56 protein-coding genes and 1 tRNA gene (1 of these 57 running past the window's edge) are annotated in these 55705 nt (G+C 61.7%); 16 read left to right on the top strand and 41 right to left on the bottom strand.

Going from position 1 to position 55705, the window contains the following annotated elements; translation table 11 throughout:
- Nucleotides 1–86: 86 nt before the first annotated feature.
- The 6 genes from HOP51_RS10675 to pgi form a co-directional block, all read right to left on the bottom strand.
- On the bottom strand, nucleotides 87–344 hold the full coding sequence (locus HOP51_RS10675) for a TIGR02647 family protein (RefSeq protein ID WP_234273894.1): 258 nt from the start codon (nucleotides 342–344) through the stop codon (nucleotides 87–89).
- A 93-nt stretch (nucleotides 345–437) separates the two neighbouring features.
- Nucleotides 438–1658 (bottom strand): phosphoserine phosphatase SerB, encoded by a 1221-nt coding sequence (serB, locus tag HOP51_RS10670; protein WP_234273893.1) that lies wholly within the window; start codon nucleotides 1656–1658, stop codon nucleotides 438–440.
- Nucleotides 1655–3907 carry a DNA topoisomerase IV subunit A gene (gene parC, locus HOP51_RS10665; RefSeq protein WP_234273892.1) on the bottom strand — a complete coding sequence of 751 codons (2253 nt, stop codon included), beginning with the start codon at nucleotides 3905–3907 and terminating at the stop codon, nucleotides 1655–1657. Before parC ends, serB begins: the two co-directional genes overlap by 4 nt.
- 7 nt (nucleotides 3908–3914) lie before the next feature.
- The gene (gene parE, locus HOP51_RS10660) at nucleotides 3915–5795 is read right to left on the bottom strand and encodes a DNA topoisomerase IV subunit B (RefSeq protein WP_234273891.1); all 1881 of its coding nucleotides are present in this window, start codon (nucleotides 5793–5795) and stop codon (nucleotides 3915–3917) included.
- A gap of 76 nt (nucleotides 5796–5871) precedes the next feature.
- Nucleotides 5872–6492 carry a YqiA/YcfP family alpha/beta fold hydrolase gene (locus HOP51_RS10655; protein WP_234273890.1) on the bottom strand — a complete coding sequence of 207 codons (621 nt, stop codon included), beginning with the start codon at nucleotides 6490–6492 and terminating at the stop codon, nucleotides 5872–5874.
- 71 nt (nucleotides 6493–6563) lie between these two features.
- Entirely contained in the window at nucleotides 6564–8243 is a 1680-nt protein-coding gene (pgi, locus tag HOP51_RS10650) for a glucose-6-phosphate isomerase (RefSeq protein ID WP_234273889.1), read from the bottom strand.
- A gap of 221 nt (nucleotides 8244–8464) precedes the next feature.
- Between pgi and cmoA the strand changes: the two genes are divergently transcribed.
- Nucleotides 8465–9208 (top strand): carboxy-S-adenosyl-L-methionine synthase CmoA, encoded by a 744-nt coding sequence (gene cmoA / locus HOP51_RS10645; RefSeq protein ID WP_234273888.1) that lies wholly within the window; start codon nucleotides 8465–8467, stop codon nucleotides 9206–9208.
- A 1-nt stretch (nucleotide 9209) separates the two neighbouring features.
- The gene (gene cmoB / locus HOP51_RS10640; protein ID WP_234273887.1) at nucleotides 9210–10202 is read left to right on the top strand and encodes a tRNA 5-methoxyuridine(34)/uridine 5-oxyacetic acid(34) synthase CmoB; all 993 of its coding nucleotides are present in this window, start codon (nucleotides 9210–9212) and stop codon (nucleotides 10200–10202) included.
- On the opposite strand, the gene HOP51_RS10635 is transcribed toward cmoB, so the two are convergent.
- Nucleotides 10199–10354: a hypothetical protein gene (locus HOP51_RS10635; RefSeq protein WP_234273886.1), complete on the bottom strand. Its 156-nt coding sequence runs from the start codon at nucleotides 10352–10354 to the stop codon at nucleotides 10199–10201. The two genes, cmoB and HOP51_RS10635, sit on opposite strands and share 4 nt — an antisense overlap.
- Nucleotides 10355–10441: 87 nt before the next feature.
- Nucleotides 10442–11116, bottom strand: coding sequence for a zinc metallopeptidase (locus tag HOP51_RS10630; RefSeq protein WP_234273885.1), 675 nt, complete (start codon nucleotides 11114–11116; stop codon nucleotides 10442–10444).
- 173 nt (nucleotides 11117–11289) lie between these two features.
- On the opposite strand from HOP51_RS10630, the gene hemP reads away from it, so the two are divergent.
- The 6 genes from hemP (at nucleotide 11290) to HOP51_RS10600 (ending at nucleotide 17337) form a co-directional block, all read left to right on the top strand.
- Nucleotides 11290–11454 carry a hemin uptake protein HemP gene (gene hemP / locus HOP51_RS10625; protein WP_234273884.1) on the top strand — a complete coding sequence of 55 codons (165 nt, stop codon included), beginning with the start codon at nucleotides 11290–11292 and terminating at the stop codon, nucleotides 11452–11454.
- A 104-nt stretch (nucleotides 11455–11558) separates the two neighbouring features.
- Nucleotides 11559–13553, top strand: coding sequence for a TonB-dependent receptor domain-containing protein (locus HOP51_RS10620; protein WP_234273883.1), 1995 nt, complete (start codon nucleotides 11559–11561; stop codon nucleotides 13551–13553).
- A gap of 13 nt (nucleotides 13554–13566) precedes the next feature.
- Nucleotides 13567–14637 (top strand): ChuX/HutX family heme-like substrate-binding protein, encoded by a 1071-nt coding sequence (locus HOP51_RS10615; RefSeq protein ID WP_234273882.1) that lies wholly within the window; start codon nucleotides 13567–13569, stop codon nucleotides 14635–14637.
- Entirely contained in the window at nucleotides 14634–15530 is an 897-nt protein-coding gene (locus HOP51_RS10610; protein WP_234273881.1) for a heme/hemin ABC transporter substrate-binding protein, read from the top strand. The genes HOP51_RS10615 and HOP51_RS10610 overlap by 4 nt, the downstream gene beginning before the upstream one ends.
- The gene (locus HOP51_RS10605; RefSeq protein WP_234273880.1) at nucleotides 15527–16585 is read left to right on the top strand and encodes a FecCD family ABC transporter permease; all 1059 of its coding nucleotides are present in this window, start codon (nucleotides 15527–15529) and stop codon (nucleotides 16583–16585) included. The genes HOP51_RS10610 and HOP51_RS10605 overlap by 4 nt, the downstream gene beginning before the upstream one ends.
- A complete protein-coding gene (locus HOP51_RS10600; protein ID WP_234273879.1) occupies nucleotides 16579–17337 on the top strand; it encodes an ATP-binding cassette domain-containing protein in 759 nt (252 codons plus the stop codon). Before HOP51_RS10605 ends, HOP51_RS10600 begins: the two co-directional genes overlap by 7 nt.
- A 64-nt stretch (nucleotides 17338–17401) precedes the next feature.
- On the opposite strand, the gene HOP51_RS10595 is transcribed toward HOP51_RS10600, so the two are convergent.
- From HOP51_RS10595 to HOP51_RS10560, 8 genes are all read right to left on the bottom strand, one after another.
- The gene (locus HOP51_RS10595; protein ID WP_234273878.1) at nucleotides 17402–17890 is read right to left on the bottom strand and encodes a 20S proteasome subunit A/B; all 489 of its coding nucleotides are present in this window, start codon (nucleotides 17888–17890) and stop codon (nucleotides 17402–17404) included.
- Between the two features lie 163 nt (nucleotides 17891–18053).
- Nucleotides 18054–19136 (bottom strand): App1 family protein, encoded by a 1083-nt coding sequence (locus HOP51_RS10590; RefSeq protein WP_234273877.1) that lies wholly within the window; start codon nucleotides 19134–19136, stop codon nucleotides 18054–18056.
- A gap of 319 nt (nucleotides 19137–19455) precedes the next feature.
- Nucleotides 19456–20895, bottom strand: a complete 1440-nt coding sequence (gene cysN / locus HOP51_RS10585; RefSeq protein ID WP_234273876.1) for a sulfate adenylyltransferase subunit CysN — start codon at nucleotides 20893–20895, stop codon at nucleotides 19456–19458.
- Nucleotides 20895–21866, bottom strand: a complete 972-nt coding sequence (gene cysD / locus HOP51_RS10580) for a sulfate adenylyltransferase subunit CysD (RefSeq protein ID WP_234273875.1) — start codon at nucleotides 21864–21866, stop codon at nucleotides 20895–20897. The genes cysN and cysD overlap by 1 nt, the downstream gene beginning before the upstream one ends.
- Nucleotides 21867–21985: 119 nt before the next feature.
- On the bottom strand, nucleotides 21986–22720 hold the full coding sequence (locus HOP51_RS10575) for a phosphodiesterase (protein ID WP_234274000.1): 735 nt from the start codon (nucleotides 22718–22720) through the stop codon (nucleotides 21986–21988).
- Entirely contained in the window at nucleotides 22720–23169 is a 450-nt protein-coding gene (locus HOP51_RS10570) for a DUF1249 domain-containing protein (RefSeq protein WP_234273874.1), read from the bottom strand. Before HOP51_RS10570 ends, HOP51_RS10575 begins: the two co-directional genes overlap by 1 nt.
- A gap of 1 nt (nucleotide 23170) precedes the next feature.
- Nucleotides 23171–23815 (bottom strand): NUDIX domain-containing protein, encoded by a 645-nt coding sequence (locus HOP51_RS10565; protein ID WP_234273873.1) that lies wholly within the window; start codon nucleotides 23813–23815, stop codon nucleotides 23171–23173.
- Between the two features lie 114 nt (nucleotides 23816–23929).
- Nucleotides 23930–24565 (bottom strand): tetratricopeptide repeat protein, encoded by a 636-nt coding sequence (locus HOP51_RS10560; RefSeq protein WP_234273872.1) that lies wholly within the window; start codon nucleotides 24563–24565, stop codon nucleotides 23930–23932.
- A 204-nt stretch (nucleotides 24566–24769) separates the two neighbouring features.
- On the opposite strand from HOP51_RS10560, the gene greB reads away from it, so the two are divergent.
- Nucleotides 24770–25318: a transcription elongation factor GreB gene (gene greB / locus HOP51_RS10555; protein ID WP_234273871.1), complete on the top strand. Its 549-nt coding sequence runs from the start codon at nucleotides 24770–24772 to the stop codon at nucleotides 25316–25318.
- Here the strand turns inward: greB and HOP51_RS10550 are convergent.
- Genes HOP51_RS10550 through HOP51_RS10540 form a run of 3 tightly spaced genes read right to left on the bottom strand, consistent with a single transcriptional unit; the run spans nucleotide 25288 to nucleotide 28640 of the window.
- A complete protein-coding gene (locus tag HOP51_RS10550) occupies nucleotides 25288–26298 on the bottom strand; it encodes a methyltransferase (RefSeq protein WP_234273870.1) in 1011 nt (336 codons plus the stop codon). The genes greB and HOP51_RS10550 overlap by 31 nt on opposite strands.
- Nucleotides 26295–27101, bottom strand: a complete 807-nt coding sequence (locus HOP51_RS10545) for a methyltransferase domain-containing protein (RefSeq protein WP_234273869.1) — start codon at nucleotides 27099–27101, stop codon at nucleotides 26295–26297. The genes HOP51_RS10550 and HOP51_RS10545 overlap by 4 nt, the downstream gene beginning before the upstream one ends.
- A gap of 30 nt (nucleotides 27102–27131) precedes the next feature.
- On the bottom strand, nucleotides 27132–28640 hold the full coding sequence (locus HOP51_RS10540; protein ID WP_234273868.1) for an amidase: 1509 nt from the start codon (nucleotides 28638–28640) through the stop codon (nucleotides 27132–27134).
- A gap of 118 nt (nucleotides 28641–28758) precedes the next feature.
- On the opposite strand from HOP51_RS10540, the gene HOP51_RS10535 reads away from it, so the two are divergent.
- Nucleotides 28759–28835, top strand: a tRNA-Arg gene (locus HOP51_RS10535).
- Nucleotides 28836–29205: 370 nt separating this feature from the next.
- Here the strand turns inward: HOP51_RS10535 and HOP51_RS10530 are convergent.
- From HOP51_RS10530 to HOP51_RS21060, 6 genes are all read right to left on the bottom strand, one after another.
- Nucleotides 29206–30102, bottom strand: a complete 897-nt coding sequence (locus tag HOP51_RS10530) for a LysR substrate-binding domain-containing protein (protein ID WP_234273867.1) — start codon at nucleotides 30100–30102, stop codon at nucleotides 29206–29208.
- Nucleotides 30103–30207: 105 nt separating this feature from the next.
- Nucleotides 30208–31509: a TRAP transporter large permease gene (locus HOP51_RS10525; protein ID WP_234273866.1), complete on the bottom strand. Its 1302-nt coding sequence runs from the start codon at nucleotides 31507–31509 to the stop codon at nucleotides 30208–30210.
- A complete protein-coding gene (locus tag HOP51_RS10520) occupies nucleotides 31506–32015 on the bottom strand; it encodes a TRAP transporter small permease (protein WP_234273865.1) in 510 nt (169 codons plus the stop codon). The genes HOP51_RS10525 and HOP51_RS10520 overlap by 4 nt, the downstream gene beginning before the upstream one ends.
- A 65-nt stretch (nucleotides 32016–32080) precedes the next feature.
- Nucleotides 32081–33076, bottom strand: a complete 996-nt coding sequence (locus tag HOP51_RS10515; RefSeq protein ID WP_234273864.1) for a TRAP transporter substrate-binding protein — start codon at nucleotides 33074–33076, stop codon at nucleotides 32081–32083.
- Between the two features lie 67 nt (nucleotides 33077–33143).
- A complete protein-coding gene (locus HOP51_RS10510; RefSeq protein WP_234273863.1) occupies nucleotides 33144–34289 on the bottom strand; it encodes a M24 family metallopeptidase in 1146 nt (381 codons plus the stop codon).
- Nucleotides 34290–34714: 425 nt separating this feature from the next.
- Nucleotides 34715–35029 carry a CobW C-terminal domain-containing protein gene (locus tag HOP51_RS21060; protein ID WP_407061799.1) on the bottom strand — a complete coding sequence of 105 codons (315 nt, stop codon included), beginning with the start codon at nucleotides 35027–35029 and terminating at the stop codon, nucleotides 34715–34717.
- A gap of 158 nt (nucleotides 35030–35187) precedes the next feature.
- Between HOP51_RS21060 and HOP51_RS10505 the strand changes: the two genes are divergently transcribed.
- On the top strand, nucleotides 35188–35697 hold the full coding sequence (locus HOP51_RS10505) for an aldehyde dehydrogenase family protein (RefSeq protein ID WP_338073042.1): 510 nt from the start codon (nucleotides 35188–35190) through the stop codon (nucleotides 35695–35697).
- Between the two features lie 146 nt (nucleotides 35698–35843).
- Here HOP51_RS10505 and HOP51_RS10500 read toward each other — a convergent pair whose 3' ends face one another.
- From HOP51_RS10500 to HOP51_RS10485, 4 genes are all read right to left on the bottom strand, one after another.
- Nucleotides 35844–37193, bottom strand: coding sequence for a TRAP transporter large permease (locus tag HOP51_RS10500; RefSeq protein WP_234273862.1), 1350 nt, complete (start codon nucleotides 37191–37193; stop codon nucleotides 35844–35846).
- Nucleotides 37194–37205: 12 nt separating this feature from the next.
- Nucleotides 37206–37775: a TRAP transporter small permease subunit gene (locus HOP51_RS10495; RefSeq protein ID WP_234273861.1), complete on the bottom strand. Its 570-nt coding sequence runs from the start codon at nucleotides 37773–37775 to the stop codon at nucleotides 37206–37208.
- A 62-nt stretch (nucleotides 37776–37837) separates the two neighbouring features.
- Entirely contained in the window at nucleotides 37838–38878 is a 1041-nt protein-coding gene (locus tag HOP51_RS10490; RefSeq protein ID WP_234273860.1) for a TRAP transporter substrate-binding protein, read from the bottom strand.
- A 417-nt stretch (nucleotides 38879–39295) separates the two neighbouring features.
- Entirely contained in the window at nucleotides 39296–41032 is a 1737-nt protein-coding gene (locus HOP51_RS10485; RefSeq protein ID WP_234273859.1) for an FAD-dependent oxidoreductase, read from the bottom strand.
- A 683-nt stretch (nucleotides 41033–41715) separates the two neighbouring features.
- On the opposite strand from HOP51_RS10485, the gene HOP51_RS10480 reads away from it, so the two are divergent.
- From HOP51_RS10480 to HOP51_RS10470, 3 genes are all read left to right on the top strand, one after another.
- Nucleotides 41716–42519, top strand: coding sequence for an IclR family transcriptional regulator (locus HOP51_RS10480; RefSeq protein ID WP_234273858.1), 804 nt, complete (start codon nucleotides 41716–41718; stop codon nucleotides 42517–42519).
- Nucleotides 42520–42549: 30 nt separating this feature from the next.
- Nucleotides 42550–43344, top strand: coding sequence for an IclR family transcriptional regulator (locus HOP51_RS10475; RefSeq protein WP_234273857.1), 795 nt, complete (start codon nucleotides 42550–42552; stop codon nucleotides 43342–43344).
- Between the two features lie 95 nt (nucleotides 43345–43439).
- The gene (locus HOP51_RS10470) at nucleotides 43440–44186 is read left to right on the top strand and encodes an SDR family NAD(P)-dependent oxidoreductase (RefSeq protein WP_234273856.1); all 747 of its coding nucleotides are present in this window, start codon (nucleotides 43440–43442) and stop codon (nucleotides 44184–44186) included.
- Between the two features lie 309 nt (nucleotides 44187–44495).
- Here HOP51_RS10470 and HOP51_RS10465 read toward each other — a convergent pair whose 3' ends face one another.
- Nucleotides 44496–45692 carry an NADH:flavin oxidoreductase/NADH oxidase gene (locus tag HOP51_RS10465; RefSeq protein ID WP_234273855.1) on the bottom strand — a complete coding sequence of 399 codons (1197 nt, stop codon included), beginning with the start codon at nucleotides 45690–45692 and terminating at the stop codon, nucleotides 44496–44498.
- A 270-nt stretch (nucleotides 45693–45962) separates the two neighbouring features.
- Here HOP51_RS10465 and HOP51_RS10460 point away from each other — a divergent pair, with 270 nt between their 5' ends.
- The gene (locus HOP51_RS10460) at nucleotides 45963–46286 is read left to right on the top strand and encodes a hypothetical protein (protein ID WP_234273854.1); all 324 of its coding nucleotides are present in this window, start codon (nucleotides 45963–45965) and stop codon (nucleotides 46284–46286) included.
- Nucleotides 46287–46344: 58 nt separating this feature from the next.
- Here HOP51_RS10460 and HOP51_RS10455 read toward each other — a convergent pair whose 3' ends face one another.
- From HOP51_RS10455 to HOP51_RS10430, 6 genes are read right to left on the bottom strand one after another with little or no spacing between them, the layout of a single operon-like run.
- A complete protein-coding gene (locus tag HOP51_RS10455; RefSeq protein ID WP_234273853.1) occupies nucleotides 46345–46944 on the bottom strand; it encodes a malonic semialdehyde reductase in 600 nt (199 codons plus the stop codon).
- A gap of 31 nt (nucleotides 46945–46975) precedes the next feature.
- Complete coding sequence (locus HOP51_RS10450) at nucleotides 46976–48316, bottom strand: TRAP transporter large permease (protein WP_234273852.1); 1341 nt, start codon at nucleotides 48314–48316, stop codon at nucleotides 46976–46978.
- Nucleotides 48313–48894, bottom strand: coding sequence for a TRAP transporter small permease subunit (locus HOP51_RS10445; protein WP_234273851.1), 582 nt, complete (start codon nucleotides 48892–48894; stop codon nucleotides 48313–48315). The genes HOP51_RS10450 and HOP51_RS10445 overlap by 4 nt, the downstream gene beginning before the upstream one ends.
- Before the next feature lie 49 nt (nucleotides 48895–48943).
- Nucleotides 48944–50065, bottom strand: a complete 1122-nt coding sequence (locus HOP51_RS10440) for a C4-dicarboxylate TRAP transporter substrate-binding protein (RefSeq protein ID WP_234273850.1) — start codon at nucleotides 50063–50065, stop codon at nucleotides 48944–48946.
- A 59-nt stretch (nucleotides 50066–50124) separates the two neighbouring features.
- Nucleotides 50125–51066 carry a dioxygenase family protein gene (locus HOP51_RS10435; protein ID WP_234273849.1) on the bottom strand — a complete coding sequence of 314 codons (942 nt, stop codon included), beginning with the start codon at nucleotides 51064–51066 and terminating at the stop codon, nucleotides 50125–50127.
- A 49-nt stretch (nucleotides 51067–51115) separates the two neighbouring features.
- A complete protein-coding gene (locus HOP51_RS10430) occupies nucleotides 51116–51292 on the bottom strand; it encodes a hypothetical protein (RefSeq protein WP_234273848.1) in 177 nt (58 codons plus the stop codon).
- A gap of 162 nt (nucleotides 51293–51454) precedes the next feature.
- On the opposite strand from HOP51_RS10430, the gene HOP51_RS10425 reads away from it, so the two are divergent.
- A complete protein-coding gene (locus HOP51_RS10425) occupies nucleotides 51455–52348 on the top strand; it encodes a LysR substrate-binding domain-containing protein (protein ID WP_234273847.1) in 894 nt (297 codons plus the stop codon).
- On the opposite strand, the gene HOP51_RS10420 is transcribed toward HOP51_RS10425, so the two are convergent.
- From HOP51_RS10420 to HOP51_RS10400, 5 genes are all read right to left on the bottom strand, one after another.
- Nucleotides 52323–52496 (bottom strand): hypothetical protein, encoded by a 174-nt coding sequence (locus tag HOP51_RS10420; RefSeq protein WP_234273846.1) that lies wholly within the window; start codon nucleotides 52494–52496, stop codon nucleotides 52323–52325. The genes HOP51_RS10425 and HOP51_RS10420 overlap by 26 nt on opposite strands.
- Nucleotides 52497–52570: 74 nt before the next feature.
- Entirely contained in the window at nucleotides 52571–53380 is an 810-nt protein-coding gene (locus HOP51_RS10415; protein WP_234273845.1) for a sulfite exporter TauE/SafE family protein, read from the bottom strand.
- Between the two features lie 164 nt (nucleotides 53381–53544).
- On the bottom strand, nucleotides 53545–55068 hold the full coding sequence (locus tag HOP51_RS10410) for a tripartite tricarboxylate transporter permease (protein ID WP_234273844.1): 1524 nt from the start codon (nucleotides 55066–55068) through the stop codon (nucleotides 53545–53547).
- Nucleotides 55068–55535, bottom strand: coding sequence for a tripartite tricarboxylate transporter TctB family protein (locus HOP51_RS10405; RefSeq protein WP_234273843.1), 468 nt, complete (start codon nucleotides 55533–55535; stop codon nucleotides 55068–55070). The genes HOP51_RS10410 and HOP51_RS10405 overlap by 1 nt, the downstream gene beginning before the upstream one ends.
- Before the next feature lie 75 nt (nucleotides 55536–55610).
- On the bottom strand, nucleotides 55611–55705 hold the 3' end of the coding sequence (locus HOP51_RS10400) for a Bug family tripartite tricarboxylate transporter substrate binding protein (RefSeq protein WP_234273842.1). The gene runs 934 nt beyond the window's last position; the window shows 95 of its 1029 coding nt (coding positions 935–1029); the start codon falls outside the window, past its right edge; the stop codon is at nucleotides 55611–55613.

Raw genomic sequence — 55705 nt, 5'->3', positions numbered from 1 at the left:
CACTGGAAAAGCACGGCGCCCGCCTCTCGGAGGCGGGCGCCGTCATATCGTTTCAGTTGGCCAGCAGCCTCAGGTGGGCAACGAACTCATGTCGTCAACTCCGCGGGGTCCAGCAACCCGGCGAGTTCCTGGGCGTAGTGGGCGGCCTCGCGCCCGCGTGGCGTCAGGTAGCCGCCGTCGGCCTGGGTCACCAGGCCCTTGGCATGCAGCCGCGAGGCGGCAGCGACCGCTTCCGACGCGGCATTGGAGTGCACCTTGATGCCCTCCTGGCTGGTGTCGAGGTTGTACAGGCAGAGCAGGTTCAGCTCGTCCAGCAGCTCGGCGGTGAAATGCGCTTGGGCCATGGCGTTCTCCGATGTGATCAAATCCTTCGAGACAGGCTCTTCAAGTCATCTTCGAAGGTACGCCACTTCCCACCGCTTCACCAGCGCCGCCGATCAACCCGCCCGACTGTCGTCCTCCAGATCCCCTTGACGGTAGCCCATCAGGTAGAGCACGGCATCGATGCCCAGGGTCGAGATCGACTGGCGCGCCTGGCTGCGTACCAGGGGCTTGGCACGAAAGGCGATGCCAAGCCCGGCAGTAGCGAGCATCTTGAGATCGTTGGCGCCGTCGCCCACGGCGATGGTCTGCTCCATGGCAAGCCCTTCGCGCGCGGCGATCTCGTGCAGCAGTTCGGCCTTGCGGCTGGCGTCGAGGATCGGCTCGCGCACTTCGCCGGTAACCTTGCCGTTCTCGATCACGAGTTCATTGGCGTGGATCTCATCGAAGCCGAGCTTCTCCTGCAGGTGGCGGGCGAAGTAGGTGAAGCCGCCGGAGAGAATCGCAGTACGGTAGCCCAGGCGCTTCAAGTGCTTCATCAGCCGCTCGACGCCATCCATCAGCGGCAGCTCCTCGGCGATTTCGGCCAGCACCGATTCGTCGAGCCCCTTGAGCTTGGCCATGCGCTCGCGGAAGCTCTGCTGGAAATCGAGCTCGCCGCGCATGGCCCGTTCGGTGACCGCAGCAACGTCCTCATAGACACCGTGGCGACGAGCCAATTCGTCGATCACCTCGGCCTGGATCAGGGTCGAGTCCATGTCGAAGCAGACCAGACGGCGATGGCGACGCCAGATCGAGTCCTCCTGAATGGCAATGTCGACCCCGTGCATGGCCCCCAAGGCCAGGGCCTTTTCGCGCAGGATATCGAGATCGACCTCCTCGCCGCGCAGCCAGCACTCTACACAGGCGCCGAAGGGAGGGACGCCGCCGTCCAGCGCCTCGCGACCGGAGAGGCGGTGGATCAGCTCCACGGTGAGGCCATGCTCGGCGGTGAGCGCCCCCACCTCGGCCAGGATGCCGGCGGGCAGGTGCGGTGCCAGCAGAGTCAGGATCAGCCGCGGCTCGCTGGCCTGCACGCTCCAGCGCTGGTAGTCTTCGGCGCTGACCTGGATCGCCTGCACGTCGAGTCCCAGGCTGTCGCCCGCCTCGTTGAGCGCGCTCTCCAGGTCGCTGTCGCGCTCGAGCCCGACCAGCGCTTCCAGCGAGACCATGCCGAAGGTCACGCTCTGGTTGATGTCGAGCAGCCGTGCGCCGCTGCGCGCCAGGGCCTGGCCCAGGCCGGCCAACTGGCCGGGTCGTGCCGCGCCGGTGGCGCGAATCAGCAGTCGTCGTGTCATTCCCCACTCTCCAGGCGATCCACCTTCTGCAAGCCGCGGGGCAGCTTGCTGCCGCGTCGACCGCGTTCGCCGCGATAATAGTCCAGATCGGCGTCCTTGAGGGTCAGGTGGCGCTTGCCGGCATGCACGATCAGCCCCGCCCCTGCGGACAGCAGCGCGATGTCGCGCATCAGCTCCTCACGCCGCGCGGCACGGGCTCCGGGAATGTCGATCATCTTGTTGCCCTTGCCCTTGGCCAGCTCGGGCAGTTGCTCCAACGGGAACAGCAGCAGCCGCCCCTCGTTGGAGACCGCCGCCACCCAGATGTCCTCGCCCTCGGGCACGCGTACCGGCGCCATGACCCGGCAGCCCTTGGGTACCGAGAGCACCGCCTTGCCCGACTTGTTCTTGCCGATCAGCTCCTCGAGCTTGGCCACGAAGCCGTAGCCGCCGTCGCTGGCCAGCAGGAAGCGACTCTCGGGCGGCGCGAGCATCAGTCCGGCCATATGGGCGCCGGCAACCACGTTGACCCGCCCGGTGACCGGCTCGCCCTGGCTACGGGCGCTGGGCAGGTTATGGGCGGCCAGGGTGTAGGCGCGTCCGGTATCGTCGAGCAACACCAGCGGCTGGTTGGTCTTGCCGCGGGCGGCCAGGGCGAAGCGGTCGCCCGACTTGTAGGAGAGCCCTTCCGGGTCGATGTCGTGGCCCTTGGCAGCACGAATCCAGCCCTTCTCGGAGAGCACCACGGTGATGGGATCGGCGCCCATCAGCTCGACCTCGGAGAGCGCCTTGGCTTCCTCGCGCTCGACGATGGGCGAACGACGCTCGTCGCCATGCTCGCGGGCTGCCTCACGCAGCTCTTCCTCGATCAGGTCAGTGAGCTTGGCCTCGCTGCCGAGCAGTTCCTTGAGGCGCTTGCGCTCGGCTTCGAGCGCATCCTGCTCCCCACGGATCTTCATCTCCTCGAGCTTGGCCAGGTGACGCAGACGCAGCTCGAGGATTGCCTCGGCCTGACGGTCGGAGAGGCCAAAGGCGGCCATCAGCGCGCTCTTGGGCTCGTCCTCCTCGCGGATGATGCGGATCACCTCGTCGATGTTGAGGTAGGCGACCAGCAGGCCTTCGAGGATATGCAGGCGGTCCTCGACCTTGCCCAGACGATGCTCCAGGCGCCGACGCACGGTCTTGCGCCGGAAGGCGAGCCATTCGCCGAGCATGTCGGGCAGCGGCATCACCCGCGGCCGGCCGTCGAGGCCGATCACGTTGAGATTGACGCGAATGTTCTTCTCGAGATCGGTGGTGGCGAACAGGTGCGCCATCATCGCCTCGATGTCGACACGGTTGGAGCGCGGCTCGATCACCAGCCGGGTCGGCTCCTCGTGGGTCGACTCGTCGCGCAGGTCGTCCACCATGGGTAGTTTCTTGGCCTGCATCTGGGCGGCGATCTGCTCGAGTACCTTGGAGCCACTGACCTGGTAGGGCAGCGCGGTAACTACCACCTTGCCCTCCTCCATGGTGTAGCGCGCACGCAACTTCACCGAGCCGCGACCGCTCTCGTAGAGCTTGTGCAGGTCGTCGCGGGAAGTGATGATCTCTGCCGCGGTGGGGAAGTCCGGCGCCGGCAGGTGCTGCATCAGGTCGGCGGTGGTGGCCTCGGGATGGCGCAGCAGGTGGCAGGTAGCCTCGACCACTTCGTTCACGTTGTGCGGCGGAATGTCGGTGGCCATGCCCACGGCGATGCCGGTGCCGCCGTTGAGCAGCACGTGGGGCAGGCGCGCCGGCAGCACCACCGGCTCGTTCATGGTGCCGTCGAAGTTGGGGGTCCAGTCGACGGTGCCCTGGCCCAGCTCGGCGAGCAGCACTTCGGCGAACTTGGAGAGCCGCGACTCGGTGTAGCGCATCGCCGCGAACGACTTGGGATCGTCGGGGCTACCCCAGTTGCCCTGGCCGTCCACCAGCGGGTAACGGTAGCTGAACGGCTGGGCCATCAGCACCATCGCCTCATAGCAGGCACTGTCGCCGTGAGGATGGAACTTGCCCAGCACGTCGCCGACGGTGCGCGCCGATTTCTTGTATTTGGCGCTGGCGTTCAGCGCCAGCTCGCGCATGGCGTAGACGATACGCCGCTGCACCGGCTTCATGCCATCGCCGATGTGGGGCAGCGCCCGGTCGAGGATGACGTACATCGAGTAGTCGAGGTACGCCTTCTCGGTGTATTCGCGCAGCGAGAGGCGCTCTACGTCGCCCTCCGCCACCTGGATATCCATGGTCATAAGGGGATCAGACCTCTATGTCTGCGAGGTTGCCATAATCTTCGAGCCAGCTCTTGCGGTCGGCGGCGCGCTTCTTGGCCAGCAGCATGTCCATCATCTCCATGGTGCCGTCGCCGACCTCGCGGGTAAGCTGCACCAGGCGTCGGGTCTCCACCGCCATGGTGGTCTCGCGCAGTTGCAGCGGGCTCATTTCGCCCAGGCCCTTGAAGCGCTGCACGTTGGGCGTGCCGCGCTTGCCCTCGAGGCGGCGCAGGATCGCCGCTTTCTCGCTCTCGTCGAGGGCGTAGTGCACCTCCTTGCCCAGGTCGATGCGGTAGAGCGGCGGCATGGCGACGTAGACATGACCGGCATCCACCAGCGCCGGGAAGTGGCGCACGAACAGCGCGCACAGCAGCGTGGCGATGTGCAGGCCGTCGGAGTCGGCGTCGGCGAGGATACAGATCTTGTGGTAGCGCAGTTGGGTCAGGTCATCGCTGCCCGGGTCCATGCCCACCGCCACGGCGATGTCATGGACCTCCTGGGAGCCATAGATATCGTGACTGTCGACCTCCCAGGTGTTGAGGATCTTGCCGCGCAGCGGCAGGATCGCCTGGGTCTCACGGTTGCGCGCCTGCTTGGCGCTGCCGCCGGCCGAATCGCCCTCGACCAGGAACAGCTCGCCCTGGGCTGGGTCCTGGCCGGAGCAGTCGGCCAGCTTGCCCGGCAACGCGGGGCCAGCGGTGACCTTCTTGCGCGCCACTTTCTTGGCGCTCTTCTGGCGCCGCTGGGCAGCGCTGATGACCAGCTCGGCCAGCGCCTCGGCCTGGTCGACGTGATGGTTGAGCCACAGCGAGAAGGCGTCCTTCACCACGCTGGAGACGAATGCCGCCACCGTGCGCGAGGAGAGGCGCTCCTTGGTCTGGCCGGCGAACTGCGGGTCGAGCATCTTCACCGAGAGCACGTAGGCGACACGCTCCCACAGGTCCTCCGCGGTGAGCTTGACGCCCCGCGGCAGCAGGTTGCGGTATTCGCAGAATTCGCGCAGCGCCTCGAGCAGCCCCGAGCGCAGCCCGTTGACGTGGGTACCGCCCTGTGGGGTAGGGATCAGGTTGACGTAGCTCTCCATCAGCGTCTCGCCGCCTTCGGGGAGCCACTGCACCGCCCAGTCCACCGCCTGCTCGTCATCGGCGAAGTGGCCCACCAACGGCGAGGCCGGTAGCACCTCGAAGCCATCGGTGGCCTGGGCCAGGTAGTCGCGCAGGCCGTCCTCGTACTGCCACACGCTCTCGGCGCCGTCGGTTTCCACCAGGGTGACCTTGAGCCCCGGGCACAGCACCGCCTTGGCCCGCAACAGGTGCTTGAGCCGGCCCATGGCAAGCCGGGGGCTGTCGAAGTAGGACTCGTCGGGCCAGAAGCGCACCAGGGTGCCGGTGGTGCGCTTGGCCACGCTGCCGATCTCGGCCAGCTCCGAGACCTTGTCGCCATGCTCGAAGGCCATGGCGTGGCGGGCGCCGTCGCGCATCACCTCGACCTCCAGGCGCCGCGACAGGGCGTTCACCACCGACACCCCGACGCCGTGCAGACCGCCGGAGAAGCGATAGCTGGACTGAGAGAACTTGCCGCCGGCATGCAGCCGGGTGAGGATCAGCTCGATCCCGGAGACGCCGTGCTCGGGATGGATGTCGATGGGCATGCCGCGGCCGTCGTCGGCCACTTCGATACCGCCGTCCTCCAGCAGGCGCACGGTGACTTCCCGGGCATGGCCGGCCAGCGCCTCGTCGACGCTGTTGTCGATGACTTCCTGGGCCAGGTGGTTGGGGCGGGTGGTGTCGGTGTACATGCCGGGGCGCTTGCGCACCGGATCGAGACCGGAGAGTACTTCGATTGAGCTGGCACTGTACTGTGTCATGCGTATCCCAAAGCCATTACGAATTCGATTGCGCTCCCTGCAGGTTTCCTGCCCCTTCCCTGAAAGCCCGGCCGCGTCATTGCTCCAGCACTTCGGTCACCACGCGCCCTGGTGGCAGGTAATGTCCACCATGGGCGAGCACGGCCGGCAGGTAGCTCTCCAGCATGCCGAACACATGATCGCCGCCGGGATGCAGGATGGTCCGGGCGCCGCGGTAGAGCGCGAAGGCATCCGCCGGATCGAGCGTCTCGTCGGCGGTTCCCAGCAGCAGCAGGTAGCGCTCGGGGCACACGCGCTGCGGCGTCAGTTCGACCAGTTCCTCGCGATGGGCCGTCTCGATGACGAAACGCTCGCCGGTATGCTCGTTGACGAAGACCTCGCCTACCCACTCTTCCACCAGCCGCGCCGGCCGCACCGCGGGGTTGACCAGTACCGCCGGGAGCCCACGGCGTTCGGCCAGGCAAGTGACCAGAAAGCCCCCCATGGAGCTACCGACCAGCAGCGGACGCGGCCCCAACGCCTTCAGCAACGCTTCGGCCATCTTCAGCGCGGCCGCAGGACGATGCGGCAACTGGGGCGTCTCGCAGGGCAGCGCCACCTTCGCACAGGCGGCCCGCATCAGCGCTGCCTTGGGCGAACCATAGCCACTATTGAAGCCATGCAGGTACAGCAGGCCGCTGGCGGGCAGCGGAGCCAATGACGCACTCAGCATACCGAACGAACTGTATACATTGCCAGCCCTTCCCTATCGTTCGCTACTCGCTTGCTTCAACGTTCGTTCTCCCGTTCAGCACTCCATACCGCCTCGACCAGCGCCCGGGTGGAGGCATCCATTTTCTCGTGCCCCTGCCGCTCGGCCAGGATACACTCGGTTTCGCCGGCGATCTGCTTGCCCAGCTCGACGCCCCACTGGTCGAAGGAGTTGATCCCCCAGATAGTGGCCTGGATGAACACCTTATGCTCATAGAGTGCGATCAGCGCCCCCAAGGTAGCCGGTGTCAGACGGTCAAGCAGCAGCGTAGTGGAGGGCTGATTACCGCGATAGCGCTTGTGCCCGGGACGCTCGCCCTGCTCATCGATGGCATCGTCACCCAGCATCAGCAGACGCGACTGGGCAAAACAGTTGGCCAAGGTCAGGCGGTGTTGGGCCATGAGGTGATCGCGGGTCGCCGCGTCCTCGACATCGTCGTAGCGCTTGAGCGGGGCAATGAAGTCGCAAACCACCGGTTGGGTGCCCTGATGCAGCAGCTGATAGAAGGCGTGCTGGGCGTTGGGACCGAGCTGGCCCCATAGCACCGGACAGGTGGCATAATTTACCTGGCGGCCGTCATGGGTCGCCGACTTGCCGTTGGACTCCATCTCGAGCTGCTCGAGGTAGGCGGCGAAATGTTCCAGGCGGCCGTCGTAGGGCAGGATCGAGTGGGCGCGGATGTCGAGAAAATTGACGTTCCAGATACCCGCCAGAGCCAGCAGCACCGGCAAGTTGTCGGCTAGGGGCGCCTGGGCGAAGTGCTCGTCCATGGCGTGGGCGCCGGCCAGCAGTTCGCGAAAGTTGGCCATGCCGATCACCAGCGCTATGGGCAGGCCAATGGCTCCCCATAGCGAATAGCGACCACCGACCCACTCCCAGAACAACAGTTGGTTGGTCTCGGCGATGCCCCACTCGCTCATCTTGTCGGGCTTGGCCGAAACTCCGATGAAGTGCTGGCGCATCACCATTTCTTCGTCGACACCCTGGATGCCGTCCTCGACCAGGCGCGCCATCAGCCAGTCGCGGGCGGTACGCGCGTTGGACAGGGTGTCGATGGTGGTGAAGGACTTCGATGAGATCACGAACAGCGTGGTCTCGGGATTGAAACGCTTGAGATAGTCGGCAAGCTGGGAGCCATCCATGGTCGAGGCGAAGTGCACCTCGACGTGGTGCGCATCGGTGGGCCGAAAGTCGGCCAGCGCATGGGTCACCATCAGCGGGCCGAGGTCGGAGCCCCCCACGCCCAGATTGACCACGTCATGAATCGGCCTTCCTGTGGCACCGCGCCACTGCCGGGAGTGGAATCGCTCGACCATGGTGGCCATGCGGTCCAGGGTGGCATGTACACCGGGCACCACATCCTCGCCATCGACGACCAGCGAGGCGTCTGCGGGCAGGCGCAGCGCCGTGTGCAGCGCCGGTCGATCCTCGCTGACGTTGACGTGCTCGCCACGCAGCAGCGCCTGGATTCGCTGCGACACCTCGGCCTCGCGAGCCAGGTCGAGCAGTCGCTCGAGCGTGGTGTCATTCCAGCGCTGCTTCGACAGGTCGAGGGTCAGCCCCGCTGCCCGCCGCGTGAAGGCGCGGCCGCGCGCCTGATCGGCGAACAGTTCGCGCAGGTGGGTAGGGCGCACCTCCTCGGCATGTTCTTTCAGCCGTTGCCAGGCACCGGTCTGGTCGATGGGGACATGATTCATAGCGATCCTCCTTGACGTCATGCGGGAGCCATCATTCGTTGACGGTCCCCACAAGGAAAGTCGGGCAAACGTCCTTCGCCCACAGGCTAGCCTTGTATCCGCCTGTAAATCCATAGGCCCGCGCCTCACGGGCGCTCTCTATGCCGGCAGAGCACAGCGACCGTGCAGCCAGCCGGCAGCAGGCGTAGAATACCGACCTGTTCCACGTTACCGGCCTGCTCATGAGTGACGCATCTTATCGCGACGCGATCTTTTCCACACCCCTGGACCGGGTGGCGCGCTTCTCCTTCGACGAACACGTCGTAGCCTGCTTCCCCGACATGATTCGCCGCTCGGTACCCGGCTACGGCCAGATACTGGGAATGTTGGGGCTGATCGCCGGGCGCCACCTGCGCCACGGCGCCCATGTCTACGACCTGGGGTGTTCGCTGGGGGCCGCCAGCCTGGCCCTGGCCGGCCAGCTGCCGCCTGACGCTTTTCGTCTCACTGCGGTGGACATCTCACCAGCCATGGTCGCCCGCGCCCGCGAGACACTGGCAACCGAGTGTCCCCAGCACGCCATCGAGGTCATGGAGGGGGACATTCGCTCCCTCGACTACCAGCCCTCGGGCATGGTGATTCTCAACTTTACCCTGCAGTTTCTGCCCCCCGAGGACCGCGAATCGCTGCTGGCACGCCTATACGCCGCACTGGAACCGGGCGGCGTGCTGGTGCTCTCGGAGAAGGTGATCGACCCCGACGAGCGCGACAACGCCTGGCGGGTGGAGCGCTACCACGACTTCAAGCGCGCCAATGGCTACAGCGAGCTTGAAATCAGCCAGAAGCGCACGGCGCTGGAGAACGTGCTGGTACCGGACACCCTGGATGCCCACCATGCACGCCTGGCCCGGGCCGGCTTTTCGCGCTCGCTGACCTGGTTCCAGTACCTCAACTTCGCCTCGCTGATCGCGCTCAAGGAGACCTGAAGTGGCGATTCCTCCTGAACAGCGCCCTCTTTACCGTGCTTTTATCGACCAAGGGCTGGATAGCTGGCTGGCCCGTCTGCCGGAGCAGTTGGCCCGCGGGCTCAACCGCAAGCGCTACGGCGACCTGCCGGCCTGGGAGAAGGCGGTAGCCAAGCTGCCCGCCCTGCCCGAGGCACGCGACGTCCAGTTGGACGTCGATACCGTGACGGTGGATTGCGTCCTCGACGACAGCCGGCGCCGCCAGTGCGAGAACCTGCTGAGGAAGCTCGCGCCGTGGCGCAAGGGCCCCTACCGGCTCGCCGACATTCATATCGACACCGAGTGGCGCTCCGACTGGAAGTGGCAGCGAGTCGCTCCCCACTTGACCCCGCTGACCGGTAGGCGGGTGCTCGACGTGGGCGGCGGCAGCGGCTACCACGCCTGGCGCATGGCTGGTGCCGGTGCCGCCTTCGTGCTGGTAATCGACCCCTCACCACGCTTCTATTACCAATTCCAGGCGCTGCGTCACTTCGTTGGCGATGCCGACGGCGGGCGCACCCACTTCCTGCCGGTGGGCATCGAGGACTTGCCCGAGCGGCTCGATTTCTTCGACACGGTGTTCTCCATGGGCGTGCTCTACCACCGCCCTTCTCCGCTGGAGCATCTGCTGCAGCTAAAGGATGCCCTGCGCCCCGGCGGCGAGTTGATACTCGAGACGCTGGTGGTGGAGGGTGACGAGACCACGGTGCTGCTGCCCGGCGAGCGCTACGCCGCCATGCCCAACGTCTACTTCCTGCCCTCTTCCGCGGCGTTGTGCCAGTGGCTCGAGCGCTGCGGCTTCTCCAACGTGCGGGTGGTGGACGAAGCGTTCACGTCCCTGGAGGAGCAGCGCTCAACCGAGTGGATGACCTTCCAGTCGCTGGCCGACTTCCTCGACCCGGCCGACCCCACGCGCACCCGCGAAGGCTATCCCGCGCCGCGGCGGGCGGTGGTCCTAGCCAACCGGCCCGATTAGATGCCAAACGGATAGGTATCCGGCACCTCCTCGGGCCGCCACAGCTCACCCTTGTCGAACGGTTCCACGGCGCGGGTCTCGTCGAGATGGAAAACGGCGTCGAACTGATCGGCCACCGAAGCCTTGAAGTGGTTGTGAGCCCACACCACCACCTTGCCCCGCCCGTCCTGGCGACGCAGGTGCTTGCACAGCCCAGAACTCTAGAAACCGCTCCCGCTTACGCTCAAGGTTTGGAAGGGTCAGCGTCTGAGGATGACCAGCCAGCGCCCCAGGTTCAACACACTCGCCAGGGAGGCGGCAACATAGGTGAAGGCGCAGGCGGTCAACACATGGCGGGCGCCGGGCATGTCGTAGGGAGGCACGTATTCGCGCAGCAGCGGCAGGGCGCGGTTGAAGCTGGCGTCGAACTCCACCGGCAGGGTCACCAGGTGCACCAATGCCGCGGTGCCGAAGCTGATCACCGCTGCTGCAATCACGATGGCCAGCCCCCCGGGCAGGCGGGTCAGGACGAACAGGAAGGGGGCGGCCATCATCAACAGCGCGCCGATCTTCTCGGCCCGCTGCGCCACGCCCACCATGCGCGCCCTGGCGATCAGCGGGGCATATCCCTCATGGTGCTGGATGGCGTGGCCTACCTCGTGGGCGGCCACGGTGACCGCTGTCAGCGAGCGTCCTTCGTAGTGCTCGCGGGAGAGCCGCACCCGGCGGGTCTCCGGGTCGTAATGATCGCCCTGCTCGGTCATCTCCACCTTGACCCCTTCAATGCCCAGGCGGCGCAGCAGATGATCGGCCAGTTCGGCGCCGGTACCGGGATAGTCGTCGCGCCCGCGGGAATGACGCGACAATACCCACTTGGCCCAGGCATTAGGCAACACAAAGATGGCCAGCAGCAGGGCAATGACAACGACGATCATGGCGTACGACATCTCATTCAAGCGACATGGATTGGACGTAGCGTACCCGTTTCGGGTTCATGCTGTCGCGTTGGCTCTTGACGCCAGCCATTACAAAAACAATAATTATTCGCGTTTGAAACAGCCAACCATCCAGGCCAACCACCATGTGCGCAACCTCCCCTGACCCGACCATGACGCACGCGCAGGCCGCCACGCCGCAGGAGCGCCCGGGCAAGCCCGGCATCGTCGAAAGCAGCGCGCTGCTCGACGAACAGGGCCAGTTGATCATCGAGCACCGCGGCAAGCGTTACCAATTGCGCGAAACGCGTAACGGCAAACTGATACTGACCTCATAACCCGACGACCGATCTCATAACTTCGACGAAAAGAACGCCAGCCAGGTAGCCCACGCCACCCAGCCAGCCGCTCATCGCCTGATACGACAAGGGATTTCAGGAACATGAAGCGAGCTACGAACCATACCGGCGCCCTGGCGCTACTCCTGGTGTCACCGCTGGGCCTGGCCCAGACGCCTGCCGACCCGCCCACCGCAACACCTGAGTTGGCGCCATTGGTCGTCACCGGCACACGCACCCCCACCGACACATTCTTCGCCCCGCTGATCGTCGACGTGATCGACCGGTACGACCCCACGCTTGGCACCGCCTCGCGTATCGAAGACATTCTCGCCGACCAGCCCGGCCTGCATGTTGCCGGCCAGGGGCGACGCAACGGGCAGACCCTGAGCCTGCGCGGTTTCGACAAGAACGGCGTACTGGTACGCCTCGACGGCGTGCGCCAGGACATCAACACCGGCCACCTCGGCAACTTCTTCCTCGATCCGGCACTACTGCGCGAAGTACAGATCGCCCGCGGTGCCCTGTCGAGTCTCTACGGCAGCAACGCCATGGGCGGGGTGATCAGCTTCGAAACGGTGGATGCCGAAGATCTGCTGCGTCCCGGTGAAAGCCGCGGCGCCCGGCTCTCGCTGCGCGGCGCCACCGCCAGCGACGAACTCGGTGCCACGTTGAGCCTGTTCGGCAAGCACCTCCTGGCCGACGGCAGCAGCCTTGATGGCCTGCTGGCCCTGGGCCGCAGCGAATCTGGCGACATCCGCCGCGCCGGCGGCCAGACCACGCCGGAGGATGCCAGCCTCAACAGCCTGCTGGCCAAGGGCGGCTGGCAGCTCGGCGACGATCATCGCCTGTTCGCCAGTTGGCAGCACTACGCCGAAGACGCCACCCAGCCACCCAACCCTCAACAGTTGGTGGTCGAAGGCAGCCTGCGCGACCGCGACACCACCAGCGACAACCTGCAACTGGGGCATCGCTGGACACCGGCCTCGACCACGCAAGTCGACACCCGACTGACCTTGAGCCGCCAGGATATCGCAGAGACTGCGGCGGAGCGCACCCTGGAGCGCCTGGGCATGCAGAGCGACGGCTACCATCGCCTGGAGCACGGCTGGCTGTCGCAGACGCTGGCCTTCGGCGCCGAGGCAAGCCGAGCCACTCAGCGCCCGGACGGCACGGCATCGGGCTTCCCCAAGGCGGACATCGACAATGTCGCGCTCTATCTCGACGATACCCTCACCGTCGGCCGCTATCTCGAACAGGGCGGTGCCGGCGAGTTCGACCTCGGCCTCGGCGCCCGTCACGACAGCTACCGCGCCGAGGACAGCCAAGGCCGCGAGAGCGACAGAAGCCGCCTCTCTCCGCGTCTGCGCTTGGCCTGGCGCCCCAGCGGCAATCTGATGCTCTACACCGGTTATGCCGAGGCCTTCCGCGCTCCCACCCTCTCCGAACTCTATGCCGACGAGCGCCACTTCGGCGGCTTCTGCATGAGCCCCTTCGTTTGCGTGCCCGATAACTTCTGGGTGCCCAATCCCGACTTGAAGCCGGAAACCAGCAAGAGCTGGGAAAGCGGCCTGGCCTGGCGCTTCGGCGACTGGGGTCTGCGCGCCAGCTACTTCGATACCCGCGCCGAGGATTTCATCGATACCGAAGTCGACCTCTTCGCCGGCACCACGCGGGCGGTCAACGTCAGTCGCGCACAGCTGTGGGGCTTTGATGCCCGCCTCGACTGGTCGCCTGCTGGCGCGCCTGTCACGGCCTTCCTGGGCCTGGCGGAAGTCAGCGGACACGACCGCGACAGCGGCGAACCGCTGGGCAGTTTGACCCCGCTGGAAGCGCTTACCGGCCTCGATTACCGCCTCGTCGGCCCCGACCTGACCCTGGGCTGGCGCGGCCGCTTTGCCCGTTCTTTCGACAAACGGGGCGAGGACGAGGCGCTACCCGGCTACGGCCTGCACGACGTGCAGCTCGCCTGGCAACTCTCGCCGCAGCTTTCCGCCTCGCTCAAGCTGCGCAACGTCGCCGACAAGGAGTGGTACCGCCCCGACGGCAGCCTCGGCGATGGTCGCAGCCTGCTTGCCAACGTCAGCCTGCAGTGGTGACAAGGAGACATCAATGAACGCAACGACCCAGACCCGTCAAGCCATTCTCGAAGCCCTGGGCGCTGCCCGTGCCGCTTCCCCTCACCTGCCGGCATTGGAGATCGCCCGTCGCCTGGAAATCAGCGAGGGCGAGCTGCAGGCCGCCCGTCTCGGCCGCGACGTAGTCACCCTGCCGCTGTCGCCCCATGCACTGGCATCGCGATTTCACCAATTGGGCGAGGTCAAGGCATTGACCCGCTCACGCCACGCCGTGCTTGAGCAGCACGGGCAATACCCCGTACTGCGCGGCTCGGAGCAGGCCGGCCTGCTGCTCGCCCCTGGCGGCCTCGACCTGCGCCTGCACCTTGCCCAGTGGCACTGGGCCTGCCTGATTCAAGATAGCCTGCCAAGAGCGGGCGGCGATAGCACGGAGCGCCTGAGCCTGCAAGTCTTCAACCGCCATGGCATCGCTCTGCACAAGGTATTCTCTGTGGCGAAAGAAGCATCTCCGGCATGGCAAGAGCTGGAAGCGCTGGGCACCTCCGATACGCCGGCCTTCACTCAGTTCGTCGAACCGCAGCCGCAGCCGCGGCCACTGCCACTGCCACTGCCTCCCACACTCGCCGACGAATGGGCGCGCATGAGCGACGTGCATCAGTTCCTGGGCCTGCTGCGCCGCTACGAGCTGCGCCGTCACGAAGCCAACACGCTGATGGAAGGACGCTTCACCCGAGCCCTGCGGCCCGAGGCTTGTGGACGAGCGCTGTCCAATGCCGCGGCAAACCACCTGCCGTTGATGCTGTTCGTCGCCAGCCCCGGTTGCGTGCAGATCCGCACCGGACGAATTCCCGCACCACAGCGCATGCGCGGCTGGCTCAACCTGTTCAGCGAAGATTTCACTCTGCACCTGGACGACGCCAACATCGCCCGCGTGTGGCAGGTACACAAGCCCAATCGCGACGGTGGCGTCACCAGCCTGGAAGCGTTCGATGCCCAGGGCGGGCTGGTGCTGCAGATCTTCGCCGAACGCCGCGAGGGCCAGCCCGAGCGGAGCGAATGGCGTCAGCTGTTGGACGAACTCGACGCCCGAGAGGCCGCAGCATGAGACTCCCTTCCTGGCTGCCCTGGCTGGCCAGCCTGGCCATGCTGATGGTGCACATGCAGGCTTCTGCCGCACCGCCACGCACCGTGGTAATCGGCAGCGACGTAGCCGAGATCCTTGCCGCGCTCGATGCGCTCGAAGGAGTGGTGGGACGTGACGACACCAGTCAGTATCCGGAGCGCGTCGCTGCTCTGCCTTCGGTGGGCTACCTGCGGCAACTGGCGGCGGAGGGCATTCTCTCGCTTGCCCCCGAGCGGCTGATCGTTGGTGCCGCCGCCGGCCCGCGGGAAGTGCTGGCCCAACTCGAGGCCGTCGGTGTCGAAGTGGTGCGCATCGAGCAAGGCGCGAACCTTGCAGCACTACCTGCCAAGGTCCGGGCGGTGGCCAGTGCCATCGGTCGCGATGACGCTGGCGATACCTTGGTGAGCGAGATCGAGGCGGAATTCGCCACGCTCGAGGCGCAGCGCCAGACGACACAAGGGCCCGGGCCGAGCGCCATGTTCCTGCTCAGCCATAGCGGCATGACGCCCATGGCAGCGGGGCGCGGCACCGCCGGTCAAGCCGTTATCGAGGCAGCCGGGGCACGCAATGCCTTCGCCAGCTTCAACGGCTACAAGGCGGTGAGCGCGGAAGCCCTGGTGGATGTAGCCCCAGAGGTGGTGATCGCCACCCGCAGCGGGCTCGAGGGCATCGGCGGCGAGGCACGGCTGTGGCAGTTGCCTGGCTTGGCCATGACGCCGGCAGGACACGAGCGCAACCTGGTCGTATGCGACGACCAGGCGCTGCTCGGTTTCGGCCCGCGCACGCCCGCCACGTTGAAGGCCCTGCATTTGGCGTTGCGTTCCGCTGTCACGGATGCCGCCCACGAGGGGGACTGCTGGAGGGTAACATCATGAGCCGTGCCGCCGCCCTCCCTCAACGGCGAATCGCCGCAGCATCAGGCCGGCACGGCGGGGTCTTTCCGCCCGCTCGGGTGCTTCTCATCCTGAGCCTGGCCGTGCTGGGGGCGCTGCTGGTGGCGGCCATGAGCGGCAGCGCCGGGCTCTCACCCAGGGTACTGCTCGGCGAGTGGCCCACCCCGTTGGCCTGGAAGGTGTGGTGGCAACTGCGTCTACCGCGTCTGCTCCTGGCAGCCCTGGTCGGCGCCATGCTGGCCGGCAGCGGCGCAGCCATGCAGGGGCTGTTTCGCAACCCGCTGGCCGACCCCACCCTGCTGGGCCTGGCCAGCGGCGCAGGGCTCGCCGTGGCGCTGTGGATCGTGCTGCTGGATGGCGCCGCCGGCAGCTATGGACTTTATGGTCAATTCCTGGCCGGGTTCCTCGGTGCCTTGGGCGTATGCGTGCTGGTGTTCGCCCTAGGCCAGCGTCAGCAAGGCCAGGAGGCCCTTTTCACCCTGCTGCTGGCGGGCCTGGCGATCAATACCCTGGCAGGCGCCATGGGTGGCGTGATGGCCTTCATCGCCAGCGACGAGCAGTTGCGCCAGCTCAGCCTGTGGGGCATGGGTAGCCTCTCCCATGCGCTGTGGAGCGCCACCCTGGGCGCGCTGATTGGCATTCCGCCGGCATTATGGTGGCTGCTGCGCTGCGCTCGTGGGCTCGATCTGCTGCAGCTCGGCGAGCTGACCGCCCACGCTGCCGGACTCGACGCGCCACGCCTCAAGCGCCGCGTGGTACTGGCCACGGCGCTGGGCGTGGGGCTATGCGTGGCACTGGCGGGCATCATCGGCTTTCTCGGCCTGCTGGTACCCCACTGCCTGCGCCTGTGGCTGGGGCCAGGGCACCGGTTGCTGCTGCCCGCTTCGATGCTAGGCGGTGCCTTGCTGCTGATCGTGGCGGATACTCTGGCGCGTACCTTGGCGAGCCCGGCCGAGATCCCGGTGGGACTGCTCACCAGCCTGCTCGGTGGACCCTACTTCCTGTGGCTATTGCTCAAGCGGAGAGTCCCATGCTGACCCTGGCCGACGCCGGTTTTGCCAAGGCGCCAGCGCTCACGCCGTTCAGCGACTGCCTCATCCCGGGAGAATTACTTGCCATCGTCGGCCCCAACGGGGCCGGCAAGAGCACCTTGTTGTCGCTGCTGTCGGGCTATCGCCGCCCGGATGAGGGCAGCGTCTGCCTGGACGGCACGCCACTACATCGCTGGGATTCTGCCGCACTGGCCCGACGCCGCGCCCTGGTGGCGCAGACGCTAACCTTGGGCTTCGACTGGCCGGTGCGTGAGCTGGTGGCGCTGGGTAGCGAGGCCTCGCCGGCCGATGTCGATGAGGCGCTGGACTTGCTCGATCTCCAGGCGTTCGCCGAGCGTGGCGCCCTGGGCCTCTCCGGGGGCGAAGCCCAGCGGGTGATGATCGCACGGGCACTGTGCCAACTGGGTCTGGGGCACAGCACAGAGGATTCACCGGGCCGCGTGCTGCTGCTCGATGAACCCACCAGCGCCCTGGACATCGGCCAGCAGCAGCGCCTGATGCGCTTGTTGCGTCGCCTGGCACAGGAACATCGGCTGGCCATTGCCTGCGTGCTGCACGATCTCAATCTGGCGGCACGCTATGCCCATCGCGTCTGGTTGCTGGAGCGCGGGCGCCGCATTGCCGCAGGCGCACCGCACGAAGTGCTCGACGGCCGCACCCTGGCCCGGGTCTTCGAGGCCGAGCTGGTAGCCTGCCGTCAAGCCGATGGCTCACCGCTGGTATTGCTGGCACCTTGACACTCCCCCCCAAACGCAGCAGCCCCGGCCGATGGCCGGGGCTGCAGGAGAGAACTAGCCGATATCAGGTCGTCGCGGGTTCCGGTTCCGCCTCGACGTCCCGCATCAACGTCTCGAAGGGCACTCCGGCCCTGGTCACAGGCGTAACGGACTGCACCTCGCCGCCGCTATCGTGGTCCCGCGTCTTGGCATACTCCACCGCCTCGATGGCATTCTTGCCATGATCGATGGCGGCCAGCGCCCACTTCCAGCCGGTACCATAGGCAACAGGCCCCTTGACCGGGATGCGCACCAGCTTGTTGAACATCTCGAAGACACCATCGGGCCCGGCAAGGATCATCTCGACCCGCGTCACATGCGGCTTGTCATTACGTGGCGCCCCGGCGTTGAGCCACTCCATGACCTCCCACCACTCCTGCTGCTCGCCGGCGAAGGCCACCCACTCGCCGTTGTCGAGCTGGAACAGCTTCTGCGCATGGTTGTAGGTTGAGCCGTTGACACTGATCAGCGAATCCGTCGCCAGCGTAGTCCCATCCCATACGATCGTGGTCATGCAAGTACCTCTCTGAAACGTAGCGGACCTCAACGAGAAATTAACGAAGCCCTTGCGTCCGGCGCAGGATAAAAGCGAAAAACGCAAGAAATCGACACACAGAATAACGAATTTGCAACCCGTCAAAGCGATGGAGTCGCACCTGGAGCAGCATCAGATCCGACTATGAACGCGACGCCTGACGCACCCACTCGAGCCCCTCCTCGGCGATCAGCCCCTGGGTGAAAGCATGCTCGGCCATGGCAAGGCTGTCCTCGGCCAGCACCAGATCGCAGCCGGTATGACGAATCTCTTCGCGCAGTGCATCGATCGCACGTTCGCGCTCGGGCCGGCGCTCCACCCGGCGAATGTAGACCGCCCGGATCCGCTCGGGATACTCGTGCACGATCCGGGCATAGACCTCGGGATCGTGCTGGCCGCTGTCGCCGATCAGCACGCAAGGCAGCTCGTCACGCATCGCCAGCATGTGCTGGATCAGGTCGTACTTATGATCCTCGGCTCGGCGCGGCCAGGGCTTGCGCCAAGAGATACCCCACTCGCGTAGAAACAGGATCGGCCCGACCGGAATGCGATTGAGCTGGAAGAACTCCTCCAGCATCTCGTAGATGCTCCAGGGCCCGCGCGAGACGTAGAGAATGGGTCTCCTGGCCTTGCCGCTGCTGCCGACATGCAGCGCCTGGTAGAGAGCCACCACGCCAGGAAAGGCCATGCGCTGGTGCGCCTGCTTGACGAACAGGCGATGCAGCATGCGCAGCTTGTTGGCCACCCCGGTGTACATCACCGTATCGTCGATGTCGCTGATCACCAACAGGTCGGCCTCGGCCGGGGGGATATAGACCTCGGTGAACGACTGTACCGGCTCGATGTCCGGCAACACCACGTGCAGCTCGGCATGATGCCAGGCACTATCCTGCGGCAGAGGATGCGTCAGCGGCATGTGTACGTCGAAGTAGCCGTCGCGGTCGGTCGTCACGGTGGTGACGTTCTCTCCCAGCGTCACTTCGACGGTCACCTCGGGGAGCCCGTGGCGAAAGATACGCCGAACGATGTCGGCAAGATCGCGCAGTATACCGTAGCGCGGGATCACCTCGCCCAGCGCGGCCTGCTTGAATACCCGCCCCATGAGGAACGCCTCATGACGGGAACCGTAGCCACGGTAGGGATGCACCACGTAACCGCCACGCCCGCGGTCTTGCCTCATCGGGCGGGCGGCAATGCGCAGAAGACGCCTGACGAACCCCGTCATTCGCCCTCCTGCGGTGTGCCAGCTTGCTGTGGGCCCTTCGAACGCTGCGCTATCGGCCGATCCTGGCAGTACGGCATGTCTCCTCCCTGACACTACTCGACAGGGCCCGGCAAGCGCCGAGCCCTGTCCCTAGTGTGGAGGATGTGGCAACAATATCAACTACCTACGAATCACTTGGCCAAACTCTCGCAGGGAAGCACCGCCCACAAATTCGTCGGGAACGAATTTGAACAGCCTTCAGGCTGGCCTGAAGGGTAGCCGCCAGGGATGGCGGCTATAGCGCAGCGGTTCGCTCGCGCAGGTATTTGTTCAGGCTTCCCTAGCGCAAGAGACCGCGCACGTCCCTGGCCTCCCAATGCGGGAAATGCTTGCGAATCAGTGCATTGAGATCGAGTTCGAAGGCGGCCCAGTCGACCTCGCCCTGTGCCTGCCCTGTCGCCTCGGCTGCGCTGCGCACCATGCCCGCCCCTACGGTCACGTTGGAGAGCCGGTCGATGACGATGAAGCTGCCAGTACCCGGACTCTGATCGTAGGCGTCGAGCGACACTTCGGCGGTCAGCTCGAGCCGGCAGCGGGCGATGGCATTCAGCTCCAGGCAGTTGGCCTCATGCCGCTCCAGAGTGTTGACGTCGACTTGGTGGTGAATCGCACTCACGCGCCCGGCCACCGAACGCCCGGCCAGGCGGATGTCGTACTGCCGGCCTGGTGCCAAGGGCTGTTCGTGCATCCACACGATATCGGCATCGAAGGCATTGGTCAGGGTGACGTCGGCATCCTCCGCCACGATCCAATCGCCGCGGGAAATATCGATCTCGTCCTCGAGAGTCACGGTGACGGCCTGACCCGGCCACGCCGCCTCCAGGTCGCCATCGAAAGTGACGACCCGCTCGATGCGGCTGCTCTTGCCCGAGGGCAGCGCCTTGATCGCCAGGCCGGGGCGCAGCACACCGGCCTCCAGCGTACCGGCATAGCCACGGAAGTCGAGGTTGGGCCGGTTGACGTACTGCACCGGGAAGCGCAGGTCAGCCAGGTTACGGTCACGGCTCACCTCCACGGACTCCAGCAGTTCCAGCAGCGCCGGCCCTGCTTTGCCGTCGATCTGGTACCAGGGCGTGCGGTCGCTGCGGTTGACCACGTTGTCCCCTTCCAGCGCCGACATCGGTACGAAATGCAGATCCTTGACCGAGAGCTGCTCGGCAAAGCGCCGGTAGTCGGCGACGATCTCGTCGAAGCGCGCCTCGTCGAAGCCCACCAGGTCCATCTTGTTCACCGCAATGACCAAGTGCTTGATGCCCAGCAGATCGGCAATGAAGCTATGGCGCCGGGTCTGGGTCTGCACACCGTAGCGGGCATCGATCAGGATGATCGCCAGGTTGGCGGTGGAGGCCCCGGTAGCCATGTTGCGGGTGTACTGCTCGTGCCCCGGGGTGTCGGCGATGATGAACTTGCGCTTGTCGGTGGAGAAGAAGCGGTAGGCCACGTCGATGGTGATGCCCTGCTCACGCTCCGACTGCAGGCCATCGACCAGCAGCGCCAGGTCCACGGCATCGCCGGTGGTGCCGCTCTTCTTGGAGTCGCGGGTCAATGCCGCCAGGTGATCGTCGAAGATCATCTTGGAGTCGTGCAGCAGCCGGCCGATCAGGGTCGACTTACCGTCGTCGACACTGCCGCAGGTGATGAAGCGCAGCAGGTCCTTGTTCTCGTGCTCGCGGAGGTAGGTTTCGATATCCTCGGCGATCATTGCAGATTGATGTGACATTAGAAGTATCCCTCGCGCTTCTTCTTCTCCATCGAGCCCGCCTGGTCGTGGTCGATGGCCCGGCCGCTGCGCTCGCTGGTACGTGTCAGCAGCATCTCCTGAATGATCTCGGGTAGCGTGTCGGCCCTGGACTCCACCGCACCGGTCAGCGGGTAGCAGCCCAGCGTGCGGAAGCGCACCCACTTCTCCTCGGGTACCTCACCGGGGACGAGCGGCAACCGCTCGTCGTCGACCATCACCAGCATGCCGTCGCGCTCCACCACCGGGCGCGGGGCGGCGTAGTAGAGCGGCACGATGGGGATCTGCTCCAGGTAGATGTACTGCCAGATGTCCAGCTCGGTCCAGTTGGAGAGCGGGAAAGCACGGATCGACTCCCCCTTGTTGACCCGGGCGTTGTAGAGATTCCATAGCTCGGGACGCTGGTTCTTGGGGTCCCAGCGGTGGAACTTGTCACGGAACGAGAACACCCGCTCCTTGGCACGGCTGGCCTCTTCGTCGCGGCGGGCACCGCCGAAGGCGGCGTCGAAGCCGTATTTGTCCAATGCCTGCTTGAGCGCCTGGGTCTTCATCACGTCGGTATAGCCGCTGGAGCCGTGATCGAAGGGGTTGATGCCCGCAGCCCGCCCTTCCTCGTTGGTATGCACCAGCAGTTCCATGCCGACCTCGGCAGCCATGCGGTCGCGGAAGGCAATCATCTCGCGGAATTTCCAGGTGGTATCCACGTGCAACAGCGGGAACGGCGGCGGCCCGGGGAAAAAGGCCTTGCGCGCCAGGTGCAGCATCACCGAGGAGTCCTTGCCGATGGAATAGAGCATCACCGGGTTACGGAACTCGGCGGCCACCTCACGGATGATATGGATCGACTCCGCCTCCAACTGCTGAAGATGGGTCAGCCGACGCGGCGACAGGGAGGCCGGCGAGTCGGAAGCCGGAGCTGCCGGCTTGTGCTCGGGAGCGTGAAGACTGGTCATCGGCCCGGATACCTCGCATGACGAAGGGCAAGTAGGATCATGCGCACAGGGTAACCTTGGGCCGATAATAACGTAAAAGAATGATTACCTATCTTTTTAGACCAAAAAAGAATCGAAGCTCACAGATCGACACGCTCGACCCAGGTCAGCCACTCCTCACCGCGCAGGTCGAAGATCCGGTAGCCGGGACGCGATGCCTCGTCGATGGCGAAGCCCTCAGAGCCGGGCAGGAACTGATCGGTCGTCGAAGGGCAGCCGTAGACCAGCACTTCGCCATGCTCGAGTACTTGCCGCCCGGCAAAGGCCTGGTGAATGTGGCCGCAGAGAATCGCCCTGACCTGCGGGAAGGAGGACAGCATCTCCCACAGGGCGTCGCGATCCTTGAGCCCGATCTCGTCGATCCAGGCCGAGCCCACCGCAAGCGGCGGATGGTGCATCGCCAGCAAGGTCGGCCGTTCGTCCTCGGCGAGACGCTCGGCGAGTTGCCCCAGGCGTGCCTCACCCAGCTCGCCATGAGCCTGCCCCCGAACCCAGGTATTCACGGTCAATAGCCGCCAGTTGGCCAGGTCGATGACATCATGGAAGCCCCTGATCTCCTCCATCAGCCCGGGCTGGTCGTGGTTGCCGCCCAGCCAGAACCAGGGGCACTCGAGCGTCGAGAGGACACGATGGGCATGCTGGTAGGAGGCTGCCGTCTCGTCCTGGCTGATGTCGCCGGTGACGAGAACCACGTCGGGGCGCGTAGCCCGCACCGCTTCGACCACGGATTCCAACTGGCACAGTGGGAAGCCGGCACGGGAACGGGCTTTGGGGTCGGCGTGCAGGTGGCAATCGGTGAGCTGTACCAGACGCATCATCCCGGCAGTTCCGTCAGGTTGGTAGGATGCCCATGCTCGAGGCCATGGGCCAGCCACTCACCGAGGAAACGGTTGAGCTGAAGCTTTTCGTCGGGCTGGTGCATGCGCACGTTGGGATAGCGATAGCGCCCGCTGAAGTGGCGTTCGCGCTGAAAGTCGGTGACCTCGGCCATGCGTACGTCGTGGTAGAGATGCACGCGCATGCGTGGGGGCTCGATGACGGCATCCATCAAACCGCTTTGGCTGACCCGGGCAATGGTGGTATAGGGCGCCTGTTCCAGCACCGTCAACCACAGGGTACCGAACCAGCCACGCTGGCCAGACAGCTCGAACTCGCGCGTCTCGCCCATCCCGAGGCCGCCCATCAGCCGCGTCAGGCGCAGGTAGTTGGCGCTGCATTCCCCCTGCAGGCTCTTCAGATCGGTGACGTAGGCGGTTCTTGCCACGCTACCCCCTTGCTCGTAGTGATGCCCGTTCCGCCGCTAGCCAGTAGAAGGCGATCAGACACATGGCATTGTCGAGTCGCCCGGCCAGCAAGAGTTCCCAGGCACGCTTAAACGGTAGCACGTGAACGCGGATATCCTCATGCTCTTCGTCCAGGCCATGCACGCCACCCAGCCCATCGCAGTCGACCAGGGCGCAGAACAGTGTCACCCGCTCCGTACAGGCGCCTGGGCTTGGATAATAAGTGTGCAGCTCGATCAGTTCGGTGACATCGCAGCCGGCCTCCTCCATGGCCTCGCGGCGCGCCACCTCGGCCGCGCTCTCGCCGGCCTCCACCAGCCCGGCGACGATTTCGAGCTTCCACGGCGACTCTGGATCGTCCAGCGCACCGGCGCGAATCTGCTCCACCAGCGCCACGCAGTCGCGCTCGACATCATAGAGCAGCACGCCTACGGCATCGTGGCGCACGTGGACTTCACGTACCATTTCGGCGCTCCAGCCGCCTTCGAACAAGCGATGACGCAGACGGACCTCGTCCAGGCGAAAGAAGCCCTGGTGCAGGGAGCGGCGCTCCACCAGGTCGACATCGGCAGCGCCGAAGCCGGGAAGCTGGGCGGTATCCTGGCCGCGATCGGAATTATCGGTCATGCAGGCCTCCGAGTCTGCGAATGGCGACTATTATGGTGACCGGGGCCGATCATGCCAACCGCTACCTGTCGCTACCATGCGCCTCATGGACGAGGCGCATGGGGAGGGAAGGCATCACAGCCGGGAGAGCAGCGATCTGGCCTGCTGACGCAGCGCCTCGTCCGAAGCCTGGCGATCCTCGCGAGCGGTGCCGTCGACGGCGCGCTGGGCGTGCTCACGCGCCTCCTCACGGCGCCCCTCGTCTTCGAGGAAGGTGGCGTAGTAGAAGTTGGCGTCGATGCCATCGGGGCGGATCTGCAGGGCCTGTTGGAACATGCGCTCGGCCGTACTGCTATTGCCGAAGCCGATGGGCCTGCCCGGCGCGCGATCGTACAGCGCCCCCAGCGTGACGTAGGCCGAGCCGTTGCCTCCCTGGGGATCGATCTCGATGGCACGCTCCAGCGCATCGCGCGCCGAGCGGGCACTGCCCAGGGCACCCAAGCCGCTGCGCTCGCGGGCATGCGACGCCTCGATGATGCCGTACCAGACTAGCGGCTGCGCGATGCCGGGGTTCGCTTCCACCAGCAGCTCCGCCTCCTCGGCGAGCGACTGCAACGCCGCGCGGCGCTGGCCTTCTGCCCGCTGCGTAGCGATCTGTTCCCAGCGCTGCTTGAGCGCCTCGACTTCGCTTTCCCAGGCTAGGGCGCCGGTAAACGGTGCAAGCAGAAGGCCGACTCCCAGGGCGGCACCGATGAGCTGACGTCGTAACATGTCCAGACTCCTTTCTTCATTCGCTTGTTATTGGCTGACGGATTCTCGGCAGCGGCGTGGCACCGCTCCCGGCAATGTAACGAACGTTTGAATGATTCGCCAGCCCGAGCCTCGACGGCTTCTGGCTCACGGGCCAACAATGACGTATGTTGCCTTTCTCGTCGTAAGAACGCACTCGCCGCAAGCACGTAGGAGCGTAACGCCATGAAGGGCCGCAACATGACGCGCTGGCGCGATCCCGCCAAGGACCCGCGCCAGGAACCCAAGAGCAACTTGATCACCGCCGAGGGGGCCGAGCGCCTGCGCGGCATTCTCGATCACCTCTCGCGGGTCAAGCGCCCCGCTCTCTCGGCCAAGGTCGGCGAAGCCGCAGCGCTAGGCGACCGCAGCGAGAACGCCGACTACACCTACAACAAGAAGGAGCTCAACCGGGTCATCGCGCGTATCCGCTACCTGACCAAGCGGCTCGACGAGTTGCAGGTGGTGGACCGCCTGCCGGCGGATACCGACAAGGTCTATTTCGGCGCCTTCGTCACCCTCGAGGACGAGGAGGGTGAAGAGCTGTGCATCCGCATCGTCGGCCATGACGAAACCGATACCGGCAAGCGCTGGATCAGCGTCGACGCCCCGCTGGCCAAGGCGCTGCTGGGCAAGGCATTGGACGACGAAGTCACGGTAAAGGCACCGGCAGGCGATACCACTTATATCATCATCGATATCGCCTATCGGGACTCAGCCAACCGCGCCCAATAAACCCGGAACCGGCGGTCATCGGCAACAATCTGAAAGCCGCCGAAAGCGCTCTCGAGCAGGTCCGGATAGGGCAGGAAGGCATTGGCCACCAGCAGCAGCACTCCGCCCGGCAGCAGGTGTTTCGGCGCTTCGCGTATCAGGCGGCCGGCAGGGCCGTAATCGATGCTGCGCTCCTGGTGAAACGGCGGGTTGCTAACGATGGCGGCAAAGCGACTCTCGCCGAGCCCCGAGTAGACGTCGCTGGCCACGGCCCGCCCCTCCAGCCCATTGGCCGCCAGGGTGCGCCGGGTCGCCTCCACAGCGAAAGCGTTGACGTCCACCGCCGTCACGGCATGACCACGGCGGGCCAGCCAGGCAGTGAGAATGCCATCGCCGCAACCCATGTCGAGGACTTCCTTCGCCCTGTTGGGCGCTGGCAGTTCGGCCTCGAGCCGCTCGAGCAGCAGACGGGTGCCCTCGTCCAGCTTGCCGTGGCCGAATACGCCGGGATGACTGGCAAGCGTCAGTCCCTCGGCTTCGAAGGTGGTCCAGGCCGCATCCGGATCGATGCCGACATTGCCAAGGCGCGTCTCGAACAGAATGCAGCGCCGCGCGCTATCGAGCTTGCGACAGCCCAGCCCCAGCGCCGCCAGCACCTTGAGCACGCGCTTGATGCCGCCCTGATTCTCCCCCACTAGTTGCAGGCGCGTACCCGACGGCAAATTGGCACATAGCCATAGCAGCCACCATTCGCCCAGGGCGTGGGCCTTGGGCCAGAACAGCACTGCCCCGGGTGGCTCATTGACGGAGCCGGCATCGAACGGCGAAAAAGCCGGGCGGCCACGTTCCCGCCAGGCCGCCAGCACGCCATGATCGGCGCTGAGCACACTGCCTGCTCCTGTCTCGAGCCAGGCATCCCGCGGCGGCGCCACCCACAGCCAACCGCGATAGTCGCAGTCCTGACGCTCGAGCAGTTGGCAGACCGACGTCTCGGCACTCATCGGGCTTTCTCCTCGGGCGTGCGCTCCTCCTGCACCAGCGTATAGAGCAGGTAGCGGCCCAGGCGCCAGTGAGGCTCTTCCTGGCAGTAGCGGTGTTCCAGTGCGACCAGGCGCTGCCAATCGGCCTCACTGGTCGGCGGATGACGCAGGTAGTCATGAAAGATGCGAATGCCCGCCACCGAACGAATCGACAGCCCGCATTCACGGCTCCAGGCGACGATCTGCTCATGGCACAGCGGCGAGATGGGGGTCAGCCGCTGGCGTTTGCCGGTGCCCTCGAGGCGGTCGTCCAGCGCCTTCTGCAGGTTGCCCTTCACCACGTTGGAAAAGCGCAGCGCATCGCGGTTGAACACCATCAGCGAGAGCTGGCCGCCGGGAGCGAGGCTCTCCGCCAGGGTGGCAAAGGCCGCGCGGGGGTCGCTCAACCACTCTAGCACGGCGTGACAGGCAACCAGCGGCCAGGGCCCGGCAGCACGCTCCGGCAGTGCCTGCAGCGGTGCCTGTACGAAGCTCACCGGCAAGCTATCGAGCATCTGCCGGGCCTGGTCGAGCATATCCCCGGCCGGCTCCAGCAGGGTCACCGCGTGGCCGCGCTGGGCGAACCAGGCGGAGAGCTGCCCCAGCCCACCACCCACGTCCAGCAACGGCTGGCCGTCGAGATCGAGCATTTCCGGCAGCAACGCATCGAGCATGGCCAGGCGCAGCGCACCGCGCGGCCCGCCATAGAGACTGCCGGCGAATTTTTCGGCCAGACCATCGAAATGACGGTCACCGGCCGGTGAAAGAGGGGAAGATTCGATCATGGCGTACGGCTTAGGTGTGTGGCAGGCATTCTACCTGTCTTGCATGGGCCTGGGCAGGTACCGGCCCCACTGCACCTCGGCCTCGACCTGTGCCGCCAGCGCCAGCAGGCGGCGCTCGTCGCCCATGGCTCCGAGCACCTGCACGCCGACGGGCAAGCCATCCGGCGTGACGTGCAGCGGTAGCGACATGGCCGGCTGCCCGGTGAGGTTGGCCAGTTGAGTGAAGGGCGTGCGGGCCAGGGCATCACGCACCAGGTGCTTGAGCATGCCCGCCTTGAGCGCCAGCTTGGCCAGGCCGGGGATCGCCAGCAACGACATCAAGCGCTCGTGCGCGCGGGGTGGATAAAGCTCGCCCAGGCGTGGTGCAGGCGCCGTGGCGACCGGCAGCAGCAACACGTCGTAGCGGCGATGGAAAGCCCCCATGGCACGTGCCATCGCGTTCCAATCACGCTTGGCCAGCTCATAGTCGCGCACCGGAAGATGCCGGCCGAGCCGGGCAATGGCTTTCGTAGAAGGCTCGACCTCTAGACGCGTGACAGGCACACCGGTCTCGCGGGCAATCCACACCAGGTCGGCGGTGAGATGCCCCAGATAGAGCGACAGATAGGCATTGGCCAGGCGCTCGCCATCGACCGGCGGATCGGCCCATTCGACGTGGTGTCCGAGCCCTTCGAACCTGGCGGCGGCCTGCTCCATCGCCAGGCGCACGTCAGGATCGAGCACGCGGCCCAACGGTTTGCTCATTGGCTCGCCCAGCGACGCCGCCACACGCAGCGGGCCGGGAGGGCGCTCCAGCGCGGCCAGGAACCCCTGTTCGCGCCTGATGGGATAGGGAGCGCCCTCGTCCATGCCGTTGGTGGCGTCGAGCAATGCCGCGCTGTCCCGGACCGAACGGGTTACGGCATGTTCGACCACGGCGCCCTGCCACACCTCGGCATGCAGAGGCCCCAGCGGCACCCGGCCGCGCGAGGGCTTGAGACCGAACAGCCCGCAATAGCTGGCGGGAATGCGGATCGAACCGCCACCGTCGCCGGCCATCGCCAGCGGCACCAACCCACCGGCAACCGCCGCCGCTGCCCCGCCACTGGAGCCACCGGGAGAGCGACGCTCGTCCCAGGGGTTGGCAGGATGGGGAAAGGCGCGGGGCTCGGTGATACCCATCAGCCCCAGTTCGGGCGTGGCCGTCTGGCCGAGAATGGCCAGGCCGGCCTGGCGCAGCCGGGTGATCAGGGTCGAGTCCTGGGGCGGTCTCCACTCGGCCAGCGCGGCACTGCCAAAAGCCAACGGTTCGCCCTTGATGGCCATCAGCAGGTCCTTGGCCAATGTCGGCACGCCGCCAAAAAGTGCGTCGGGTGCGACGGTGTTCGCCTCGGCCCTGGCGCGCTCGAAACGGGTGCGCACCACCGCCCTCAGTCGCGGATTGTCGCGTTCGATGGCACGGCAGGCGGCGTCGAATACCTCATCGCGGCTCACCTCGCGCTTGCGTACGAGTTCGGCCAGGCCCAGCGCATCGTACCGGCGATACTCTTCGAGCTCCATGTGCCACCCCTTCCCCATCGGACACTCGAATAATGCCGGTTAGCCCCTCCCGGGGCAACGTCGCCCTGGCCAACGGTTTATCTCGTCGACACAAGCGCTTATAATGCGCAGCCGTGTTGCCCCCTTAGCTCAGCTGGATAGAGCGTCCCCCTCCTAAGGGGAAGGTCTCAGGTTCGAATCCTGAAGGGGGCGCCAGTCAATCCCGGATCGGCTGCTTCATCACTCGACCACACAGACATAATGGGAAAAGCTTCCAGTTGATGAGACAGCGCCCAGAAACTCACGCAATGTCCAATATTGAAAGCTCATTCCACCGACCGTCATCGAAGTCGGGGCTCAGCGGAAGGTGTGTTCACCGGCCGGATACGCATGAGAAGCGCAAAGCTCACCAAGGGGGTACTAAAACAACCCATAAGTGTGGCTCGTTCAGAAGCCGCACTAGACCAATTCTGGGGGAAAGGTCAAGATCACTATGGATGACAAGAGGCGTCGTATACCAAAAGCCCCAGTTGAGGATGAGCCGGAGCCCAGCGAAGCAGAAGTCGTATTGTCAGTGTTTGGGTGGTCAGTCGGACGCGTATTGCGGCTCTACCCGGGTCTTCAGGTGCCGTTTGATTTCATCCACCAACGGCGGCCCCGAACGGTAGGATGAAGTCAACATGCTGATATCAAAAAAAATTTCTGGAAAAAACCTTCTGATCACGATCCCCTTGCCGTCGAAGCAGCTCGCCGTCATCTTGTCCACCAGCGCCACCCCCGCGCCCGCTGCCGCAAGCTGACAGGAGGTCTGGCTGGAAAACACGTTGATCTGTCTTTTAGGAACGATCTTGCGGGCTTCGAGCAGCGCTTCGATTTCCAACTGCCACTTGTTGAAATTACTCAACGTTATCAGGCATTCCCCCGTCAAGTCCTCTTCTGTGACGGCATCCTTTTCCTGTAAGGGATGTCCCTCGGGCAAGACGCAGACGAAAGGCACCTTCATCAGCGGCTCGACATCGAGCCCCACGCTCTCCTTGAAGAGAATGCCCAGCCCCAGGTCCACCCGGTGGGAAGCCACGCAATCGACGATCCAGTCGGAAGTATTGATCAGCAGCGACACGGAGTCGAGCGGATTGCCTTTGAGGTAGCCGGCAATGGCGCACGGCAGCCAGTTCGCCGAGAGCATGGGCAGGCTCGCAATGGAGACCTGCCCACCCCGCTGCGCCTTCATGCTCTCGACAAAAGAATTGAGCTTGCCCAGCCCGACATAAAGCTGTTCCGCCTGCGCATACAGCGCCCTGGCCTGAGCCGTGGGCGTCAGCTTGTTGCCCTGGCGGTCGAAGAGCGGAAACCCCAGGTCTTCCTCGAGCAGCTTGATGTACTTGCTCACCGAAGGCTGCGTAATGAAGAGCTTTTTCGAGGCGTCCGTTATCGCCCCCTCGGACATGACGGCAACGAACACTTCCAGTTGGCGTATATTCATATTCCGTCCAGGGTGAAGGTGACGAAGCCTCGTGTCACTGCGCCGTCATCACCGGTGCGCCATGACATTGGCTTTTATTTAACCTAAGTTATTATTGTTATTGCCTTATCCTCTTATGTGGCTGGGCAGCCATAAGGCAATATCGGGAAAGAAAATCAGTATACAAAGGCATAAAAACATGATCAAGAACATGGGCAGCGCCGCCTTGGCGATGAATCCCAGATCCTTGCCCGTGAGATTCTGGACAAGAAACAGATTGAACCCGACCGGCGGTGTGATCATCGCCATTTCCGCCACGAACACTACGAAGATACCGAACCAGATCATATCGATGCCAGCATGCCTGGCAATCGGCTCCACCACCACCATCGTCAGCACGATGGACGAAATGCCATCCAGAAAACATCCCAGCACGATATAGAACGCCACCAAGGAGAAAATAAGCCCGATGACCGAGATATCCAGGGTCGATATCCACGCCACCACCATGTTGGGAATGCCGCTGAAACCGATGCCCAGCGTCAGAAAGGCGGAACCGGCCAGCAGCAGCGCAATCATCGCCGAGGTCCGTACAGCCCCCTCCAACGAGGCCACCAGTACCTGCCAGGACAGTTTACGCTGCCAAACGGCCAGGCCAAGGGAGCCCAGCACACCCAAGACGGCCGCCTCCGTGGGTGAGGCGATGCCCAGATAGATCGAGCCGATCACCACACCGACCAGCAGCACCAGCGGGAACAGTTTTCGAATGCCCTCCAACTTCTCCCGCAACGAAGCCGGCCGCTCCCTGAGCCGCTTACCCTGCTCGGTGAACATGCCCCATAGGAAGATATAGACACCGAACATCAAGGTCAGCAGCAGGCCCGGTACGATGCCGGCGATGAAAAGATCGGCAATGGATTCTTGAACGGCGACTCCATAGACGATCATGACGATACTGGGAGGAATCAGCAGCCCCAGGGTCCCCGCCCCCGCCAACGTGCCGTAGGTCATGAAGTCGGGATAGTCGCGCTTCTCCAGTTCGGGCACCGAGATTTTGCCCACCGTTGTCAACGTTGCCGCCGAAGAGCCGGAAATGGCGGAGAAGGAAGCACAACCGGCGATGTTGACATGCAGCAGCCCGCCAGGCAGTCGCCGCAGCAACGGCGACAAGCCGGCGAAAAGGTCCTCGGACAGTCGCGTCCTGAACAGAATCTCTCCCATCCATATGAACAACGGCAGTGAAACCAGGCTCCAGCCGGAAGTGCTGGACCATACCGCCGTCGCCATCGCGTCCCCGAACGGCCGGCTGGTGAACAGCATCATGGCCAAGGCGCCGACACCCAGCAGCGTGACGCCGACCCACACCCCGCCAGCCAGCATTAGCAGCAGAGAGATGATCAGGGCAGCAACCGATAAGACTTCGCTCATAGGCCCTCTCCATTGCGTCTCGACACGACATGCACGGCCTCGGCTAACGTCATGACCAGATAGTGGCATAGGCACACGAAGAAGGCGGCAAAGCCGCACGCCACCAGGGACTGCGGCATCCAAAGCTTGATTCTGTCATCGCCGCTGCTGATATCGTCGAAGCGGTAGGAAACGCGAGTCATATCGATCAGATAACTGGCGAGATAGCCCACGATCAGACACGCCATTGCCAAACACGCGAGGTTCAACAACGCATGACCCTTCTCGCCCAACCTATCGATCACCATCGAAACGCGAATATGGCTGTTCTTGTGAAAGGCATAAGCCATACCGAAGCCACCCGAAGCAGCCATCAGATAGCCGGTGATTTCGGTAAGCCCCGGAACGTAATAACCCAGGATACGGGAGACAACTCTAAGCAGCACCACCAAAGCGATCAGCACGATGCATAAACCGCTGACGACACCGCAAAGCGCATACAGCCTGAACAGGAAAGCGTTGACCATATCTCCTCCGGGAGCGGACAGCTACCACCGAGCATGCCCGCTCGGCACGCTTGGATGAGTGGATGCTACCTGGTGGAAAGGTACTCTCTAAGCACTTCGGCGGAGATCACGTCGGCGCTCTCGAACCACTCCTCGACGATCGTCGCGCCGATCTCATCGAGCCCCCGTGCCAGTTCCTCGCTGGGCTCCAGCACCTGCATGCCGTTGGCGCTCAACTCCTCGTTGTAATGCGCAGTGACCTCTTCGATCTCCTCCCAACCCTTGGCTTCAGTCCTCTCCGCCGCATCCATCACGACCTGCCGCTGCTCTTCGGACAGCTCCTCCCAGGCGGTGGCATTCACGAATACCGCGCTCTTGGGAATCCAGGCGTTGACCGTGTAGTAGTAATCGACATAATCCCAGAGACTCTGAAAGACCCCGATGGCGCCCGAGCCGAACATGCTCTCTGCCATGCCAGTGGAGAAGGCCTGAGAAATCTCGGCGGCCTCGGTCCGTGTCGGCGTCGCCCCCAACAAATCAGCGATTCGGGTGGTGGTGGCATCGTAGGCACGCAGCCGCGTGCCGCGCATATCGGGAACATCATTGATCTCATGGCGATGGAACAACCCCTGGGGCGGCCAGGGCACCATGAAAAGCATCTTCATGCCGCGACTCTCGAACTCGTTTTCCAACGCCTCTCGTGAGACATCGTACAGTTGCCGTGCCTCGTCGAAGGAAGTGGCGATGAAAGGCAAAGTATCGAGCCCGAACAGAGCGTTGGAATTCGCCTCCGCGGCCATAAACCAAGCCCCAATGGGCACCTGTCCCGTGCGCACCGCTCGCATGATCTCGGCGCCCGGATAGAGGGAGCCGCCGGGGTGGACATTGATGGTAATCTCACCGCCGCTCAGCTCGTGCACCTCCTCCGCAAACTGCACATAGTTCTGCGTTACGCTGCTGCCCGCGGAATAGGCGGTCGGCATTTCCCAGCGAATCTCCGCATGGGCAAGGGACGTAGTCAGCCCCGTGGCCACGACGACGGCGCCGAAGAGAGCCTTCGCCGCCCAGGTCTTGTTATTCATGAGTCACCCCTTTTCGTTGCTGTATTGTTGGTTATGGGATAAAGCATCGCCGGTGCGAGACGGCGTTTCACTTGACGACCAGATCTCTCGGATAGGGAGTCAGCACCTCGCAGCCATTCTCAGTAACCGCGAAGCTATCGCTGAAGCACATGCCGAACTCAGGCAGGAACAACGTCGGCACAATATGGAAAGTCATCCCGGGCTCCAGCACCATGGGATCGCGGGGCTTGATGGAGTAAATCGATCCCTCGGCCCAGTTGGGCGGAAACCCGATACCGATGCCGTACCCCAGGCGATGCATGAAGTATTGTGCCAACCCGGCCTCCTCCACGATTCGCCGGCACGCCGCATCGACCTCTCCCGCCGTCACGCCGGGCCTGACGGTCTCCTCGGCCTTCTCCAGCACTGCCTTCAAGGTCTCTGCCACCTGCCGCTGCTGTAGGGTCGGCTCGCCGACGACCACCGATCTGGACACCATGCCGTGGTAGCGATCCACGCACCCGGCCGATTCCAGCAGCACTACATCGCCGGGCCGAATCTTGTTCCTGCGCCACATGGAAAAGCAGCGGGAAGTGCGCGGCCCCGCCACCACCAGCGGCGGATGTCCCAAGTACTCGCTGCCGCTCCTGATCGAAGCGTCGTACATGGCCGCTGCGACATCGTTCTCGCTCTTACCCGGCGCGATCTCGTCAATCGCCGCCACCAGCCCATCCCGAGCCGCGATGCAAGCCCGCTTGACTCGATCCAACTGCGCCTCGTTCTTGACGATTCTGGCCTTCTCCAGCACCCCATTCCAGCTCACGAAATCGCACTCCGAACAGCCGATCATGAGATGGAAATCCTGCACGGTCAGATACCAGGAAGAGGTCTCGATACCGACCTTCCGCACCCTCTCCCGCTCGAAGAAAGCCAGCAGCACATCGATGGGATCGTCGGTGTCGCGGATCTCCACGAACTCGCCGATGGTGGGCAAGGCACGGGCCAGAGAGCCATTGACCGCTCGCGATATCACCACCGGATAACCACGCAGAGGCACGAACATGGCCTGGAAAGTGAAATAGCCGATAGTCTGGTAACCCGTCAGCCAGAAGATATTCTCGGGATTGAACAGAATCATGCCCTGCAGTCCCTCACTCTCGATGCTTTGCTGCAGGGATTCGATAGCGTTCTTGTAATGATCCGGTGCAAAAGGGAGTTCGGGGGCGGAAGTCATAACATTCCTTTATTATGGTTATCGGTCACCTCGAACATACCCCCCACCACGTCAGGGGACAAATGGCTATTTTTGGGAACTTCACAAAAAAATGGCCACACAGCGCGCCGGAAGCGCCATATGCTACCGAGCCTCCGGATTCCTCGCATGCGACTCTACGCACCGAAAAGCTACAAAGCACACCAACGAGCGACGCTTATCCCGTCCTTTCGGCAATGGCAACACATTGATCCACGAACTTTTGGGGGCGCTCCACTTACCGACCCTCGCCCCCCGCGTGATCGATGAAACGGCACCCGGCGTCAGTCCGAAAGGTACTGGTGCGGTAAAAGCCGGACACGTAATAGCACTGTGCCTGCGGGGTCTCACACGTGTTGAGACGATTCCGGGGTACGGTTTCGGCCCCCTGATGTGCCCTGAGGCTCCTAGACAAGCCTATTCAGACGCGGAGTGAGCCACTCCCAGAGCGGTGGCGTGTCGTCACCGATGAAGACCAGTCGTCTCTCCTCGCGCGTCCCATTCGGGAGTTCCCAACTGGTTACCCTGCCGGCCGCGCGCTGCAGGGCCAGTACTCTGCCATCTCCCAGGCATACGCTTCCCTTGAAGCGAAGGATCTGCCTGGGCATGTCCTCCAGGAGCGAGCGGAGTTCAGCCACGTTCACGGCACCGGGGTGCTGCCAACTGAGTGTCTTGAGTCCCAGGGACTCCACGCCGGTCGCAGGAGGAGAGCTTGAGCGCATGGACCGAAACAGCGGTCTGTCAGAGGGAGAAGGCCAGAAGACGAAGTCCGTCGGCAACGCCGCCTGGGTTGTCCGCACATGACGACTATCAGGCAGTAGCAACCGCCCGCTCGAGTCGAGCGATCGCTTCCTCGTCGACTACGTTGAGATCGATGCCCATGACAACGGACCCGCTGCCAAGGAGATGGCATGACGCCCCTGGAGCATCATTCATCGACAATCAATGGGTCGCCTCGGCAAGCGAGCGGCGACTGCCCGTGATCAACCCCTACACGGAAGCGCTCATCACCGAGGTGACGGCGGGGCACCCTCGCGATGTGGATGCTGCCGTGGACGCTGCCCAGCGCGCGCTTCCCGCCTGGCAAGGGCTTTCCGGTGCCGAGCGCGGCAAGTGTCTCGAAAGATTCGCTAAGGTACTGGCACGCCGCCGAGACGAGCTGGCACGGTTCTCGGCAGCCAATAACGGAAAAGTCTTGGCGGAAGCGTACCTCGACCTCGACGACGCCATTGCCTGCTATCGCTACTACGCGCGTCAGGCGCTCGTCCTGGACGAACGCCTGGGCGAACGGATCCGACTCGACATGGAAGGCATCGAAGCATGCTGCTATCACGACCCCGTCGGCGTCGTCGGGCTCATCACGCCGTGGAACTTGGCACACAGCGCCTGAAACGTTCGCCATCTCACTCTAGGTGACCGGCAGGTCGATGCTCAGATGAATAAGCCAGGGTCACGGCAACACGATACCTGATGGCTCACGTGTTGCACTTGATCATTGAGACCGACCTACCTTAAATCTCCTAACTAAGAGTCGCTCTACCCAGCGCCCATTAATGTTTGAGGCAACCAAGTTGCTAAACCAGGAAAAAATAGTAGCAACAAGAGCGCCGTCAACTGCAACAGTACAAATGGAAGCACACCGCGGTAAATATCGCCTATCGTATAACCGTCAGGCGCTATACCTCGCAAATAGAAGAGAGCATATCCGAATGGAGGAGTCAAAAAGGAAGTCTGCAAATTCAAAGCAAAGAGCAACGCAAACCAAAGCATTGCTTCTTCCTGCGGAATACCAAAATCAAGAGCAATAATTATAGGTGCAAACAGAGGGAGAACAATAAGGGTAATTTCCACCCACTCAAGAAAAAGCCCAAGAATAAAAATCAGCAGCATAATCATTATAATAACGGTGAACGGTTCTACGTCCAACCCAAGAAAGGCCCCTAAGATCAACGATTCTCCACCGAGCCGTTTGAACACCAGACTAAATATTGTAGCGCCCAGCATCACGAATATTATCATGACAGTGGTCTTCGTCGTTGCTCGAAGAACCTCGCCAAACTCGTGCAGACGCCCTCTCATTGCAGCCAACGCCAATATAGTAGCTCCTATGGCACCAATGCCTGCAGCTTCAGTCGGTGTAGCAATACCTACAACAATGGATCCCAGTACGGCGACGACTAGTACCAAAGGGGCAACCAGATCCTGTAAAAGCAATATAATGGTTTTTGCAAAACCTAGCTTATCGGACTTAGGAAGCGGAGGCATCATGCCAGGCCTAAAAAGAGCCAATGCAGCGATATATGCTATATAAAGCCCCCCTAGTATCAGCCCAGGGAATACGGCCCCAATAAACAAATGACCAACAGAAATCCTAAGAGTATCTCCCAGTATGATCAGCATTATACTAGGCGGAATTAGAATCCCTAATGTTCCGGTCGCCGCAACAAGACCGCTGCTGGTTTGGCGAGAGTACCCTGCTTCTTTCATCATAGGCAATGCCAAGAGTCCCAAAAGGACAACACTGGCACCTATAATACCTGTAGATGCGGCCATGACGATGCCGATAACAATAACGGAAAAGGCGTATCCGCCAGGCATAGGTCCCAGCAGTCTAGCCAATGATGTCAGGAGTCTTTCTGCAACCCCAGATCTTTCTAACATCAATCCCATGTAAACAAATAGCGGAATAGCGATTAGCAGCCAATTTGTCAAAGTACCAGAGTAGATTCTCGACACCCCCATGGACAAGAAAACCGTTGGCAAATCTGCCACAAATGCAAAAAGCACTCCCGTACCTGCCAGGACAAATGCTACTGAGTAACCAGAAAAAATTCCAACCAACAATACTACAAGCATCAATATCGGCCACAAACTATCGGTTATCACAAGCACCTCCCATTAATATTTGCTTTCACGAAACAACTCGCAAAAAAGCCTAATAACACGTGACATCGCGGCCAATAAAATCAAAGTAAAACCTAAAGGCAAGAATGCTTTTACAAACCATCTATCCAGCAACCCACCATAGGAAGATCCTTCGCCTGACAAATACGAGGAAACCGTAAAACCCCAGGAAAACCAAAGCATGACAGCACAAAAAGGAATGAGAAATATCACATCCCCTAGAATCGTCACTAGCACTTTCCATCGAGATGAGAAAAGACCATAAAAAAGGTCAACGCTCACATGAGAGTCTTCAACGAGAGCATAAGCACCTCCCAGCATAACAATTATAAGGAATATATGCCACTGAAGATCAAGCAATGTATTAACGGTTACCGAGTCACCAAGCAGAAAGACATCCATCTCCCAAGCAAAAAACCTGTTCCAACCTACGAGACTGGCACCAATGGTCATGGCAACCGTCAAAAGCATAGGAATTATCAACCATCCCGCCAATTTCCCAAAAGCGGATAAAAAACCCTCGAACCTGTGGCAAAAACGTATTAATCTGTCGAGCATTGACATCACCAAGTTCAAGATACGCCTGGCTGTTAGCGGCCAGGCGTAGATATGTTGGAATGTAAGCGTTAATCCAGCGGAAGGTACTGCAATTCCTGCCAGCGATTCAGCCTCTCCTGATAGGCCCTAATCGACTCATACGCTTCATTGAAAATTTCATCTCGGGTAGCTTGCTGCCGAATGACCTGCTCAGATGCTTCTCTCAAGGCATCTAGAACATCATCAGGGAATCGACGAATTTCAACACCCGACTCTTCAATTTTTTCTATCGCATCCATTTGTGCATTGAGCTGATCATGCAAATTATAGGCAATATGTGCATGACATGCTTCCTGCATGATTTCCTGGTCACTCTCATCCAACCCGTTCCATACATCCATATTAATCAGAATTGAATCCCAGCTAGCCGGCTGATGCCAGCCAGGAAAATAATAATAATCCGCCACTTCGTATAGGCCCAGGCCTATATCCAGCTGGGGGAGAGAAAATTCTGCAGCGTCGATCCTTCCACGTTCCAATGATACATAGACCTCTCCGGCTGGAATCATCATGGTATTAGCACCCAGCTCGGCTACTGCCCTGGCACCCAAGCCAGCAATTCTCATGTTAAGACCCTGTAGGTCTTCTACAGAATTAATTTCCTTATTGAACCACCCACCAGCTTCAGAAAGGACCAGATGGCATGGCAATATCTTAACGTTATGAGGATCGTAAGCTTTTTGAATAATTTCCAGTCCACCACCCTCAAACATCCATGCCAAGAAGGTTTCAGGATCCGGACCAAACGGCATAGAGCCTACGAGGTTCGCCACCGGAATTCTGTCTGCCCAATAGCCTATCCAATCGAAGCCCATATCCAAGGCGCCCATACTAACGGCTTCGAACACTTCAAAAGGCGGAACAAAATCCCCTGCCCCATGAACATTGACGCTTATCCGTCCATCAGACATAAGCTCTACACGGTCCGCCCAGATTTGAGGACTAGGACCAATAGATGGAACTTGCAATCCAAATACATTCTGTAATTCATAGGTCTGTTGGGCAGCAACAGGGGTGGTAGAAATACTGATAGCAATAGCAGAGACCAAACATTTCTTCCTATTATTCATTGCGTGCTCCATTTCCTTTCGTCAGTACGTTTATTTTTGAGTATAAATTTTGCCGCATGCTTTATACGCTGATTACTTTTTCATCTCGGCGTAGCATTTAGTAGAGCTGAGAAATCACGGCCACATTCACTTAAGAATATTAATAATTTCACCCCCAAAGCTTAACAAACCCAAGTAATAGACCTTTGGTTTATAGACTTTTGTCTACACAACTCGATCCCAGTCTAAAATCCTTGTCTCCTGTAAAGCCCGAAATCATCATCAATGATAGGCTAACACATTCGTTAAATACAAATTCCATAAAAAAATAGGAGCTTAGACCTCCATATTTGCCGGGGCATTTCAATTCTCCAGTTGCAACCATCCGCCCCGATCTCGTCGCACGACTGCCGGCCTTCAGCTCAGCTCTGAGAAAGCTCATGAAGCGACCACGCCGACTGATTTGCGACGGCCATGCTGGCTTACGCCGGCCATGTGCCGTGCGGCAATATATCCAAAGGTGACTGCCGGCCCGAGGGTAATCCCCCCTCCAGGATAGTTCCCCCCCATGATCGAAGCGGCGTCGTTGCCCACGGCATAGAGGCCGGTGATGACCTTGCCCTTCTCGTCCAGCACCTGCGCATTCTCATCGGTACGCAGTCCGTCGAATGTTCCTAGGTCACCGATAACCAGCTTGACTGCGTAATACGGCCCTCTCTGGATGGGGGCAATACAAGGATTCGGCTTGTGTTCGGGATCGCCCAGCGAGCGGTTGTAGGCCGTGCTGCCCTTGTGGAATTCGGGGTCATTGCCATCCTTCGCGTGGCGATTGAACTCAGCCACGGTCTTTTCCAGTTGGGCCGGGTCCGCACCGATCTTCTCGGCCAGTTCACGCAGCGTCTTGCCGCGTATCAGATATCCACTCTTGAGATGCGCCTTGTAGGGCATGGGTGTCGGCTTGGCAAAGCCGAGGCCGTATTTCCGGAAGGTCCGGTGGTCGGCGATGAAGAAGGCGCAGACCTCGGCCTGTTCCTCGGTGCAGTGTTTGTACATCGCCTGGCAGAAGTCGTGATATGAGTTCGCTTCATTCACGAAGCGTCGCCCCGAACGCGTGACAGCAATGATGCCGGGTTTCGACCGGTCCACGAAATGCGGAAAAGTCCCCTGCGTACCATCCGACCACACTGGCCGCGAGATCGGCACCCAAGCGGCTGCGTGAGGTAGGTCCTCCTGAACCGATGCTCCTGCTTTTTCGGCCAAGCGCAGACCATCGCCTGTATTTCCTGGCGGGGCGGGCGAAGCATGTTCGTAGCCGCTCGGCGCGTGGGGGAACAGTTTCTTGCGGCGCACAGGATCCTGCGGAAAACCACCCGCCGCCATGACGACGCCCTTGTTCGCATGCACTCGGACGGCGCCCGTCGGCGTATCAACCAGGGCTCCTGTCACGCGACCGCTCTCGTCCCGGATCAACTTACGCACCGGCGAGCGGGTCCAGATCGGCACCCCCTTGTCGAAACAGGATTTCGCCAGCCGCGCGACCAGCGCGTTGCCGTTCATGAGGCGCATAGCCCGGCCATGGAAGACCCTGTCGCGCAAGAACTTCGCAAAGAGTCCACTGACGAACAATGCCGAGATCGGGGACCGCGTGACATTGAAGAAGTGCAGCAGTTCCTTGCCAGACCCGATCATCATGCCCAACACAGTGATCTCAGCCAGAGGCGGGCGCAGGCGCTTGATCTCGTCTCCAAGTTCACGCCCGTCGAAGGGCTTGGCCACGATCGAGCGTCCGCCGGGCATTCCACCAGGCGCATCGGGGTGATAGTCCGCGAAGGTGGGTCCCAGGTCGAACTGCAGGGCTGTATTATTCTCGAAGAAATCCACCGCATTGGGGCCATTCTCGAGAAACGCATCTACGCGCGCCTCGTCAAAAAACTCGCCCGTCTCGTACTTCAAGTAAGTCTTGGCCTTCTCGGCGCTGTCCTCGACCCCGGCGCGCTTGCCCGGTGCATTACCCGGAATCCACATCCAGCCGCCCGAACGCGCCGTGGTGCCACCGAAGACTGGCTCCTTCTCTACCACGAGCACCTGCTGGTGATGATGCGCCGCAACGACGGCCGTGGACAGCCCTCCGGCCCCCGAGCCCACGACGAGCACATCACAACTATGTTCTTTCATCTTGTCCTTCCTCTTGTCCGTTTCCGCCCCGAATCCAGGCCGGAAACGTCTGCTACCGAAGAGAGGTAAAGGACGGTCTCCACAGCAGCACAAAGGCTTCTACAGAACCGGCCGGGCAAGACGTCGCCGTCCTCCTCCTCTCTCCGCCCGCATACGCGGATTCGAGTGATCAGTTCGTCTCAGATGCGTTCGAAAGCTCTGTTCGACTCGCGCTTGACGGCGACCTTTAAGTCACAACGAAATTTACCTTTGGCGAACATGTTCGTCAATTGCAAATAATATAGACTAAAGAAGGGGGTACCGAATGCACAGAACCAGGCGTTGGAACACTCACTCCGACGCCTGGGCGATCACGACGGCGACGCGCTACTCGGAATTGCTCATCTCGGCCTAAGCTTGGGCGCTGTCGCACATCGCCACAGCAGATCGACGATATCTCGGTCATCTTAGAGAGCGGCAGTACATGTGCTCTGACACTTCAAGGCAGGAGCTCTCGGCCACAGTCGGATTTAGGCAAAGCGAGCTCTTGTCGGATGGTGGCCATAGTCATGCCCAGGCTACGCGCCCGCCACTGGGACACATGGCCCTGCATCGAAACCTAACATGTATGTTAATAACAAATTCTGTTTCCGTTCGTGCGAACATACGAGAAAATCGGTCGAACTATTATGCAGGAGTAGCTCATGGCAAAAGACGGTCGCAGCGCACGGGGCATCAAATCCATTACGGTCGGAGGACGACTACTGCAGGCGTTGATAGACGCATCCACCCCCCTGACCCTACGGGAAATTGCCGCCAAGGCTGAAATCACCCCGGCACAGGCCCATGCCTATCTGGTAAGTCTCAAACGTGTCGGCATGGTGGTTCAGCAGTTTGAGTCGGGGCCTTATCTGCTGGGATCCTTTGCGCTTCAGGTCGGGCTTGGCCGGCTGCGGAGCCTGCCGACTTTCCGTCGCACCAGCACGCTGTTGAAGGAGCTCTCGTCCAGCCTGAACGTCATGTCCGTCCTTTCGGTCTGGGGTGCCAAGGGGCCAACCGCCGTGATGGTCGTGCAGGCCCGGGACAAGCGCAGCGACCTAAACATCCGCATGGGCACACGATTTTCGGTACTGAACTCCGCCACGGGTCGAGTCTTCGGTGCCTTTGGGGAACATCAGCAGGTGGAAACACAGCTAAGACTCGAACAGGAGCGCAACCCGCCCCCCAACTATCAGGCGGATGTGCATTGCATGGTGGAATACTGGGAGCAGATCGAGGCGATCCGAGAACAGGGCTTCAGCACGATCGAAGGCGCAAGAGTACCGGAGATCGACGCCGTGGCGGTCCCGATCTTCGATGAGCATGATGCTTTCGTAGGCGTAGTGACCTGCATAGGCCACACCGACATCTTGGATACCGATCCCGCTGGCGAGAGCATCCCCACCATCTTAACTGGCGTGCGCGCTATGCACTCAGTGAAAACTCAACTCGTCGCACGCACAGCCTAAACCTCTCTCTGAAAACAGCGAAGAAATCTCATGTCAAGCAAGACGCAGAACTTCGAAGGGCGCGGCGTTCAATCGATAGAAGTTGGCACACAACTTTTGGATGCACTTGTCGCCCACGGCGAGCCTATGATGCTCAAAGAGCTGGCCGCAGCGGCCGGTATCGTGCCCGCTCAAGCCCACCCTTATCTGGTCAGCTTTCGGAAGCTTGGCATAGTAGAACAAAGCAGCCAAACCGGACGCTACCAGTTAGGCCCCTTTGCGCTTGATCTTGCCATCACGCGTATGCGAACCGTCGACCCGATGCAACTGGCTGGGCAAGCGGTGATCGATCTTTCTTTGAGGACCGGACTGACGGTGCTGCTGTCAGTATGGGGCGCCTTCGGTCCGACCGTTGTGGTCGTGCACGAAGGCGAGGACCAGATTCACATGAATACGAAGGTCGGCACGGTATACTCGGTCACCGGGACCGCAACGGGCCGCGTCTTTGCAGCCTACCTACCCGCAGAGCTATCCCAGCCATCCATGCCGCCCAAGTTGCCGAAATTCTTCCTCCAGCGCTGCGTGGGCACACCACAACCCTATGACGAGCAAGACATCGCCATGATCCGGGAGACGGGCATTTCCTCGGTGCCTAACCCTCCTGTGCCTGGTATCAACGCCATCGCTTCTCCAGTCTTCGATCATCTAGGGCAGATACTCGCCGTGATTACTCTGGTAGCTGACGCCCGCGTTCTTGACAAATCTTCCACCTCTCCTTTCGCCCAGACCCTAACCGAAGCAACACGCAGATTGTCAGCTGAGCTCGGCTACTGGGACGAAGAGTGAACGCCGCCATATTGTCTAATTGCGAACATGTTATCTAAAGTATAATCTTCGGTATATTGAGCCGCTTGGCCCACATACGCGAGGAGATTCATCAGGTGAAATTAAAAGATAGACTGGCCATCGTAACGGGGGCCGGACAAGGTGTTGGCGCCTGCATCGCCAAGGGTCTTGCCAAAGAGGGGGCGCGGGTCATTCTCGTTGATATTCGGCTGGAGAACGCCGAGAAGACGGCCGAGGAGATCCGTAGCATTGGAAGCGAGGCCTGGGCCTATGCTCTGGATGTCACGAATGCCGAGGCCTGTATTGCACTGGCGGAAACCGTCGATCAACACGGTGACGTGTCGTTGCTGGTCAACAATGCGGGTGTCTGTCCACGCAATACGATCGATAGCCCCGATGTCCGTGAGACATGGGCATTAGGCATGAACGTCAATCTCGACGGCACACTCAACATGATTCTTCCCTTCGTGCCTACGCTGCGAAAGACCAAAGGTGGAATCATCAACATGGCATCTATTGCTTCCTTTGTTTCGACAGCCACATCGATCTCCTACTCGACCTCGAAATCGGCAGTGAAGATGCTGACCCAGAACCTCGCAGCTGAGCTTGGCAAGGACGGGGTACGTGTCAATGCCGTGGCCCCTGGCACGCTGGTTACTCCGATGACCGAGGCCACCCGCAACAATGACGAGCGGCGGGAGCGCTTTCTATCGCGCATTCCGATGGGGCGCTTCGGCGACCCAAACGAAATCGTCGGCCCAGTGGTCTTTCTCGCCTCGGACATGTCGTCTTATGTGACTGGCACAACCATCGTCGTGGATGGCGGTTACCTGACCACCTGAAACGATGGAAGGCCTGGTACACGCACCAGGCCTTCTGGTACACGGCCACGCTCGCCTCATATGACTTGCGTGTCTCGACCAAACAGGGAGTAATCGCGTCGAGGAAAACCTTGGCGAGCTCCTATGTCTGGGCCACGATGTCGCAGGCATAGAGCTCAGCCGCCTCTTCCCTGTTGCGAAACCAGAACTCAACGATTCCGTCCACCGGCACTTCGTCACAGGTGACGCCTTCCATGCGCGAGCCGTGGTAGCGTTCGATTACGAGAGGCTGTCAACAAGCCAAACCGCCTGACCTGCTCTTTCTCCTCTTTATCCATCTTCTGATGCGTCATTCTCGGGTGTGCGCAGGCGATCCAGCACCTTGTGTCTACGGACTAGCCACTCGCGGTGTTGCAACGGCCAGGCGCTGTAATCCCCAGGCCCGCTCAGCGAACGCGTCGCTTCAGCGGGCCAATAGGGCGTACGCAACACCTCGCGGCCGAGCGCGACCAGATCCGCCTTGCCGCTGGCCACGATCTCATTGGCCTGCTCGGGTGTCAGGATGATACCGACGGCCTGTGTGATGATCCTGGCACGGTGGCGCACCTCCTCGGCGAAGGGCACCTGAAAGCCAATGCCGCGAGGCACGTTGCTGCGCCGCGTCTCTTCAGTAAGCCCGCCCGAGGAGCAATCGATCACGTCGACACCGACCGCTTTCAGGGACTGGGCCAGTGCCACGGTATCCTCCATTCCCCAACTACCTTCTGCTCCATCGAGACAGGACAGCCGAGCAAACAGGGGTTTGTCGTTTGGCCAGACCTCACGCACCGCTTGCGCCGTTTCCACCGCAAAGCGCATCCGGTTTTCCCGCGGTCCACCATATGTGTCGGTTCTTTGGTTCGAGAGGGGCGACAGAAAACTGGCTAGCAAGTAACCATGGCCGAAATGCAGTTCAATCACATCGGCGCCCGCCCTTTCGGCCCGCCGGGCAGCCGCCACGAAATCCTCCCGGATCTCGTCAATCTCTTCCAGCGTCAGCGCCTCGGGCTCGGACCATTCGCCACTGGCCGCGATGGCGCTTGGCCCCACACGGCGCCAGGCGAGGCCGCTGACGTCGAGCGCATCGGTGCTTAGCGCTCTCCCCCCTTCCCAGAGGGGCTCGGAAAAAGCCTTGCGCCCCGCATGGGCCAGTTGGATACCAAAGGCTGCGCCGTTGGCATGGGCGAAATCGCTTAGTCGCTTCAACCCCGGCACATGATCGTCGGACCAGATTCCCAGATCCGCGATCCCGACTCGGCTGTCACTGCTGACTGCTGTGCTTTCGGTAAGCACCAGTGCCGCACCACCCAGGACGAACTTGCCGTAATGGACGATGTGCCAGTCCTGCACAACCCCATCTACCGCAGAGTGCTGACACATGGGCGAGACAACCATACGGTTCTTTAACGTCAGTCCCCGCAAGCTCAATGGCTGGAGAAGGGCAGGTTCATTCTGTGCCGCGGCCTTAATCGTATTAGGCTCTGTCATGCTACCTTCCTCATAAAACTCGATATTTTCGAAGATGGTTGTATTTGACGAACTTATAGCGCCGTTGCGTCAATAACAAGCGTGGACGTCTCGGGGAACTGGGCGACGCCTGGCAGGAGGACAAGGTTCATCTGCCGCTGACCGTAAGCCTCAACGACGAGGAGTGCGGCGAGCCGGAGGCCAGCCCCGACATGATCTTCAGCTTCCCGCAGCTGGTCGCCCATGCGGCCAAGACCGCCTCGACGCAGGCGCCATGTCGAGAGCGGTAACGTGACCTTCATCGTTTTCGTGGTAGAGTCATTCACGTCAACCATCGAACGTCAGGCAGGAGGCCGAATGTTTCAGCGCACAAGGAAAGTGGCATGTCCCGAATGCAATGGCAGCAATTTCTGGCACGGCAATCCGAAACCAACGGACGTGCTCGTCTGTCGTTATTGCAGCGCCGCCGTCATCACCTATGCCAAGTATGTAGAGCAGGCGGCCCAGCATGAGGCCGAGCGACTGCTGGCGGAGTTCATCGAGACCGACATCTCGCGTGATCTCGCCCACCTCAAGGCTGTATTGGCAGCCACCGGGCCCAGGCCCAGCCTTTGAGCCCGATCGCAACGGCCACCTTCGGGTGGCCGTTTTCGCATACCCCGCCAAGCCGGAACTACAGTAGCAGGCAGGCCTGCTCGAAGGAGAGGCGCGGACCGCGCGGATGCAGCTTGGCCGTGTCGCCGTAGCCTAGATTGCACAAAAAATTGCTGCGATAGTTGGGGTAACGCTCGGCGAAGAACAGCCCGTCGACCATGTCGTTGTCGAAGCCGGAAAGCGGACCCACATCGAGCCCCAGCGCTCGCGCCGCCAGGATGAAGTAGCCACCTTGCAGGCTGGCGTTGCGAAAGGCGGTCTCCTCCCGGTAAGGCTCGTCGCCGACGAACCAGGCCCTGGCATCCACATGGGGAAAGAGCTCCGGCAAGTGGTCGTGGAAGCGACGGTCGTAGGCGAGAATGGCCGTTACCGGCGCCTCCGCCACCTTGCGCCGATTGCCCTCCTTCAGCGCGGGCATTAGCTTCTCCTTGGCCTGCCGGGTGCGCAGGAACAGGATGCGCAGCGGATTGCAATTGACGCTGGTGGGCGCCATCCTGGCCAAATCGTACAGCTCGCGCAGGGTGGCATCCTCGACGGGACGATCCCGCCAGTAGGCGTGCGTGCGTGCCTCCCGAAACAGCTGGTCGAGCGCCGGCTGGCTCAATACCCCTGAAATCATGTCGTCTCTCCTTGTCGTCGGTCGTTGCGGTTCAGTAGCGATAGGCCAGATAGGTGGAAAGCACCGGGAACAGCGCCAGGATGAACAGCACCACCAGCATCGCAGCGAAGAACGGTACGACCCCCTTGAAGATCTCCTTGACCGGCACGCTGCGATCATTGAGCGCCGCGTTGACCGTATAGACCGAGATACCGAACGGCGGTGTTATCAGACCGATTTCCACTGCCACCACGGTAATCACGCCGAACCAGATCAGGTCCATGCCGAAGAACTGGGCGATGGGCAGCACGATGGGCAGCACGATCAGCATGATCGACACCGAGTCGATGATGCAGCCCATCAGGATCACCACCAGCAGGTAGAGAAAGAGGAAATGATAGGCGGTCAGTTCCATGGCCGTGACCCACTGGGCGATGGCCATCGGCAGGCCGGTCAGCGCCAGCATGCGGCTGTATAGCGAAGCGGCGAGAATCAGGAACAGGATCGAGACCGCCACGTGCCCGGTCTCGCCCAGCACCTGATAGAACTTGGCCGGGCTGAGGCGACGCTTGAGCAGCGCCAGCAGCAACGCACCGCAGGCGCCCACACCGCCAGCCTCCGTCGGCGTGAAGAAGCCGCTGTACAGACCACCCAGCACCAGGGCCATCAGCGCCAGAATGGGCACCAGCTTGAACGCCAGCGACATGCCCGACTCCGCCTCGCGCTCGGCGCCCCCCGGCGGAGCCCCACCGTTCACGCTGGCCGCTCCCTGCATCATGAAGCCGGGTCGCAAATAGGCGAGCAGCAGGATCGTGATGCAGAAGGTCACCGCCAGCAGAATGCCGGGGATGATGCCGGCAATGAACATGCGCCCCACCGACTGCTCCGCCAGCACACCGTAGACGATCATCAACAGCGACGGAGGAATCAGCATGCCAAGCACGGAGCTGCCCGCCACCACACCGACCGAGAACTTGGGCGTATAGCCGTGGCGGCGCATCTCCGGCACCGCCACCTTGGTGAACACCGCCGCCGAGGCCACGCTGATGCCGGTGATCGAGGCGAAGATGCCGTTGGCGCCGACGGTGGCCACACCCAGCCCACCGCGAATTCGGCGGGTCAGCCACTGAAAGACATCGAAGGTGTCCCGGCCTACGCCCGAGACCACCACCAGCAGGCCCATCAGCACGAACAGTGGCACCACGCCGTAGAGATAGCTGCTCAGCGAATCGTTAGCCGCAGCGGCTACCATGCGCGTGGCCAGCTCCGGGTTGCGCAGGGTCGAGATGGAAAGGAAGGAGACCAGCATCAGGGCGATGCTGATATGCATGCCGAAGTAGATCAACGCCAGCATCAGGCCCACCGCCACGATACCGATTTCGATGCCGCTCATGAGCGCTCCTCCTCGGCGTCCGGCGCGGCGCCCTTGACCGCCCACACCAGAGCCTGGAGCGCCAGCAGCAGATACTGCAGCAGGGTGATGGCCGCACAGGCGATCACCACCAGGCGGATGGGCCAGACGGGAAAGGTGAACACCCCCTCCACGCCCATGAACTGATTGCGCTCCCAGGCGCGCAGAAAGGTGGGCAGCGCGCCCTGGTAGACCACCATCAGCATGTAGGCTCCCGCCAGGTAGAAGAGTGTCTGCAAACCGTGGCCGATGCGCGGATGGCGCACGGTGAAGCCCTGGATAAAGATATCGGCCTGGGCCATGCGGCCGTGGCGCAGGGTGCTGGGCAGCTGCAGGAACACGATCATGACGATGGAGGCCGCCACCAGTTCTGCCACGCCGGCAATGGGCTTGTTGAGCAGGTTGCGCGACAGCACGTCCACTACGATCATGGCCATGATCGAGAAGATCAGTAGCGAACCCACCGCATTGAGTCCATCCACCAGGTAGCCGAACAGGCTATTGTGATGGCCGCCGCCGAGCCGACGCCCCAGCACCAGCGTCTTGAAGGAAAAGGTCATTGCCCCGACTCCTCAGGCCCGGCCGGCAACGCCGACCGAGCGTTGCCGATCAGTTGCGGTCCCAGGCCAGTTCCGGCTCGTGGCCACGCTCGCGCATGGCATCCATGTAGGTATTGAGGAGTTCCCGGGCAGGCAGGCCGCGCCCTTCGTTGCGCTCGACCCATTGCTGCGCCAGGCCGGGCATGCCGTCGATCCACTGCTGACGCTCCGCGTCGGAGAGCGCCTGGACCTGCACCGGCGTGCTCTGATCGGCACCCAGCTCGACCATGCGCTCGAGCGAGCTCTCGTAGCGTTCGGCCAGGTCGCGGCCGTGGGCGCGGGTGTAGGTCTCCCCAGCTTCCTTCAGGGCCTCCTGCACCGGCTCCGGCAGGCCGTCCCAGGTGAACCGATTGATGGCAAGCCCCCCGGAGAAGACCACGCCGAGATTGACCTGGGTGACGTAGGGCGCCACCTCGTAGATGCGCGCCGGCAGGTTGCCCGTGGCAAGCCCCACCACACCCTGGGAGACACCAGTCTGGATGTCGGTGTAGTAGCTCGCCAGGGTGCCGTCGACGGGCACCGCGCCGACTGGCTCGAGCCACACGCCGAGCACGCCGGGCGCGGAGATGCGCGCCCCTTCCAGGTCGTCGAGGCTCTCCACCGGGAAGTTGGTGTAGATGTCGTAGGTATCCGAGGCGGTCGCGCCGAGGAACACCAGGTCGTGATCCTCCCACTCCGCGCGGAACTCCTCTACCGAGCGCACCAGGTCATTCATCACGTCGAGCATCAGCTCAGGGTCACTGGTGGTGAACGGCGTATAGGCGCTGATCTGGGCCAGCGGCATGCGCGATGGCTCGAGATAGCTGAATACCCAGCCGATGTCGGCGATGCCATCCTGGATCGAGGTGAGCGTGGCGTTGGTGCCGTAGAGCTGGCCGGCGTAGGCTTCCGTCCAGCTCACTTCGTACTCGCCTTCTTCCGCCAGGATCTCGTTGACCTTGGGAATGAAGACCTCGGGAATCATGCCCACCCAGGGGATGGTGGTCGGGTGGCTCGAGCCCACGGTCAGGTCGATGGTCTCCACCGCGTTGGCACTGGCGGGAAGCAGGGCCGCGGCCAGCGTCATGACGCCCAGGGTCTTTACCGGCGATACGGTGAACGGTTTGACGGTGTTGTGCTTGGGATGTGTCATCGTTGGCGTCTCGTATTGGGGTTGTTGTTATGCTGCGGCGTCCTTGCGGGAGCCGCGGTTCAGGAATCGATGGGCGATGCCGGTAGCCGCGATACCCCGGGGGAAAGGTCGAAATCGACCTCGAGCGTGCAGTAGGGACCGTGCACATCGGGATCGGGCGCCCGACCGTCGTCGTGCATGGGAAATTCCATGGCCAGGTCGGCGCTGGTGACGCCGAACACACAGTCCGATTCGAGGAAGGGATCATCCTTGGGAAAGATCTGCGTCACCAGGGTCCGGTGTCCCTCGGCGGAAACGGTGAAATGCAAGTGCGCGGCACGATACGGATGGCGGCTCTGCGCCTTGAGCATTTCACCGACGATGCCGTGGGTGGGAATCGGGTAACTGGCCGGGCGAATGGTGCGGAAGTGATAGCGCCCCTCAGTGTCGGTGCGGAACTTGCCGCGCAGGTTGAGGGCCGGCTGGGAGTCGTCCTGGTTCTCGTAGAGGCCCTCCGGCGAGGCGTGCCACACTTCCACCAGGGCGCCCGACAGCGGCGTGCCGTCGCGGCTCGTCACCCGGCCGGAGACGAACAGCGGTGTGTCGCTCGCCTTCGGCGTATCCCGGGATATGTTGAAACCGAGCGGGTACTCCGGGTCCTTGCGGCTGTAGAAGGGCCCCAGCAGGGCCGGTGAGATCTGCTCCGGATCACGCTCCTGATTGAGAATCATCACCAAGGTGGAGAACCCTAGGGCGTCGGACATCACCATGGTTTCGTTGTGACGATCCCGCGTGAGATGGCCGAGCCGGGTCACGGCGTTGATGGCGGCCATGAACTCCTCCTCGCTCAGCTTCACCTCGCGGCCGAAGGCGTGCAGGTGACGAACCAGCGCCGTGAGGATCTCCCTCAGCCGGTCGTCCTTGGTATGGCTCATCGCCTTGAGCACGATCTCGGTGATGTCGTTCGGGGTCCGTGGGATGCCATGGGGCACGATGTCGTCTTTATTGGGCAATTCGAACATGGCTGGGCTCCTGTGCGGTCCGGGCTGGCAGCGCCGCCCGGCCGGTTGTTTATCGTTGTGTCATGGTGTCGTTGGTCGGCTGGCCGTCGAGCGGCATCAGGAAGTAATCGTTGAAGGAGATCCGGCCGACCAGTTCGCCGCTGAGGTCTTTGCCGTGCACCAAGATGGTGTCGGCGCCCGAGGTACTGATGGCGGTTCTTGGAATTGTCTCGCGCCCGATCTTCATGCTTTGGCTCCGTGAGACAGATTCAAGCGCACCATGCCGTGGCGGCATCCGCGCTCATGGTATGTAACGCGTCGTCGAAACAACATACGACCCGCAAATGATTCATGAAAATGGTAAATTTCCATCATTATCAGCGATGACATCGATCATAGGAGCCGCTTCATGGAGCTGCGTCACATGCGCTACTTCCTCGCCCTGGCCGAGACTCTCAACTTCACCCGCGCGGCGGAACGGGTGCACGTGACCCAATCCACCCTCTCCCATCAGATACGCCAACTCGAAGAGGAGCTAGGGCAGCCGCTGTTCGCCCGTGAGGGCAAGAAGGTATTGATCACCGAGGCGGGACGAGCCTTTCACGAACGCGTGGTGCCGATCCTCAAACAGGTCGACCAGGCCATGGGGGCACTCAAGGAGACGCCCGACGACCTGCGCGGCGAGCTGCGCATCGCCGCCACCCACAGCTTCAACGTACAACTGATTCCGCTGTGCCTTTCCGTGTTCATGCAGCGGCTGCCCCAGGTCAAGGTGGTGGTGGAGGAGCTTTCGGGCGACCAGATTAGCGAGGGACTGGTCAACGGCAATCTGGACCTGGGCATTTCCTATCGCCCCGCCATTCCCCGGGGCCTGCGCTTCGAGCCGCTGTACAACGAGGAACTCAAGCTGATCGTGGCCAGCCATCACCCGCTGGCCCGACGCAAGCGGCTGCGCATGGTCGAGCTGAACGGCGCGCGAATGACGCTGCTGGCGCCGCACTTCTCGACCCGGCAGTTGCTCGACGAGTGCTTCGCCGCGGCCGGAGCCCAGCCGCAGATCGTCGCCGAGCTCAACGCCATCTCGCCAATGGTGGAGCTGGTGAGACGCACCGACCTATGCAGCATCGTGGCGGAGAACGCCCTGAGCGACGAACCCGGCATCCGGGCCATACCGCTGGAGAGCCCGACGCCGATACGCACGCCGGGGCTGCTGTGGTCTCAGCAGGCGCAGCGCTCCCCCGCCAGCCGCTTCATGGCCGACACCATCCGTCAGGTGGTCAAGCAGGCGTCGTGGGGGCGCTAGGCTGCGCCGGCGCTTCGAGCGCCTCGATGTCGCTGATGTTCAGCTCGCGGCCGGTTACCGCGATGGCGCTCTGTTCCAGGAAGCACGCCCGCACCCGGCTGACGGTTTCCAGCACCAGGCCGTAACTACCGATGTCCGAGCGCGACATGGAGAGAAGGGAACGTTGACGTCCTTCCCCGCCTAAAGTCGGGAGAGGACGTCAAGGAAACGAAAGTGACGATATCAGGCAGTGAAGACCGTATACACCATCTGCAACGCCAGCCCCATCAGCATGACCGCGAAGATCCGCTTGAGCATCGCTACCGGCAGGCGATGCGCCAGCTTGGCTCCTACGGGCGCCAGCAGCATGCTGAAGGGCGCCATCAACAGCAGCGCAGGCAGGTAGACGAAGCCCAGTGCGGCATCCGGCAGGCCGGGTGTCCCCCAGCCATTGATCATGTAGCCCAGGGCGCCGGCCAACGCGATGGGCAGCCCCACGGCGGCTGAAGTACCGATGGCCATGGGCAGCTTGACGTTACACCAGGTCAAGAACGGCACGGTGAGCGAGCCACCGCCAATGGCGACCAGCGCCGAGATGCCACCGATCCCCAGCCCCGCGCCGCCGAGACCGACCGGCCCCGGAAGATTTCGTGTCGGCTTGGGTTTGAGGTTGGCCAGCATCTGTAGCGACATCAGAATCATGAAGCAGGCGAAGAAGATGGCCAGGCCCCGGGTTGGCAGCAAGGCGGCAATGAAGGTTGCCAGGAAGGTTCCCACCAGAATGCCGGGGGTCAGGTAGCGAACGATCTCCCAGCGCACTGCCCCATGGCGGCGGTGAGAGAGAAGGCTCGCCATGGAAGCGGGAATGATGGCGGCCATGGCCGTTCCCAGCGCCAGGTGAGCCAAATGTTCGTGCGGCACTCCCTGCATGACGAACAGTGCGGTCAGTATCGGCACCATGATGCCGCCACCACCGATGCCCAACAGGCCGGCCATGACACCGACCAACCCACCCAAGGCCACATAGGCCAACCAGACAAGCTCCACAGCCATTCCTCGCACAAGATCAGGGGGCGATCAAGCGAGCCAGTCTATCAGAAAGTCCTTCATACCACCCCAGCCAACGCCCTGCCCCGGCGAGGCTTACAGTTGGTGCACGCCTGCTCGAAGCCCGATAATGGCTCTGTATGTCGCATCATTTTTCTCCCCTTGTAGAGCTATGACTTATGGACCACATTACCGAAGCCTACTACTTTTCTAACAATTATTTTTATCAGAGGCATCATCAGCAATAAAAATGTAATTCCGAGCAATACCACACTCACAGGCCTATCGAGAAAAACTGTAATGTCGCCACGAGAGATAACCAGAGAACGACGTAAATTCTCCTCCATCATAGGCCCTAGGATGAACCCCAACAACACAGGTGCCGGATGGAATCGGAAACGCAACAAAACATAACCCAGCACGCCAAAAAACAACGTAAGAAATATATTGAACACACTATTCGAAACACTGTAGGAACCTAAGCAAATAAAGAAAATAACAGTAGGGTACAGAATTCTGGCCGGCACCTTCATAATCTTTATAAAAATCCCAATCATAGGAATATTGAGAACCAGCAACAATAGATTCCCTATCCAGAAACTAACAATCAAACCCCAGAACATAGCGGGCTCGTTCGTGATGAACTGGGGTCCGGGAGTGACTCCATGCATCATCATCGCCCCCAGCAGAATTGCCATTACTACGTCGCCAGGAATACCCAAGCTGAGAGTGGGTATGAAGGCAGCTTGTACAGAGGCATTGTTGGCAGACTCTGGTGCAGCAACCCCTTCGATGGCCCCCTTGCCAAATTTCGAAGGATTCTTGCTGACTTTTTTTTCCACCGCATAGGCCATAAACGATGCGATGCTCGGCCCAGCCCCAGGCAATGTACCAATAATAGAACCTAGGGAGGCACCCCGTAGGGTGGGACTGAATAGTGTACGCAATTCACCACGCGACGGTACCATTTCACGTAAAGGTACCTTATGCGCCACGGGCTGTGCAGCAATGCTACCGGGTTGAGTCATCTTGTTTATTATTTCTGCCACACCAAATAGACCCATGGCAATAGCTATCAGACTGATACCATCATAGAAATCGATAATCCCGAATGTAAACCGAGGAACACCAGAATTTGGATCCATTCCAACCAAGCCTAGAGCCAGCCCAAGAACCACCATGACAAGGGATTTTATCGTAGATCCGTTGGACAGTGTTGAGGCAGCCACTAGCCCAAGCAGCATGACCGAGAAGTATTCGGTTGAGTTGAAATTCAATGCAAATCGCGCAATGCTCGGGGCAAACCCCATGACCAATAAAATGGCAAAAGAGCCGCCGAGGAATGACGCCACGGCATTGATGAACAATGCCAGGCCCGCTCGCCCGCCTTGAGACATTGGATAGCCATCAAGAGCGGTTACTGCAGTAGATGGCGTCCCAGGAAGATTGAGCAAAATTGCCGTTACGGATCCGCCATACTGCGCTCCATAAAAAATACCAGCCAGCATAATCAACGCGACGGCTGGTTCTAGACCAAAGGTTAAGGGTAAGACTACAGAAATAGCCACCATTGGCCCAATACCAGGTAGCGCCCCTACAAAAGTACCAATGAATACTCCAGAGAAGCAAAACAAAAGAGCTTCCGGCGTAAAGGCAGTTTGTGCGCCTAGCATCAGGTTATCAAGAATATCCATTAGCCTAAGATTCCTGTCGAAAATAGCTCAAGAGGCAAACGGAGAAGCCTTATGAAAAGGAGGTAGCCAACTAAATTCAAGAAAAATATCGTCACCAACAGACTCATAACGGAGAGGTAATTCTTTCCGCCCATGTTACACAAAAAAACCATCGCCACAATGGCAGGAAACAACCCCAAGCGTTCGATTAAAATGGCGAAAACAAATATCGCCATACCAACCATAACGAGCCCACGGAAATTAAATTTATCTTCATGACAAGCCTCAGGCCTATCAAAAAAGCTTACCAACCCCAGAACTGCCATCACAACACCTATAATGAGAGGAAAGAAACCTGGTCCGATCCTACTCATACTCCCCATTGACAATCGTGTAGACAAATAAGCAACAAAAAGACCAAACAACAAGACAAGACAAGAAAATCCCATGTCTTTTTTTCGCGTTCTTGTTATCATATCTTTACTCACATCAGGAATATCAAGAAAACCAACCCTTAAAATAAACTCATGCCTGACAACATGTCAGGCATGAATCATTAGCTCTCAGTCGGCCTGCGCCTGGGCGCTATCAGCGATATTTCCCCACTTCGCAACCTCATCCGAAATGAACTGGCGCAAGTTGTCGGGAGCAACGTCAC

The sequence above is a fragment of the Billgrantia zhangzhouensis genome, from assembly GCF_021404465.1.
Classification (GTDB): Bacteria; Pseudomonadota; Gammaproteobacteria; order Pseudomonadales; family Halomonadaceae; genus Halomonas; species Halomonas zhangzhouensis.
The sequence above is the reverse complement of the archived record's forward strand: the minus strand, read 5'-3'. Positions and strand labels throughout refer to the sequence as shown.

What these genes read in the sequence shown, in the direction of transcription:
- HOP51_RS10475 (WP_234273857.1), top strand. Translation starts at nt 42,550, where the DNA reads ATGTCAAGCAAGACGCAGAACTTCGAAGGGCGCGGCGTTCAATCGATA.
- HOP51_RS10525 (WP_234273866.1), bottom strand. Translation starts at nt 31,509, where the DNA reads ATGAGCGAAGTCTTATCGGTTGCTGCCCTGATCATCTCTCTGCTGCTA.
- HOP51_RS10485 (WP_234273859.1), bottom strand. Translation starts at nt 41,032, where the DNA reads ATGAAAGAACATAGTTGTGATGTGCTCGTCGTGGGCTCGGGGGCCGGA.
- HOP51_RS10450 (WP_234273852.1), bottom strand. Translation starts at nt 48,316, where the DNA reads ATGAGCGGCATCGAAATCGGTATCGTGGCGGTGGGCCTGATGCTGGCG.
- HOP51_RS10480 (WP_234273858.1), top strand. Translation starts at nt 41,716, where the DNA reads ATGGCAAAAGACGGTCGCAGCGCACGGGGCATCAAATCCATTACGGTC.
- HOP51_RS10620 (WP_234273883.1), top strand. Translation starts at nt 11,559, where the DNA reads ATGAAGCGAGCTACGAACCATACCGGCGCCCTGGCGCTACTCCTGGTG.
- HOP51_RS10615 (WP_234273882.1), top strand. Translation starts at nt 13,567, where the DNA reads ATGAACGCAACGACCCAGACCCGTCAAGCCATTCTCGAAGCCCTGGGC.
- parE (WP_234273891.1), bottom strand. Translation starts at nt 5,795, where the DNA reads ATGACACAGTACAGTGCCAGCTCAATCGAAGTACTCTCCGGTCTCGAT.
- HOP51_RS21060 (WP_407061799.1), bottom strand. Translation starts at nt 35,029, where the DNA reads ATGCGCTCAAGCTCTCCTCCTGCGACCGGCGTGGAGTCCCTGGGACTC.
- HOP51_RS10595 (WP_234273878.1), bottom strand. Translation starts at nt 17,890, where the DNA reads ATGACCACGATCGTATGGGATGGGACTACGCTGGCGACGGATTCGCTG.
- cmoA (WP_234273888.1), top strand. Translation starts at nt 8,465, where the DNA reads ATGAGTGACGCATCTTATCGCGACGCGATCTTTTCCACACCCCTGGAC.
- HOP51_RS10550 (WP_234273870.1), bottom strand. Translation starts at nt 26,298, where the DNA reads ATGAGTGCCGAGACGTCGGTCTGCCAACTGCTCGAGCGTCAGGACTGC.
- HOP51_RS10590 (WP_234273877.1), bottom strand. Translation starts at nt 19,136, where the DNA reads ATGACGGGGTTCGTCAGGCGTCTTCTGCGCATTGCCGCCCGCCCGATG.
- greB (WP_234273871.1), top strand. Translation starts at nt 24,770, where the DNA reads ATGAAGGGCCGCAACATGACGCGCTGGCGCGATCCCGCCAAGGACCCG.
- pgi (WP_234273889.1), bottom strand. Translation starts at nt 8,243, where the DNA reads ATGAATCATGTCCCCATCGACCAGACCGGTGCCTGGCAACGGCTGAAA.
- HOP51_RS10610 (WP_234273881.1), top strand. Translation starts at nt 14,634, where the DNA reads ATGAGACTCCCTTCCTGGCTGCCCTGGCTGGCCAGCCTGGCCATGCTG.
- HOP51_RS10445 (WP_234273851.1), bottom strand. Translation starts at nt 48,894, where the DNA reads ATGACCTTTTCCTTCAAGACGCTGGTGCTGGGGCGTCGGCTCGGCGGC.
- HOP51_RS10430 (WP_234273848.1), bottom strand. Translation starts at nt 51,292, where the DNA reads ATGAAGATCGGGCGCGAGACAATTCCAAGAACCGCCATCAGTACCTCG.
- HOP51_RS10415 (WP_234273845.1), bottom strand. Translation starts at nt 53,380, where the DNA reads ATGGCTGTGGAGCTTGTCTGGTTGGCCTATGTGGCCTTGGGTGGGTTG.
- HOP51_RS10575 (WP_234274000.1), bottom strand. Translation starts at nt 22,720, where the DNA reads ATGCGTCTGGTACAGCTCACCGATTGCCACCTGCACGCCGACCCCAAA.
- serB (WP_234273893.1), bottom strand. Translation starts at nt 1,658, where the DNA reads ATGACACGACGACTGCTGATTCGCGCCACCGGCGCGGCACGACCCGGC.
- cysN (WP_234273876.1), bottom strand. Translation starts at nt 20,895, where the DNA reads ATGTCACATCAATCTGCAATGATCGCCGAGGATATCGAAACCTACCTC.
- HOP51_RS10490 (WP_234273860.1), bottom strand. Translation starts at nt 38,878, where the DNA reads ATGAATAATAGGAAGAAATGTTTGGTCTCTGCTATTGCTATCAGTATT.
- HOP51_RS10545 (WP_234273869.1), bottom strand. Translation starts at nt 27,101, where the DNA reads ATGATCGAATCTTCCCCTCTTTCACCGGCCGGTGACCGTCATTTCGAT.
- hemP (WP_234273884.1), top strand. Translation starts at nt 11,290, where the DNA reads ATGACGCACGCGCAGGCCGCCACGCCGCAGGAGCGCCCGGGCAAGCCC.
- HOP51_RS10515 (WP_234273864.1), bottom strand. Translation starts at nt 33,076, where the DNA reads ATGAATAACAAGACCTGGGCGGCGAAGGCTCTCTTCGGCGCCGTCGTC.
- HOP51_RS10495 (WP_234273861.1), bottom strand. Translation starts at nt 37,775, where the DNA reads ATGTCAATGCTCGACAGATTAATACGTTTTTGCCACAGGTTCGAGGGT.
- HOP51_RS10565 (WP_234273873.1), bottom strand. Translation starts at nt 23,815, where the DNA reads ATGACCGATAATTCCGATCGCGGCCAGGATACCGCCCAGCTTCCCGGC.
- parC (WP_234273892.1), bottom strand. Translation starts at nt 3,907, where the DNA reads ATGACCATGGATATCCAGGTGGCGGAGGGCGACGTAGAGCGCCTCTCG.
- HOP51_RS10410 (WP_234273844.1), bottom strand. Translation starts at nt 55,068, where the DNA reads ATGGATATTCTTGATAACCTGATGCTAGGCGCACAAACTGCCTTTACG.
- HOP51_RS10440 (WP_234273850.1), bottom strand. Translation starts at nt 50,065, where the DNA reads ATGACACATCCCAAGCACAACACCGTCAAACCGTTCACCGTATCGCCG.
- HOP51_RS10465 (WP_234273855.1), bottom strand. Translation starts at nt 45,692, where the DNA reads ATGACAGAGCCTAATACGATTAAGGCCGCGGCACAGAATGAACCTGCC.
- HOP51_RS10600 (WP_234273879.1), top strand. Translation starts at nt 16,579, where the DNA reads ATGCTGACCCTGGCCGACGCCGGTTTTGCCAAGGCGCCAGCGCTCACG.
- HOP51_RS10510 (WP_234273863.1), bottom strand. Translation starts at nt 34,289, where the DNA reads ATGACTTCCGCCCCCGAACTCCCTTTTGCACCGGATCATTACAAGAAC.
- HOP51_RS10435 (WP_234273849.1), bottom strand. Translation starts at nt 51,066, where the DNA reads ATGTTCGAATTGCCCAATAAAGACGACATCGTGCCCCATGGCATCCCA.
- cysD (WP_234273875.1), bottom strand. Translation starts at nt 21,866, where the DNA reads ATGACCAGTCTTCACGCTCCCGAGCACAAGCCGGCAGCTCCGGCTTCC.
- HOP51_RS10420 (WP_234273846.1), bottom strand. Translation starts at nt 52,496, where the DNA reads ATGTCGCGCTCGGACATCGGTAGTTACGGCCTGGTGCTGGAAACCGTC.
- HOP51_RS10425 (WP_234273847.1), top strand. Translation starts at nt 51,455, where the DNA reads ATGGAGCTGCGTCACATGCGCTACTTCCTCGCCCTGGCCGAGACTCTC.
- HOP51_RS10540 (WP_234273868.1), bottom strand. Translation starts at nt 28,640, where the DNA reads ATGGAGCTCGAAGAGTATCGCCGGTACGATGCGCTGGGCCTGGCCGAA.
- HOP51_RS10520 (WP_234273865.1), bottom strand. Translation starts at nt 32,015, where the DNA reads ATGGTCAACGCTTTCCTGTTCAGGCTGTATGCGCTTTGCGGTGTCGTC.
- HOP51_RS10675 (WP_234273894.1), bottom strand. Translation starts at nt 344, where the DNA reads ATGGCCCAAGCGCATTTCACCGCCGAGCTGCTGGACGAGCTGAACCTG.
- HOP51_RS10560 (WP_234273872.1), bottom strand. Translation starts at nt 24,565, where the DNA reads ATGTTACGACGTCAGCTCATCGGTGCCGCCCTGGGAGTCGGCCTTCTG.
- HOP51_RS10530 (WP_234273867.1), bottom strand. Translation starts at nt 30,102, where the DNA reads ATGAATATACGCCAACTGGAAGTGTTCGTTGCCGTCATGTCCGAGGGG.
- HOP51_RS10505 (WP_338073042.1), top strand. Translation starts at nt 35,188, where the DNA reads ATGACAACGGACCCGCTGCCAAGGAGATGGCATGACGCCCCTGGAGCA.
- HOP51_RS10630 (WP_234273885.1), bottom strand. Translation starts at nt 11,116, where the DNA reads ATGATCGTCGTTGTCATTGCCCTGCTGCTGGCCATCTTTGTGTTGCCT.
- HOP51_RS10605 (WP_234273880.1), top strand. Translation starts at nt 15,527, where the DNA reads ATGAGCCGTGCCGCCGCCCTCCCTCAACGGCGAATCGCCGCAGCATCA.
- HOP51_RS10455 (WP_234273853.1), bottom strand. Translation starts at nt 46,944, where the DNA reads ATGATTTCAGGGGTATTGAGCCAGCCGGCGCTCGACCAGCTGTTTCGG.